This window comes from Glaciecola sp. SC05 (assembly GCF_041380235.1).
Lineage (GTDB): Bacteria > Pseudomonadota > Gammaproteobacteria > Enterobacterales > Alteromonadaceae > Glaciecola.
This window is the reverse complement of record NZ_JBGIYY010000021.1, coordinates 1-57,671: the sequence shown is the minus strand read 5'-3', so window position 1 is coordinate 57,671 and position 57,671 is coordinate 1. Positions and strand designations below refer to the sequence as shown.

Annotated in this window: 51 protein-coding genes (1 of these 51 running past the window's edge); 13 read left to right on the top strand and 38 right to left on the bottom strand. The window is 43.6% G+C overall.

From position 1 onward, the window contains the following. From AB9H30_RS16775 to grpE, 8 genes are all read right to left on the bottom strand, one after another. Positions 1-441: the start of an NAD(P)-dependent alcohol dehydrogenase gene (locus AB9H30_RS16775; RefSeq protein ID WP_371195878.1), read on the bottom strand. Its footprint begins 567 nt before the window's first position; only the first 441 of its 1,008 coding nucleotides appear in the window; it begins with the start codon at positions 439-441; its stop codon lies beyond the left edge, outside the window. A 23-nt stretch (positions 442-464) separates the two neighbouring features. Continuing rightward, on the bottom strand, positions 465-932 hold the full coding sequence (locus tag AB9H30_RS16770) for a cytochrome c (RefSeq protein WP_371195877.1): 468 nt from the start codon (positions 930-932) through the stop codon (positions 465-467). A 182-nt stretch (positions 933-1,114) separates the two neighbouring features. After that, complete coding sequence (locus AB9H30_RS16765; RefSeq protein WP_371195876.1) at positions 1,115-1,375, bottom strand: EAL domain-containing protein; 261 nt, start codon at positions 1,373-1,375, stop codon at positions 1,115-1,117. Positions 1,376-1,621: 246 nt separating this feature from the next. Then, positions 1,622-2,362, bottom strand: a complete 741-nt coding sequence (locus AB9H30_RS16760; RefSeq protein WP_371195875.1) for a MipA/OmpV family protein — start codon at positions 2,360-2,362, stop codon at positions 1,622-1,624. A gap of 199 nt (positions 2,363-2,561) precedes the next feature. After that, positions 2,562-3,947 (bottom strand): DUF4397 domain-containing protein, encoded by a 1,386-nt coding sequence (locus tag AB9H30_RS16755; RefSeq protein WP_371195874.1) that lies wholly within the window; start codon positions 3,945-3,947, stop codon positions 2,562-2,564. Between the two features lie 308 nt (positions 3,948-4,255). After that, on the bottom strand, positions 4,256-5,392 hold the full coding sequence (gene dnaJ, locus AB9H30_RS16750; protein WP_371195873.1) for a molecular chaperone DnaJ: 1,137 nt from the start codon (positions 5,390-5,392) through the stop codon (positions 4,256-4,258). A 151-nt stretch (positions 5,393-5,543) separates the two neighbouring features. Next, the gene (gene dnaK / locus AB9H30_RS16745; protein WP_371195872.1) at positions 5,544-7,472 is read right to left on the bottom strand and encodes a molecular chaperone DnaK; all 1,929 of its coding nucleotides are present in this window, start codon (positions 7,470-7,472) and stop codon (positions 5,544-5,546) included. Positions 7,473-7,593: 121 nt separating this feature from the next. Further along, the gene (gene grpE, locus AB9H30_RS16740; RefSeq protein WP_371195871.1) at positions 7,594-8,220 is read right to left on the bottom strand and encodes a nucleotide exchange factor GrpE; all 627 of its coding nucleotides are present in this window, start codon (positions 8,218-8,220) and stop codon (positions 7,594-7,596) included. Positions 8,221-8,389: 169 nt separating this feature from the next. Between grpE and AB9H30_RS16735 the strand changes: the two genes are divergently transcribed. Next, positions 8,390-11,752, top strand: coding sequence for a PAS-domain containing protein (locus AB9H30_RS16735; protein ID WP_371195870.1), 3,363 nt, complete (start codon positions 8,390-8,392; stop codon positions 11,750-11,752). Between the two features lie 65 nt (positions 11,753-11,817). Further along, on the top strand, positions 11,818-12,894 hold the full coding sequence (locus tag AB9H30_RS16730) for a GGDEF domain-containing protein (RefSeq protein WP_371195869.1): 1,077 nt from the start codon (positions 11,818-11,820) through the stop codon (positions 12,892-12,894). A 9-nt stretch (positions 12,895-12,903) separates the two neighbouring features. Here AB9H30_RS16730 and AB9H30_RS16725 read toward each other — a convergent pair whose 3' ends face one another. Both AB9H30_RS16725 and AB9H30_RS16720 read right to left on the bottom strand, forming a co-directional pair. Continuing rightward, positions 12,904-13,542: a response regulator gene (locus tag AB9H30_RS16725; RefSeq protein WP_371195868.1), complete on the bottom strand. Its 639-nt coding sequence runs from the start codon at positions 13,540-13,542 to the stop codon at positions 12,904-12,906. A gap of 138 nt (positions 13,543-13,680) precedes the next feature. Beyond that, positions 13,681-16,056 (bottom strand): TonB-dependent receptor, encoded by a 2,376-nt coding sequence (locus tag AB9H30_RS16720; protein WP_371195867.1) that lies wholly within the window; start codon positions 16,054-16,056, stop codon positions 13,681-13,683. A gap of 261 nt (positions 16,057-16,317) precedes the next feature. Here AB9H30_RS16720 and AB9H30_RS16715 point away from each other — a divergent pair, with 261 nt between their 5' ends. The 7 genes from AB9H30_RS16715 to AB9H30_RS16685 all read left to right on the top strand — a co-directional run bounded on the left by AB9H30_RS16715 (position 16,318) and on the right by AB9H30_RS16685 (position 24,073). Next, positions 16,318-17,613 carry a GntP family permease gene (locus AB9H30_RS16715; protein ID WP_371195866.1) on the top strand — a complete coding sequence of 432 codons (1,296 nt, stop codon included), beginning with the start codon at positions 16,318-16,320 and terminating at the stop codon, positions 17,611-17,613. Between the two features lie 60 nt (positions 17,614-17,673). Next, positions 17,674-18,954: a homoserine O-acetyltransferase gene (locus AB9H30_RS16710; protein ID WP_371195865.1), complete on the top strand. Its 1,281-nt coding sequence runs from the start codon at positions 17,674-17,676 to the stop codon at positions 18,952-18,954. 8 nt (positions 18,955-18,962) lie between these two features. Continuing rightward, positions 18,963-19,988 (top strand): polyhydroxybutyrate depolymerase, encoded by a 1,026-nt coding sequence (locus tag AB9H30_RS16705; RefSeq protein WP_371195864.1) that lies wholly within the window; start codon positions 18,963-18,965, stop codon positions 19,986-19,988. Then, the gene (locus AB9H30_RS16700; RefSeq protein WP_371195863.1) at positions 19,985-20,758 is read left to right on the top strand and encodes a 3-hydroxybutyrate dehydrogenase; all 774 of its coding nucleotides are present in this window, start codon (positions 19,985-19,987) and stop codon (positions 20,756-20,758) included. Before AB9H30_RS16705 ends, AB9H30_RS16700 begins: the two co-directional genes overlap by 4 nt. Positions 20,759-20,912: 154 nt before the next feature. Then, positions 20,913-21,785, top strand: coding sequence for an NAD(+) kinase (gene nadK / locus AB9H30_RS16695; protein WP_371195862.1), 873 nt, complete (start codon positions 20,913-20,915; stop codon positions 21,783-21,785). Positions 21,786-21,904: 119 nt separating this feature from the next. Continuing rightward, the gene (gene recN / locus AB9H30_RS16690) at positions 21,905-23,578 is read left to right on the top strand and encodes a DNA repair protein RecN (protein ID WP_371195861.1); all 1,674 of its coding nucleotides are present in this window, start codon (positions 21,905-21,907) and stop codon (positions 23,576-23,578) included. Between the two features lie 147 nt (positions 23,579-23,725). After that, positions 23,726-24,073 carry an outer membrane protein assembly factor BamE gene (locus AB9H30_RS16685; RefSeq protein WP_371195860.1) on the top strand — a complete coding sequence of 116 codons (348 nt, stop codon included), beginning with the start codon at positions 23,726-23,728 and terminating at the stop codon, positions 24,071-24,073. A 17-nt stretch (positions 24,074-24,090) separates the two neighbouring features. On the opposite strand, the gene ppiC is transcribed toward AB9H30_RS16685, so the two are convergent. The 7 genes from ppiC to fabB form a co-directional block, all read right to left on the bottom strand. Further along, on the bottom strand, positions 24,091-24,369 hold the full coding sequence (gene ppiC / locus AB9H30_RS16680) for a peptidylprolyl isomerase PpiC (RefSeq protein ID WP_371195859.1): 279 nt from the start codon (positions 24,367-24,369) through the stop codon (positions 24,091-24,093). 15 nt (positions 24,370-24,384) lie between these two features. Continuing rightward, positions 24,385-27,402 carry a FimV/HubP family polar landmark protein gene (locus tag AB9H30_RS16675; protein ID WP_371195858.1) on the bottom strand — a complete coding sequence of 1,006 codons (3,018 nt, stop codon included), beginning with the start codon at positions 27,400-27,402 and terminating at the stop codon, positions 24,385-24,387. A gap of 87 nt (positions 27,403-27,489) precedes the next feature. Then, positions 27,490-28,506 (bottom strand): aspartate-semialdehyde dehydrogenase, encoded by a 1,017-nt coding sequence (locus AB9H30_RS16670; protein WP_371195857.1) that lies wholly within the window; start codon positions 28,504-28,506, stop codon positions 27,490-27,492. A 36-nt stretch (positions 28,507-28,542) separates the two neighbouring features. Then, positions 28,543-29,703: a 4-phosphoerythronate dehydrogenase gene (locus AB9H30_RS16665; RefSeq protein ID WP_371195856.1), complete on the bottom strand. Its 1,161-nt coding sequence runs from the start codon at positions 29,701-29,703 to the stop codon at positions 28,543-28,545. Position 29,704: 1 nt separating this feature from the next. Continuing rightward, positions 29,705-30,628, bottom strand: coding sequence for an alpha/beta fold hydrolase (locus AB9H30_RS16660; protein ID WP_371195855.1), 924 nt, complete (start codon positions 30,626-30,628; stop codon positions 29,705-29,707). A 3-nt stretch (positions 30,629-30,631) separates the two neighbouring features. Next, a complete protein-coding gene (locus AB9H30_RS16655) occupies positions 30,632-31,381 on the bottom strand; it encodes a class II aldolase/adducin family protein (protein WP_371195854.1) in 750 nt (249 codons plus the stop codon). Positions 31,382-31,405: 24 nt separating this feature from the next. Next, positions 31,406-32,620 (bottom strand): beta-ketoacyl-ACP synthase I, encoded by a 1,215-nt coding sequence (gene fabB, locus AB9H30_RS16650; protein WP_371195853.1) that lies wholly within the window; start codon positions 32,618-32,620, stop codon positions 31,406-31,408. Positions 32,621-32,790: 170 nt separating this feature from the next. Between fabB and mnmC the strand changes: the two genes are divergently transcribed. Beyond that, positions 32,791-34,869 (top strand): bifunctional tRNA (5-methylaminomethyl-2-thiouridine)(34)-methyltransferase MnmD/FAD-dependent 5-carboxymethylaminomethyl-2-thiouridine(34) oxidoreductase MnmC, encoded by a 2,079-nt coding sequence (gene mnmC, locus AB9H30_RS16645; RefSeq protein WP_371195852.1) that lies wholly within the window; start codon positions 32,791-32,793, stop codon positions 34,867-34,869. A gap of 38 nt (positions 34,870-34,907) precedes the next feature. On the opposite strand, the gene AB9H30_RS16640 is transcribed toward mnmC, so the two are convergent. The 8 genes from AB9H30_RS16640 to AB9H30_RS16605 all read right to left on the bottom strand — a co-directional run bounded on the left by AB9H30_RS16640 (position 34,908) and on the right by AB9H30_RS16605 (position 45,051). Next, a complete protein-coding gene (locus tag AB9H30_RS16640) occupies positions 34,908-35,942 on the bottom strand; it encodes a LacI family DNA-binding transcriptional regulator (protein ID WP_371195851.1) in 1,035 nt (344 codons plus the stop codon). Positions 35,943-36,001: 59 nt separating this feature from the next. Beyond that, positions 36,002-37,474, bottom strand: a complete 1,473-nt coding sequence (gene gtfA, locus AB9H30_RS16635; protein ID WP_371195850.1) for a sucrose phosphorylase — start codon at positions 37,472-37,474, stop codon at positions 36,002-36,004. A gap of 31 nt (positions 37,475-37,505) precedes the next feature. Beyond that, positions 37,506-38,396 carry an ROK family protein gene (locus AB9H30_RS16630; protein WP_371195849.1) on the bottom strand — a complete coding sequence of 297 codons (891 nt, stop codon included), beginning with the start codon at positions 38,394-38,396 and terminating at the stop codon, positions 37,506-37,508. A 4-nt stretch (positions 38,397-38,400) separates the two neighbouring features. Next, entirely contained in the window at positions 38,401-39,627 is a 1,227-nt protein-coding gene (locus AB9H30_RS16625; RefSeq protein ID WP_371195897.1) for a sugar MFS transporter, read from the bottom strand. A gap of 115 nt (positions 39,628-39,742) precedes the next feature. Further along, positions 39,743-42,250 (bottom strand): TonB-dependent receptor, encoded by a 2,508-nt coding sequence (locus tag AB9H30_RS16620; protein ID WP_371195848.1) that lies wholly within the window; start codon positions 42,248-42,250, stop codon positions 39,743-39,745. Positions 42,251-42,872: 622 nt separating this feature from the next. After that, complete coding sequence (locus tag AB9H30_RS16615) at positions 42,873-43,628, bottom strand: FlgO family outer membrane protein (protein ID WP_371195847.1); 756 nt, start codon at positions 43,626-43,628, stop codon at positions 42,873-42,875. 1 nt (position 43,629) lies between these two features. Next, the gene (locus tag AB9H30_RS16610; RefSeq protein WP_371195846.1) at positions 43,630-44,382 is read right to left on the bottom strand and encodes a FlgO family outer membrane protein; all 753 of its coding nucleotides are present in this window, start codon (positions 44,380-44,382) and stop codon (positions 43,630-43,632) included. A gap of 3 nt (positions 44,383-44,385) precedes the next feature. Further along, entirely contained in the window at positions 44,386-45,051 is a 666-nt protein-coding gene (locus AB9H30_RS16605; protein ID WP_371195845.1) for a FlgO family outer membrane protein, read from the bottom strand. A gap of 536 nt (positions 45,052-45,587) precedes the next feature. Between AB9H30_RS16605 and AB9H30_RS16600 the strand changes: the two genes are divergently transcribed. Continuing rightward, entirely contained in the window at positions 45,588-46,355 is a 768-nt protein-coding gene (locus AB9H30_RS16600) for a hypothetical protein (RefSeq protein ID WP_371195844.1), read from the top strand. A 92-nt stretch (positions 46,356-46,447) separates the two neighbouring features. Here the strand turns inward: AB9H30_RS16600 and AB9H30_RS16595 are convergent, their stop codons facing one another. The 3 genes from AB9H30_RS16595 to AB9H30_RS16585 are packed head-to-tail and all read right to left on the bottom strand — an operon-like array spanning position 46,448 to position 48,649. Further along, positions 46,448-46,768 carry a YfcL family protein gene (locus AB9H30_RS16595; protein ID WP_371195843.1) on the bottom strand — a complete coding sequence of 107 codons (321 nt, stop codon included), beginning with the start codon at positions 46,766-46,768 and terminating at the stop codon, positions 46,448-46,450. Further along, entirely contained in the window at positions 46,761-47,927 is a 1,167-nt protein-coding gene (locus AB9H30_RS16590; protein WP_371195842.1) for an ATP-NAD kinase family protein, read from the bottom strand. The genes AB9H30_RS16595 and AB9H30_RS16590 overlap by 8 nt, the downstream gene beginning before the upstream one ends. After that, the gene (locus tag AB9H30_RS16585; protein ID WP_371195841.1) at positions 47,924-48,649 is read right to left on the bottom strand and encodes an elongation factor P hydroxylase; all 726 of its coding nucleotides are present in this window, start codon (positions 48,647-48,649) and stop codon (positions 47,924-47,926) included. The genes AB9H30_RS16590 and AB9H30_RS16585 overlap by 4 nt, the downstream gene beginning before the upstream one ends. 196 nt (positions 48,650-48,845) lie before the next feature. Between AB9H30_RS16585 and AB9H30_RS16580 the strand changes: the two genes are divergently transcribed. Together AB9H30_RS16580 and AB9H30_RS16575 are read left to right on the top strand one after the other, a co-directional pair. Further along, positions 48,846-49,328 carry an acyl-CoA thioesterase gene (locus AB9H30_RS16580; protein ID WP_371195840.1) on the top strand — a complete coding sequence of 161 codons (483 nt, stop codon included), beginning with the start codon at positions 48,846-48,848 and terminating at the stop codon, positions 49,326-49,328. Between the two features lies 1 nt (position 49,329). Further along, positions 49,330-50,484, top strand: coding sequence for a TIGR02281 family clan AA aspartic protease (locus AB9H30_RS16575; protein ID WP_371195839.1), 1,155 nt, complete (start codon positions 49,330-49,332; stop codon positions 50,482-50,484). Positions 50,485-50,621: 137 nt separating this feature from the next. Here the strand turns inward: AB9H30_RS16575 and AB9H30_RS16570 are convergent, their stop codons facing one another. The 10 genes from AB9H30_RS16570 to AB9H30_RS16525 form a co-directional block, all read right to left on the bottom strand. Continuing rightward, positions 50,622-52,655, bottom strand: a complete 2,034-nt coding sequence (locus AB9H30_RS16570) for an FAD-dependent oxidoreductase (RefSeq protein ID WP_371195838.1) — start codon at positions 52,653-52,655, stop codon at positions 50,622-50,624. Between the two features lie 135 nt (positions 52,656-52,790). Then, positions 52,791-53,501: a fatty acid metabolism transcriptional regulator FadR gene (gene fadR, locus AB9H30_RS16565; RefSeq protein ID WP_371195837.1), complete on the bottom strand. Its 711-nt coding sequence runs from the start codon at positions 53,499-53,501 to the stop codon at positions 52,791-52,793. A gap of 458 nt (positions 53,502-53,959) precedes the next feature. Next, positions 53,960-54,226, bottom strand: a complete 267-nt coding sequence (gene brnA, locus AB9H30_RS16560) for a type II toxin-antitoxin system BrnA family antitoxin (protein ID WP_371195836.1) — start codon at positions 54,224-54,226, stop codon at positions 53,960-53,962. Continuing rightward, the gene (locus tag AB9H30_RS16555) at positions 54,216-54,479 is read right to left on the bottom strand and encodes a BrnT family toxin (RefSeq protein ID WP_371195835.1); all 264 of its coding nucleotides are present in this window, start codon (positions 54,477-54,479) and stop codon (positions 54,216-54,218) included. Before AB9H30_RS16555 ends, brnA begins: the two co-directional genes overlap by 11 nt. 114 nt (positions 54,480-54,593) lie before the next feature. Then, entirely contained in the window at positions 54,594-55,046 is a 453-nt protein-coding gene (locus AB9H30_RS16550; protein WP_371195834.1) for a hypothetical protein, read from the bottom strand. A 216-nt stretch (positions 55,047-55,262) separates the two neighbouring features. Further along, a complete protein-coding gene (locus AB9H30_RS16545; protein ID WP_371195833.1) occupies positions 55,263-55,853 on the bottom strand; it encodes a transposase in 591 nt (196 codons plus the stop codon). After that, positions 55,834-56,082 carry a hypothetical protein gene (locus AB9H30_RS16540; RefSeq protein WP_371195832.1) on the bottom strand — a complete coding sequence of 83 codons (249 nt, stop codon included), beginning with the start codon at positions 56,080-56,082 and terminating at the stop codon, positions 55,834-55,836. The genes AB9H30_RS16545 and AB9H30_RS16540 overlap by 20 nt, the downstream gene beginning before the upstream one ends. Next, the gene (locus AB9H30_RS16535; protein WP_371195831.1) at positions 56,054-56,350 is read right to left on the bottom strand and encodes a hypothetical protein; all 297 of its coding nucleotides are present in this window, start codon (positions 56,348-56,350) and stop codon (positions 56,054-56,056) included. Before AB9H30_RS16535 ends, AB9H30_RS16540 begins: the two co-directional genes overlap by 29 nt. A 43-nt stretch (positions 56,351-56,393) precedes the next feature. Next, positions 56,394-56,825, bottom strand: a complete 432-nt coding sequence (locus tag AB9H30_RS16530; protein WP_371195830.1) for a transposase — start codon at positions 56,823-56,825, stop codon at positions 56,394-56,396. Between the two features lie 233 nt (positions 56,826-57,058). Beyond that, positions 57,059-57,631 (bottom strand): hypothetical protein, encoded by a 573-nt coding sequence (locus tag AB9H30_RS16525; protein WP_371195829.1) that lies wholly within the window; start codon positions 57,629-57,631, stop codon positions 57,059-57,061. Positions 57,632-57,671 lie beyond the last annotated feature (40 nt).

Sequence of the window (57,671 nt, the reverse complement as noted above, 5' to 3'; positions counted from 1 at the left end):
AAATAAAGGGCCTGCAGACTTCATGTCAACGCCTTGCGGAATGGCAACCACAGACTTTTCATCGGCTTGAACGTATTCAGCAAAACCGCCATGCCTGCCAGCAATGGTAGGTTGGGCGCTGCTACACAAATTATGGTCGCCGCTGTCACAACTGTAGCAATTTTGACAGTAACCAGCATGCCAGCCTAAACCAACAATTTGCCCAACTTTGCTGGAACTCACCGCACCACCGACCTCAACAACTTCGCCGACTATTTCATGGCCGCCCACTAAGGGATATTGAGAAAAGCCCCATTCATTGTTAATCATTGATAAGTCAGAGTGACATATTCCACAAAATGCAACTTTAATCTTGACGTCATTGGCACCTAAAGGAGGCAGCTCAACATCAATCAGTTCTAATTTAGCGCCCGGTTTTGCCGCAGCATAAGCCTTAGTCATATATTCATTCTCCTAGTGTTATCTTAGTCTTTTTTATAGTCATCATGACAAGCTTTGCATGTAGCGCCTAAAGCGCCAATAGACTTTCGATAGTCATCAGTCATACCGGCACTTGCAACTTCTTGCACCTGTATAGCTGCCATTACCATATTTTCAGCTTTTTTATTAAAGTCTTCTTGATTGGTCCAGATGTTATCTTTTGCGCCGGTTTCTAGGTCGAAAGCTCGGGTATCCGCTGCGAAATAGTCTTCCATCATTAAGCCAAGCTGTTCAATGCGTTGACTGTTCACCATCATGACTTCGCTGTCGTAGGGAATATCCCCTTTTGCCATAGCGCCCATCGGACCCATATTACTGCGCACGAGTTGTAAAATCGCTTGGCGAAACTGAATCGCTGCTTTTGCTTGCTTTTCGGATTCAACCGGATTGGCGATAGCGCTAGCGCTTGCCACAATTGATAATAATGCAATAAATGAAATGATCTTTTTCATGAAGCTTCCTTTTAGTATTAACGAGCGGAGGATGAGAGCCTTCCTCTTTAGTTTAAAAATTGCGGGAGTTTATATAGCTGATACATCAGGTTTAAAAATAATGTATCTTTTGCAAACTCATCGTCAACGCTAAGCATAGTCAACATTTACCCTGCTCACCAATAAAGAATCGTATTTATCTATCATTTTTGCAAATAGTGACTCAAAGCCTTCGGCTTACCATGCAGGTAACCTTGCTGTAGATCATAACCTAATTGTTGCAAGAGGTGTTTCTGGCTAGTGCTTTCAATACCTTCGATTAAACATTCCATATTCAGCGAAGTGACTAGCTCTTTTATGAATTTTAAGGTGTTAGTGTTGGTGTTAGTGCTGCATAAATCACGGCGACTGTTTAAGCGCTGCGCAATTTCTACAAGCACCTTGTCGCTAATTTTATGGCCCAAGAATCATTCACAATTTTAAAACAATCAAGTTCGTTGTAGAAAAGTGTAAATGGCACGCATGACTCGATTCAATTCAGAAGCGATAAATACAGATATGCAGACACCCATATTTATTTATCAAAACCAGACTTCCTCTCGCTCCCACGGGCAACACTTCTGCATAACGTTACTCTAGTGAAGCTTTAAAAGAAATGTTTGCTTGAAAATAATAGCGCAAAGAGCGCCTAGACTTGTGCTCTTTTGATGTTAAAACTGATAGGTAAGACCTACAAAGCCGTCGATGCTGCTGCTGTCATCAACAATAGGACTGTCTTTAATATCTGTTGCAAGACTCAACCATCGCGTTTGCGCCGTAAACTGCCAATTACCAGCAAAACGATAGTATCCGCCTAAGGTTAGACCGCCTTGCCAAAGCGCATCAACCTCATACTCTGCAAAGTTCGACGCAATCGATTCGGCTTCGGAAACACCAAAATAATAGTTTGCGTAGCGGTCGTTCAAATATTCAACTTGCACACCACCAATAAGTGCCCAACTTCGATCAGCAGCACTGAAAAGGACGCGGTCAAAATTAACGGCGCCACGAATGCCATCGTGTTTATTTGTAATATCAGTTTGCAACACGGCTGAAAACTCGCCAATTTCGGTAGGATGAATATATCTGATACCGGCTAAAAAAGATAAATCACGTGTTTCAATGCCTGATAACTCAATACTTTCTTCGGCCTCTAATTCGTTAGGTGCTAAATCGATACTGAGGCGTAAGCTTGGCTGGTTACGTTTCAGGCCGCTTAGCTTGTACTGTAATGATGGACCACGCCATATAACGCGCTCCCCTTCGTATGACACGATTGGGATCACAATCGACTCAGAGCTTAAACCTTTGTAAGGCGTTGCGCTTCCGATTCCGGCAACGCCAGCAGACCACTGAGCATGCACGCCTGTGCTGAACAATAGCGCAGTCAATAATAAGGTGTTTGGTTTCATGTAAATTCGCTTTCATGGCGCAGAGTTAGTAAATATGTTTACGCCTATCTGCCTTTAGCGGATGATTTATTAAAAAGGTTTAACGCTACCCTCAATCGTTTGTAATTGCTTATAAACGTAGAGCTATCAGCAAGTAAAAAGCCCAAAGCAATTTTATTGTCTTTGGGCTTTCTTTCGTTATTATGCTAATAGTGATTGTTTAAAAATCATCAGCAACGATTAGTTGAGGTCCATCACCTTCCATATCGCCATCAACTGCAATAGCGGTGTATATTTTGCCTACTTCAAGACTCAATACACCTGTTTCAATCGCTGCGGTTTTGGTCCCAGTAGGAGTAACGGTTACCACATAATCTCCCGCGGCTAACTGCACGTAGCCAGTCTCTGCAAGCATATCGGTGCTGTAAGCAACGCCTGAAAATGCAGGTTCAATGTTCGCTATTTCACCATCTGAACTTACATATATATCAACCGCACCAGTTGCTTGAGACGCGTGGAATATACGCACTTGAGCCGCCGTTGCTAAACGTCGACCATCATCGACTATTAAGTCAAGATCTGCCATCGCTAGGGTATTGTTTGCAAGCGCGGTATAGCGCACGCCGGCTACTAGACTTACCGCTGCATCGTCAATCGCCACTATGCTGTTGTCTGCATCTGCTTTGACGTCAAGCAAATAATCACCCGCAGCCACATTAATATAAGGAGTTACACCTTTAAATGGTGCGCCGTCGAACAACAAAATGTCGTTATCGCCTTCTACGTCCGCAAATACATCTACAGCTGGTGCATCAGCAATCCCGTGAATAGCACGGACTTTCGCCGTCGTATTGACATCAGCAATGACAAAAGAGCTCGTGCGATCTGCGACCAGTAGATTTATTGGCGCATCACCGGCGCCCACGTTTTGGGTCGCGGCAATGAACAAGTCTGACCCACCAGCTAAGTCCAAAGATCCAGAATCAAATACTACTGTGGTCGTGCCGGCAGCGGTAACTCTGATACGATAAGTACCGGCAGGCACTTCAACCTGTCCGGTAAACTCGTTAAACGAAAGTGTTGCTAATGGTTGCTCGTCTGCAATATTTGCATCGGCTGCGGTAACGTACACGTCAACAGTAGGAGCCGCTGGAGCAGCATGTACTACTTGCGCTCTAACAGTGTCCATGGCAACTGCAGCTTCATCGTTAACGACTAATAAAGCAGCAATGTTTGCCGTATCACCCACTGCTAACACATTATATTCTTTACCATCTTCCAAAGTCGCAGGGATCTCAAGAACCACCGCGGACGCGCCTGCAGGGAGAAGTGCTTCAACTTCAAAATCAAATTGACCAGTGCGTATGGACGCCAAACCAGTAGCGGTTTCATAAGCTAGGTCGCTAAGTCCTGATATGCTGTTACCACTAGACAGTACGTTCACATTTGGGGCATCGGGCGATGCGTGAACAATTCTCACTGACGCGCTTAAACTGGGCGGCTCAGGATCAACGAAGTCAATTGGCTCATCGCTATCGCTTCCTAAGCATGCGCTTAATGCAAACACACTGCCTAGGGTAATTAGGGCTGTTTTGATATTTTTCATTTTATACTCTCAGTTGGTAGTAGTAGAAAAGGTTTCAGGTTTAGTTACCTTCATCATCAACGATAGGTTTACTGAGAATGTTAAAAACTTGATTAAATTTTGTTAACCTTTAAGGTCTCTATGTATATGACGCCATTCACTATTCTGAATTTTATACACATGTTTATCGCACACAGGACAGCCTACTCGCCCTGAAAATTTGCGCAATAGCAATATCCCGATACTCATTTTTAAAACAAAAAAAGAGTGGCTTTCACCACTCTTTTTTCAATTTTGAAATATATTACTTTATATTTATGAGCCTAAGATTACTTATCTAGATTCCTTGTCAAGTCATCAAAAAATTGCTTCACTCCATCAAAAAAACCTTTCTCTTTTGGCCGATGCTTGGCACTTTGAGCATTAATAGATGTTTCAAATTCTTTGAGTAAATCTTTTTGCTTAGTAGACAGATTTACCGGTGTTTCAATCACAACTTTGCACATCAAGTCACCTATGGCACCGCTGCGCACTGACTTAACGCCCTTCCCTCTGAGGCGGAACATTTTACCCGTCTGAGTTTCAGGTGTAATTTTCAGCTTCACTTTTCCATCCAAGGTAGGTACTTCAATATCACCGCCTAAAGCAGCTGTCGTAAAACTCAACGGGACTTCACAATACAGGTTGTTGCCGTCACGAGTAAATATACTGTGGTCGCGCACATGAACCTGAACATACAAATCGCCGGCTGGTGCACCATGCTCACCGGCTTCACCTTCTGCACTCAATCTAATTCTATCGCCAGTATCTACGCCAGGTGGCACTTTCACAGAAAGCGTCTTGGTTTTTTCAACACGGCCTTGCCCACGACATGGATTGCATGGATCAGATATGATCTTTCCTTTACCAGAGCAGGTTGGGCATGTTTGCTGGACCGCAAAGAAGCCTTGGCGCATTTGCACCTGACCGTTTCCTTTACAGGTAGGGCAAGTGCTAGGCGAGGTACCTTTTTTAGCCCCCGAGCCATCACAGGTATCACACTCAACGAGTGTTGGGACACGAATTTCGACTTCTTTGCCGCGCACCGCTTCTTCTAAGCTCATTTCTAAGTTGTAGCGAAGATCAGAGCCCTGACGCGCTCGCGATTGACGGCCTCTTGCACCACCAAAGATATCACCAAACACATCACCAAAAATGTCACCAAAATCTGCGCCGCCGGCGCCACCGCCACCGCGGTTAGGGTCCACACCAGCATGCCCGTATTGGTCATAGGCAGCGCGTTTACGTGCATCGGACAATATTTCGTAAGCTTCTTGGACTTCTCTGAATTTTTCTTCCAAAGATTTATCCCCTTGCGCGCGGTCAGGGTGATATTTCATCGCAAGCTTTTTATAGGCTTTTTTAATTTCGCGCTCTTCGGCACCTTTCGCCACGCCTAATACTTCGTAATAGTCTCTTTTAGACATAAACCACTGTTCCTGCTAATTCATTCAATTTTACAACAATTGCTATGGACTATATAACTGTTCATTACACAACTATCCATCACACAACAGGCGCAGACCCCTATGAGAGAATGCGCCTGATACTTGTAATGTCGCTAAAAAAGCGAATTACTTATTTTTTATCATCGTCTTTGACTTCTTCAAATTCCGCATCAACAACATCATCAGCCGCTGCTTTTTGGCCTTCTTGACCATCAGCCTTAGCTTCAGCCCCTTGTGTTGCGGCCTTAGCTTGTGCAATTTCCATTAGCTTGGCGGAAGCTTCCATCAATGCCTGACTCTTCTGCTCAATGACTTCAATATCGTCGGCCTTACGAGCGATTTCTAATTCATCAATAGCCGCTTCAATTTTAGCCTTCTCGTCTGCTTCTAGGGCATCACCAGCTTCTTCTATTTGCTTGCGAGTACCGTGGATCATGCCGTCTGCTTGATTGCGTGCAGTTACAAGCTTTTCAAATTTTGCGTCGGCGTCTTTGTTCGCTTCAGCATCTTGGACCATTTGATTGATTTCGTCTTCACTTAAACCAGAAGATGCTTTGATGGTAATTTTTTGCTCTTTACCGGTGTCTTTATCTTTTGCCGACACATGCAATATACCGTCCGCATCTATGTCAAAGGTTACTTCAATCTGAGGGTTTCCGCGTGGTGCAGGGCGAATGCCTTCAAGGTTAAACTGACCTAAAGATTTATTACCCGATGCTTGCTTACGCTCACCTTGTAACACATGCACAGTTACAGCCGATTGATTGTCGTCAGCCGTAGAGAAGGTCTGTGACTTTTTAGTGGGCACCGTTGTATTCTTCTCAATCAGTGGCGTCATTACGCCGCCCATTGTTTCGATACCTAATGACAGCGGACATACATCAAGCAACAACACGTCTTTCACTTCACCTGACAACACACCGCCTTGAATTGCAGCGCCTACTGCTACTGCTTCATCAGGGTTGACGTCTTTACGCGGTGCTTTACCAAAGAAGTCAGTCACGTACTTTTGTACCAATGGCATGCGGGTTTGACCACCTACCAAAATGATGTCGTCAATGTCACCTACTGATAAATCCGCATCGGCTAGAGCCTGTTTAAGCGGCTCAAGTGATTTTTTCACTAGCTCTTCCACTAATGACTCAAGCTTGGCGCGCGTAACTTTAATCGCTAAATGCTTAGGACCTGATGCGTCAGCGGTAATATATGGCAGGTTCACTTCCGTTTGCTGAGCAGATGAAAGTTCTATTTTTGCTTTTTCGCCAGCTTCTTTTAGACGCTGCATAGCAAGTGGGTCTTTGCGTAAATCAAAGCCTTGATCTTTCTTAAACTCTTCCACAAGATAGTTAATCATGCGGTTATCAAAATCTTCCCCACCTAAGTGAGTGTCACCGTTAGTCGCAAGTACCTCGAAGGTATGCTCGCCGTCAACGTTATCAATTTCGATAATAGAGATATCAAACGTACCACCACCAAGGTCATACACAGCAACGACGTTGTCGCCTTTTTGCTTGTCCATACCGTAGGCAAGGGCTGCTGCTGTTGGTTCATTGATAATACGCTTAACTTCAAGGCCTGCTATACGCCCGGCGTCTTTCGTCGCTTGGCGCTGGGCATCGTTAAAGTAGGCAGGAACAGTGATGACCGCTGCGGTAACTTCTTCACCCAAATAATCTTCTGCAGTTTTTTTCATCTTTTTCAAGACTTCTGCAGATATTTGAGGAGGCGCCATCTTCTCGCCATTTGATTCTACCCATGCATCGCCATTATCAGCTTTAACGATGCTAAAAGGCATGATACTTATATCGCGCTGCACTTCCTCGTCTTCAAAACGACGACCAATTAAGCGCTTGATTGCGAATAAAGTGTTTTTGGGGTTGGTCACTGCTTGACGCTTAGCAGGTTGACCAACTAAGGTCTCACCGTCTTGCGTATACGCAATGATTGAGGGCGTTGTGCGATCACCCTCTGCATTTTCAATTACTTTCGCTTTGCCGCCGTCAAGAACGGCAACACATGAATTCGTTGTACCTAAGTCGATACCGATGATTCTACCCATGTATATCTCTCCAAAAAATCTTGTTTTACTAAACTGTTTCGATGCTAAATAAGTGGGGTTAATACCCTTAATTTCAATAGGCTTATTTCAGAATAATTAAAATTCTTCAAACACCTATGCCTTACGCCTGTGTATCTACACCTTCAGAAGGTGCTCTTGAGACCATTACCATGGCCGGACGCAGAAGCCGTCCGTTTAATAAATATCCCTTTTGCATAACTGCCATTACGGTATTGGCCGGCAGCTCTGTTGATTCCTGTAAAGACATTGCTTGATGATGATCAGGATTAAACTGCTCACCTTCTGGATTGACTATCTCTAGGCCAAATTTTTCTATGGTAGATAAAAATGACTTCAGGGTAAGGTCAACACCATCTAACAATGGTTTTATTGCTTCATCTTCTGAATTTGCTGACTGCATTGCTCTTTCAAGGTTGTCAATTACTGGCAGTAATTCGCCTGCAAACTTCTCAAGCGCAAATTTACGCGCTTTGTCGATTTCCAGCTCCGCACGACGACGGGCATTTTCAATATCTGCACGCGCACGTAATACGCCGTCTTTTTGTTCGCTTATCGTCGCATTGGCCACAGCAAGCTCTTCTTCTAGCGCTTGGATCTGGGCTTGCTCTAAGGATTGCACTTGTGGCTGTTCGCCTGCTTCAACTTCTGCGTCGCTCGCCTGATCTAAGGTTTCGTTTATCTCAAGGTCTTCTGGCTTTGGCTGATTAGCATCTTGTTCTTGACTCATTCTCTTCTCCGCGCTTACTTTGGCTAGTCAATTCTTTGCAATGCTGGCTATAATGGGGATTGATTGAGGTGCTTCAAGGCACTTTTTTTATTTTTTTTAATCGTCTTATTATTGATAGTTACGTTTATTCTTAATTTCTCGCCCCCTTAAACTCGGAACAAGGACTGCGATGTTTTCAATTTGGACCCTTGCCCTAATTACCGGTGCGTATGTACTGATGCTATTTGGGGTAGCGATTTGGGGAAATAAACTAGGACGCCCTCCGCGCTCAGTTTATGCTTTAGCCTTAGGTGTGCACTGTACTTCATGGGCATTTTTTGGCACTACAACCCAGTCTTTGCAATTTGGTTGGGCATTTATTCCGACCTATTTGGGCGTTATCTTAGTCATGCTATTTGGACTTTCGGTGCTTCGAAAAATTGCCCATTTGTGCCGACAATATAAAATAAGTTCATTGGCCGAATTCATCGGCATTCGCTACCACCACTCAAATTTATTGGCAGGCTTAGTTGTCATACTTTGCTTTGTAGGTGTCATTCCCTACATCGCTTTGCAGCTAGACGCGATTAGCTCAGCCATTACTATTATGACGGCAGACAGCCGCGATTGGTCTGGTTCAATTAGTCTTTACGTTACGGTGTTTATGGCTGGCTTTTCAATTTGGTTTGGCACTCGCACCCTTGATTTAACCACAAAGCGAAACGGGCTTATGCTGACCATAGCCTTTGAATCAATTCTCAAACTACTCGGGTTATTGGTGGTCGGCATTTACTGCGTATATGTGCTTTCCGATGGCTGGCTAGATCTGATCGATAAATCGCTCAATAACGAAATCACCAAAGCGACCTTAGAGCAGCCCTTTGCGATATGGATATACCTGAGCCATATCTTATTAGGTATATGTTCTATGTTTTGCCTGCCGCGTCAGTTTCATATTAATTTCATTGAAAACAATAATGATAGTGAACTTAGCCATGCGCGCTGGGTGTTTCCGGGCTACTTGGTGCTCATGACGCTCTTTATAATGCCAATTGCTCTAACCGGTCAGCTATTATTTAATGACGGCGCGGCAAACTCTGACAGCTTTGTGCTGTCTATTCCTATTTCTCAAAATAACCATGGCGTGACCATAATGGGGTATTTAGGAGGACTAGCCGCATCTACCAGTATGATCATTGTCGCTACGCTTGCACTTGGCAATATGGTCGCCAATAACCTACTGACTCCCATATGGCTATACTCTCGACATTTGCACACCGGGCAACCTAGACTATCCGCTCTGCAGTTACTTAGGATCAGGCAAAGTACCATAATAGTATTGTTGTTTATTGCGTATTGGTATCACCAAAACATCAGCCAAGCATCACCTTTAGTTAAATCAGGGACGATCGCTATCGCGCTCATGGCACAAACCTTACCTGCTATTTTACTTGGCTTATATTGGCAAAAAGCCCATAAAGCTGCAGCCATCGTAGGCCTTATCAGCGGTGCAACTATCGTCGTTTCGCAAATGCTCTACCCTGCAGTGCTCTCAAGTTACTATTTTGCCCCTGCACCGTCTGATGAAAAGTTTGCATTAGCTATATTTATGTCGCTAAGCGTGAACTTTGCGCTGTTGGTGCTGTGCTCACTACTCTTTAAGGAGAAACTGGCTAATCCCTTTGCAAACACAGGATTAACGCGCCCAAGCCTTTCTATTCCGGCTGAAAAACTCAGCGCCATGCTGCAACGCATTTTACCTGTAGCAACCGCGTCAACATTTACCTTAAAGTTAGCTAAACGTAAGGAATTTGCCAGCCAAACCACCCCGCCTGATTTACTGCTCGAAGCTGAGCAAACCCTAGCATCACATGTTGGCAATGCCAGCGCGCGTATTTTGCTAAATGCAATATCAGAAAACGATTATGACAATACCCAAGAACTCACCGAATTGGTCGAGTTAGCCACACAGTCTTTCCAGTTTAATCATGAAGTATTGCAATCATCTATTGCACATTTGCCGCAGGGTATCAGCGTTGTGGATTCAGATTTAAAGCTGGTTGCTTGGAATCGTCAATACGAGGCACTGTTTGATTACCCAAAAGGGTTTTTAGTAAACGGCCTGAGCGTTTCGCAAATTCTCGAATTCAATGCCAACAGGGGGATCATTTCGAACTCGCCAAATAATGTCGCTATCAAACAAGAGAAAACTCAAGAGGCGGTTGAAAAACGCTTACGTTTGATGCAGCAAAGTAAAGCCTATAAATACATTCGTCAGCACAGTCAGGACAAGATTATTGAAATTTCTGGCAACCCTTTGCCCGGTGGTGGCTATATAACTTCGTTTACTGATATCACCGAATACATCAAAATCCAGCAACAATTAGAGCTGGCCAAAGAAGACTTAGAGCAACGTGTTTTACTTCGCACTAAAGAGCTAGAGCTAGCAAAAATGGAAGCCGAAAATGCCAATTTGTCGAAAACTAAATTCTTGGCCGCTACCGGTCATGACCTTATGCAGCCATTTAACGCTGCGACACTATTTGCTTCAATGCTGCATGAAAAGCTGGCTAAATCTGAACTCTCTGAAATTTCTCAACACTTGGTTCAATCTTTAGATAATGCTGACGAATTACTCGGCATGTTAATTGAAATTACTAAACTAGAGACCGGCAAAATCATTCCTGCTCCCACGCTCTTTGCTCTTGACGAATTATTGCAAAATCTCGCGAATGACTTCGCAATAATTGGCAACCAAAAAAATATTTGTGTGAACTACATTCCTTCCAGCATTTGGGTAAAGACCGATAAACGCTTACTCAGCCGGGTCATTCAGAACCTGCTGGCAAACGCCATACGCTATACTGATAAAGGCCAAGTGCTGTTAGGCGTGCGTAGAAGAAAGAATAATTACTGTGAAATTGTAGTGCTAGATACGGGACGAGGCATAGCAAAAGACAACCAAAGCAAAGTGTTCAACGAATTTCAAAGACTTGAGCATCAAGACAATCAAGGATTAGGTTTAGGTTTAACTATCGTTGAGCGGACATCTGAGCTGCTCAATATTGACATATCCTTAGCGTCTGAAATTGGCAAAGGAACCTGCTTTGGTTTGCTTATCAAGCGTCAGCCGCCTGGACAGAAAAAGCCCGTTGCCAGCCTCACACCAAGTGCTATTAAGCAGTTTTTCCTCGCTCAAAAAAGCGTATTAGTTCTCGAAAATGATCCGCAAATTGCGACAGCACTTGGGGCGGTGCTTGGCGACTGGGGCGCAGATGTGCAATATGCACATCATTTAGCGTCTGCACTTGAAATAAATGAACTACCTGATCTTATCATTGCCGACTACCACCTGGACGATGCAGATACTGGCATTGCCGTTTGTCAGGCGCTTCTAAAGAAATTTGACACATTAATACCGATGATCCTGAGTAGCGCCGACCGGTCTGAGCATATTCAAGAGCAAGCAATTGCAAATAATATGCGCTACCTGCCAAAACCCATCAAAGGTGCAGCTTTAAAAAGATTAATACAAACACGATTAAGTGTGTAAAATACCAGCAGCTATCATAGTTGTAGTTAGCCTGTAAGCTAGCATTTGATCGTAAAGGGAAGTTAATGAAAACGCCTACTAGTGGTCGAGACCATCTCGACGACAGTTATAAAGCACTTGAATCTAAACACAGTGACCGTCGATTAGAAAAATCAATGCGCAGTATATGCTTTACTGGCGCCATCGGACACATTGTTTTGTTGTTTTTATTTGCACTGATGGACGCGGTGTTTCTGGTGATGCTAAATATCGGCAGCGTGGTGCTATGGATTTATGCGTTTTTTCTTTCTCAAAAAATGCAGTACGAAAAAAGTGTTTATCTGATTTCAGCAGAAATGTACATGCATGCTATTTTAGCGACGTACTTTGTTGGTCCTGATCTTGGCTTTCAATACTATTTATGGCCAGTAATGGGGCTATTACTGACCCTACCGTCGAATAAACTCAAACAATCTACGTTCTTCTGCTTTATTGTGGTAATTAGCTTTGTGGTGCTAACCCTAACATCACGAGAGATTGCATTTACCTATCAGCTTGCAAGTATGATCGACTACATCTACGCGATGAATGTTATTTTTTCGGCGATGCCATTTGTTTTTACCGTCTTGTATCTGCGATCCAATAACCAAAGTAATGAAAAGGAACTCTTTTCGCAAGCCAACATGGATCTTTTGACCGGCACCTATAATCGCCGATTCGTGAATGATTTAATGGAGTATTCGGGCTCTGAGCAACGCCGTAGAAGTTTTGACAGCTATTCATTAGTGCTATGCGACGTTGATCATTTCAAACATATTAACGATAGCTTCGGGCATCAAGTAGGCGATATGCTCATCAAGGAAGTAGCCGGCATTTTAAAAGCCAAAGTACGTGACTCCGATATTGTGAGTAGGTGGGGAGGCGAGGAATTCTTAGTTATATTAGCCAACGCCGATACTGAGACCACCGAAAGGGTCGTGCAAAAAATTCGTCACGGAATTAAAAAGGACATTCTTATTCCTGAGCTAAAAGACACCGACTTAAGTTTAAGCTTTGGAATTGCCAGCGCTCACCGTCATATGTCATTTGAAGAAACGATTCGACAGGCTGATATAAAATTGTATCAAGCAAAAACAACCGGCTCAGACCGAGTGCTTAGTTAGCGATGTTTATCACTCTAAACTCATAATTTGTTTATACATTATGCCTGCCTGCGTACGGTTGTTCACGTTCAACTTACGTAAAACCGCTGAGGCATGTTGTTTTACTGTAGATTCAGATATGTCCAACTCATAGGCTATTTGCTTATTCAAGAGACCGTTTGCAATCATGTTCAAAACTTTCAATTGATGGGGCGTTAACGTCTCTATAAGCTGATACTGCTGCAGTTTCTCTGCATTTTGATCTGGCATATTAAAATCATTCGGTAACCACTGCCCGCCATCTAATACCGTTGTAACCGCTTCAGATATGCTGTCTAAACCGACGGATTTTGGAATAAAAGCACTGGCGCCTAGAGCTATGCACTTTTCAACAATCACGGGGTTTTCTTCTGCCGATACAATAATCACGAGGGTGTTAGGAAATTCCGCCCGAATGCGTGTCATACCGCTGAGACCTTCGGTATCAGGCATATTTAAATCGAGGCAAACCAAATCTAAATCTGGGTTATTGAGCAAACAATCATAAGTCTGCTGAAAATTATTAGCTTGCATGACACTCAATTTTAATTGCTGTGATAATACTTGATTGAGCGCGCTCCTAAACAGCGGATGGTCATCTGCAATTAAGGCGGTAAATTGACTGCTCATTTGATAGCGTTGCTCTTTTTAAACGTGTTCACATTGAATATGTGTTGTACGGCGTGTTATTAACATACTCGAAAACCGCTCTGTGGGCTCAGGATTACTGAAAAATAAAAAGGCGGCACAAAAGCCGCCTCATTAATGTTAGAACCGATAGCCTAGTGTTAGGTGCACGGTTCTGGGGTCGCCGTAATAACCGATCAAGGTATTATCGCCACCGGTGCCGGGTATGAAGCCACCGTTACCGTCTGGTGTGACAAACTGATAGCCACCTACCAAATACTCTTCGTCAGTTAGATTTTTCAAATGCAATCCAGCATAGTAGTTGCCAGAGTCACTTTCCCAAGTTGCGCTGACATTGAACAAGCCATAGCCTTCTTGACTTAACAAGCTGTCAGCGGTTTCATCAATATTGTAATCGTCGCGATAATAGTAAGTTGCCGACAACATCACAAATCCAATGCTGGTTTCTAAACCATAGTTTACCGATAGATTGGCGGTATACTCTGGTGTATTGGATATAGCGAATGCATCTGAAATATCAACTTCTTGACCATTTGCGTCGAGACTAATAACTTCCTCAAATTCAGCATCGATAAAGCCAAGTGCTAAATCAAAGCTCAAGGCTTCAGTAGCAACCCAAGTAACCTCAGCCTCGATACCAGACGCTCTAGACTGCCCCACATTTCCTAAAATTTGATTAAGGTCAGTGGGCGAAGATACGGGCAATACTGATATGTATTGACGGTCTTGATGGTCTAAATTGAAATACGTTATATTTGCTCTTAACGTGTCGCTTATATCTGACTTCACGCCAATTTCAAATGAATTTACAACCTCTGGGTCTACCGCTGGCTCGTTAATCGTCGCACGAGGATTGAAAGTGCCCGATTTAAAGCCCTGAGAGTAACTGGCAAACAGTAAGGTATCATTAGAGACTTTATAATCTACGCCAACACGCGGCGTAAAGCGCGACCAACTCTCTTCAGACGGTGCATCTAGTATTCCATCTGCATTAGTATCTTGACCTAACACTTGCGGCACTAAATTATTGCCAGGAAAGATTGCATCAGGACGCACATAGCCCGGTATCCAGTTTGATTCTGGGTAAACATTGGCGAATATTAAACCATTGTTTACAAACGCTTGCTTGGTTTCTTCTGTGTAGCGAGCACCTAAGGTGAACGATAAACGCTCAGAAAAATCAATATTCGCCTGCGTATAAGCAGCCCAGCTTTCGGAGTTGTTGCAGCCAGCGACCTCACGAGTTAAACCACTCGCCCCTAAGACTCTGCCCAGAGCACCTAAAATGGCATCAAAACTGCCGCATGATTCGCCGTCATAATAATATAGGCCACTGGTGAGGGTAAATGTATCGCCGATATAGTTAGCCTGAAGTTCATGAGTAGTATTTTCATCGCTATAAATAGCTGGCACATCAAACACGTCAACCGGCGTATTATCAAAATCGATGTTAGTCGGCGAGTAACTTTCGCGGCTAGACGCAATATACTTTACCTGCAAATCCTCTGTTACATCGTAACGTGCCAAGAAACTGAAGCCCTCAAGCTCTACTAAGTTTTCAGTAGGTAAGCTTGTGTATGAGTCGTAGACACTATCTGGAACTGGCGCGTCAGTCAGAATGCTGGGCAGCAGTCTGAAACCGCCTTTGGAATTTGAGGTATCTTCAGTTTTATCCCAATCAAGTCTGAAAAATAGCTTATCGGTAGGTCTGTATTCAACTGCAACACGAGCTGCCCACAACTCTTTATTGTAGTTCTCTAAATCTTGATTTGGTAATGCGGAAATAAGGTATTCACCAAAGCCATCGCGATTTAGGTTTGCATAGCCACCGCCAATGTAGAGCTTGTCCTCAATCAATGGCATTTGCCCTGTCACCATAAGGTCTGTTTGTGCATAGCTACCGAGGGTTGCTTGCGCGTTTAGCTCAGCATCACCCGACATTTCTTTGGTCACATATTTGATCGCACCACCAATTGTATTTTTTCCGTACAGTGTGCCTTGCGGACCACGCAAGACTTCAACGCGCTGTACATTTAATAAATCGAGTACCGCTCCTTGCGGTCTGGCCATATACACGTCATCAATATAAATTCCGACGCCCGGCTCATAACCCCAAAGTGGGTCTTGTTGACCTACGCCGCGAATAAATGCAGTAAGCGTAGAGTTGGTACCGCGGCTCATTTGCAAGGTGGTGTTAGGTGAAAACTGTTGCACCTCTGTAAGCACGGTAACGCCTCGGGCCTGCAGATCCGCAGCGCTTACAGATGTTACGGCTACCGGCACTTCTTGTAAGGACTCTACGGTTCTTCTTGCGGTAACCTCGATGCGCTCCAATGTACCTTTAGCTTGCACTTGCTCAGACTGTGCTTCTTGCGCGAAGGCTGTAGGAGCCACAAAACTTGCTGCGAATGTGCTGATCACCGCGATTGCGCAAGCGGTTTTTGTAAACTCAAAACCTTGCTTTGAGCTAGCTTGATTGTGTATGTTGTGCGTCATGATAATTCCCTAAGATTTTTATTGTTAATTTATAAAGTCAATTCAAACAAAATTGCTGGCACTACGGTCTGTCTACAAAGTTAATCTAAAAACGCACAAAAATAACTAGTACCATCGTACTATGGGCAAGGCAGGCAGTTTACATCACAATTGTGTCCATCCTGGCGTTCTGCGGTCACAGATTCTTTTGGGTTTAATTAGCATATTGTTAATATTGCTTTGCTATAAGCCATTTATAAAAACAAGAACAGGATATCTTTGATGTTAAGTTTAATTGGATTAGTCGGGGGTTTAACGCTCCTTATCGTCTTAACCATTCGCGGTATGAATCTTTTCATAGCAGCGCCAACTTGCGCGCTCATTGTTGCCCTAACAAGTGGAATGACCGTATTTGTAGGCGACGGTAACTTTGTGCAAACCTACATGAGTGGCTTTACATCGTTTATTGCCAGTTGGTTTTTTATGTTTTTACTGGGCGCACTGTTCGGAAAATTCATGGAAGATACTGGCGCTGCCGACGCATTAGCTCGTTGGATAATCGGCAAATTGGGCTACAAGAAAGCTATTTTTGCGGTAGTAGCGGCTTGTGCAATCTTAACTTACGGAGGTGTGAGCGTTTTTGTTGTAGCGTTTTCGGTGTATCCGATGGCGCTGAGCCTGTTCAAAGATGCCAATTTACCGCGCAGATTTATTCCCGCAACGCTTGCCTTTGGCTCGGTAACCTTCACCATGACCTCAGCTGGCTCCCCCGAAATTCAAAACTGGATACCGATTAAGTACTTGGGCACTTCGCCATTTGCGGCTTGGGAAGTCAGCGCGGTTGTCGCCGTTTTCATGGCTGTATTCGGCTATTGGTGGTTGAAGAAAATGGTCACCAATGCGGTATCAAAGGGTGAAACCTTCCATAATAAACCAGAGGACCCAGAAATAGTCGAGCGCGATTTACCCCATCCCTTTACGGGGCTAATCCCATTATTTGTGGTACTTATTATTTCATTTTTGTTTCATGAAACTTACAAAGAAATGGCCTTAATTGTGGCCTTGGGCAGCGGCGTTTTAACCTTAATGGTGATCAATTTTAAGTTTTTTCAAAACTTGGGAGCAGCTGTCAACATGGGCACAACTGGAGCGCTTATCGCAATTGGCAACACCGCAGCAGTTGTCGGATTTGGGGCGATTGCGAAAACTACAGACGCTTTCCAAAGCACGGTCGAAATTATGACTCAAATCCCAGGTAATGAGTTAATTGGCGCTGCAATCGCAGTAAGCGTCATCGCCGGTTTAACCGGAAGCGCCTCTGGCGGCCAAGCCATAGCGCTGCCTTTGGTTGGTCCATATTATATGGATCAAGGGGTCGATCCCGAAGAGCTGCATCGTATCGTATCCATCAGTTCGGGGGCATTAGATTCTTTGCCGCACAATGGCTATGTTGTAACTACTATTCGGGCCATTTGCCACGAAACCCATCAAGCGGCTTATGGCCCTATGGCCGCGCTGACCGTCATTGTTCCGCTAATTGGTTTGAGCATGGCGATTGCCCTGTTCATTATTTTTTAAGGTCTTAGACGTATGACAGATGTGAGCAAATATTTTTTTCAATCCTGCAAAGGGCTACATATGGCACTACTAAGATTCTCAACAAAAGTGACGCTAGCATGCATAGTAGTATTATTCTCGACGGCGTCTCAAAGTAACGCTGCAACAAGCCCAATGAATGGCCAACAAAAGGACTCAGCTATGCAACAAGTTTCCGCAGACGACCTTGCGCAAGCGACACAGATGCTGGTCACCAAACAGCTTCATCAAATTGATGAATTTAAAACCTTTGGTGGTAAAACCATTAAAAATGTCAAAGTGGGTTGGGAAAGCTATGGCACCTTAAACCACGATAAAAGTAATGTCATACTAATCACCCACTATTTTACGGGCACTTCCCATGCCGCGGGAAAATATAAAAGGGATGATCCAGAGCCGGGGTATTGGGATAGCATCATTGGGCCCGGCAAAGCCATCGACACCGATCGCTTTTTTGTGATCAGCGTGGATAGTTTAGTGAACATTAATGCCTTCGACGATAATGTTATCACTACAGGTCCCGCAAGCATCAACCCCGATACCGGCAAACCTTATGGCCTGTCTTTCCCAGTGGTGACTATGCGGGATTTTGTGAATGTGCAGAAATCTGTTTTGGTCTCTTTAGGGATAGAAAAACTATATGCGGTAGCGGGCCCTTCGATGGGCTCAATGCAGGCAATTGAATGGGCATCAGCTTATCCAAATTGGGTACCCCGATTGATTTCAGTGATCGGCTCAGCCCAAGCTGATGGGTGGACTACCGCTCTTTTGGAGCAATGGGTAATGCCGATTAAACTAGATCCCCTTTGGCGTGGCGGTGACTATTACGCTCAGTCGCCAGAACAATTTCCAAATGCAGGCTTGAGCGCAGCTTTAGCCTTAATTACTCAAAGCGCCCTCGCCCCCGAATTTTTCAACCAAATTAATCAACAGCTACTGCTGGCAGATAAACAGCCAGATATGTATGACATTTCGGCGTCGCCACCCATCGTCAACTGGCTAATGGCACGCGCGGCTGAACGCAGCAGCAAAATGGATGCAAATCATTTACTGTATTTAGTTAGAGCCAATCAGTTATTTATGACCGGTATGAAAGGAACGCTTGAGGAAGGTCTTGCTCAGATTGAGGCTAAAACCTTGTTTATTACCGCAAGCCAAGACTTGTTGCTGATGCCTTATCATGCAGAACTTGCAGCCAAAACTATGCAGGCACAAGGTAAAGACGTCGATTTGCAGTATTTAGAGGGTGATTTGGGGCATCTAGAAGGTCTTAATAATATTGCACAATACAGCGACATCATCCGTCAATTTTTAGCGCACTAGGATTCACTATGAGTTTATTACAAAAACAAAGCTTATGTATGTATGTTTTCACTGCGCTTATTTCACTTAGTAGCGCCCCGAGCAATGCGCAAGTCAATGTCGACAAGCTAAATCTGGATCTCAGTAAAACCTCCGTAAGTGGTTTATCTTCTGGTGGGTATATGGCAACACAGTTTCAACTGTCTCATTCCGAAACGATAGTCGGCGCTGGCATTGTTGGGGCAGGTCCTTACTACTGTGCATTGGGTGATATCGGCATGGCCCTTGGTCAATGCGTTGGCAAAGCCTCAAGTGCAATTAGTAATACGCCATTTATTCGACAATACGAACAATACCTGAGCGACGGACGAGTAGCGGCTATATCCGCTTTACAAGACGACCGCGTTAAACTCATACATGGCACAAAAGATACAACGGTAAATCGCACTGCCGCTGATTTATTGGCGGCGCAATACAAACTTTGGTTACCCGAAGCCCAAATAGATTATGTTGACAGCCAAGCGTTTGCTCATCATATGCCGACCTTGGACGCCGGAAACCCGTGTGACATTTCTGAACCACCGTTTATCGGCAACTGCGGGTATGATGGCGCAGGCGAAATTCTGTCTTTTATTTATAAGGATTTAAATCTGCCAGAAACCAAAGAAGCGTTGCCTGTGCAAACAATTGACATTGGAGATATGGTAAATTTACGAGGCACATCCATTAATGAAAACGCGCTCATTTACGTGCCACAATCGTGCGAGAGCGGCGATACTTGTTCACTTCATATTAGTTTTCATGGCTGTAATCAAAATATTGACGATGTTGGCAAAGCCTACGCAGAGCAAGCGGGCTACAATCGCTGGGCAGACGTAAACAACATAGTGGTGCTCTATCCGCAGGTAAAAAAATCCATGTTTATGCCTTTAAACCCGCAGGGTTGCTGGGACTGGTGGGGGTATACAGATGAAAATTATGCCAACAAACAAGGCCCGCAAATCAAGGCGATTTATCAGGTCATGCAAGCGTTAGGAAAAGGAAACAAACAATGAGCACAGCAAAAAACGTACTGATCACCGGCGGCGCCAGCGGCATCGGCTTTGGCATAGCAGAGCACCTAGCCGCTGCAGGCAATCACATTATTATTGCAGATATCAATATTGACGCGGCGCAAAAGGCAGCTGCCAAGCTAAATGTTAAGCGCAGCAGCGCAGCGCAAGCAATTAAACTGGATGTCTCTGACGCAAACGACATCGCTAGCATACCAGAGAGACTGAAAGATACCCCAGTAGATGTACTGGTAAATAATGCTGGTATACAGCATGTAGCTAAGCTTGAAGACTTTCCAGCGGATAAGTGGCAACTGTTAATCAATGTTATGTTAGTCGGGCCTGCCATGCTTACGCGTGCTCTGCTCCCGCACATGCGAGCTCAAAATTTTGGACGCATTATTAACGTTGGCAGCATACATTCGGTAATTGCATCGCCATATAAATCCGCCTATGTTGCTGCAAAACATGGTCTATTAGGCTTTGCTAAAACCTTAGCGCTAGAGACCGGTGACGTAAACGTGACCATTAATACCCTTTGTCCTGCCTATGTAAAAACTCCTTTGGTAGAACAACAAATTGCTGCTCAGGCAATTGAAAACAACATGAGCGAAGAAGATGTGGTAAATAAAATTATGCTCGAGCCTATGCCTAAAAAAGCCTTTATTGGCATTGATGAACTGGCAGAAACAGCCGCATTTTTGATGGGTAGTGCAGCTAAAAACATTACCGGGCAAACCATTATTTTAGATGGCGGTTGGACGGCGCGATAAGCCTCCAGCGGATATTTGCTCTCATCAGACATAGCAAAGCATTCTAAAACAGCTGACTTATGCGAGTATTTAAGCGCAAAAGTCAGTTTTTTTCTTGCAACCTGCGCGTCCTCGTATAATCTGTTGATAAGCCGAAGTTTTACGGAAAATATCTATGCGCTACGCTACGGTAGGGTTAATTGGCAAACCGAGCCATGAAGCCACTCATACCAGCCTCAACATTCTGATTGCTGAATTAACAAAGCGTGATTGCAAAGTATTGCTTGAGACCCGTATTGCAGGCAGTATTACTGAGCACACACATGCTGCCAGCTTAACGGAAATAGGCGAGCAAGCAGACTTGGCCATCGTAGTTGGTGGCGACGGCAACATGCTGGGCGCCGCTAGGGTACTCGCTGAATACGATGTCGACGTCGTTGGCGTAAACCGGGGTAACTTAGGCTTTCTAACCGACATTAACCCAGAAGATATTGTCGCGCAGCTTGAAAATATTTTTGCCAATAAGGTCTATCGTGAAAAACGTTTTATTTTAGAAGCACAAGTTTTTAGAGGCGACAAACTTTACGAAGCTCACAGCGCTATAAATGAAGTCGTCCTTCATCACAGTAAAGTCGCACACATGATGGAGTTTGAACTGTATGTTGGCAGTGACTTTGTATTTAGCCAACGCTCAGATGGTTTAATAATTGCTACACCTACAGGCTCTACCGCATATTCACTGTCGGGCGGCGGGCCAATTTTAGTGCCGCATTTAGATGCTTTAACACTTGTGCCGATGTTTCCACATACGCTTAGCAGTAGGCCCATCGTGGTTGATGCAAACAGCGAAATTACGCTAAAAATATCCAGTAATAATGTCGACAGCGTACAAATTAGCTGCGACAGTCATGTGGTCATTGCGGTTGAGCCTGGTGACTATGTAAAAATACGCAAGAACAAAAAACACCTCACGTTAGTCCATCCACCAGACTACAATTATTTTAATGTGTTAAGAACCAAGCTCAACTGGGGCAGCAAGCTATATTAAGCCTTTAGGTTTACGCGCCAAACGATACTCGCTTATTATTTAAAACTAGTCCAAAAGACAGTCTTTACACTGTATAAAATACTGTATATATTATCAGTATTACACATTGGAGTATTTTTATGCTTGTCCATATCGATATCAAAAATTTTACCGTGGTAAAACATGTAGAACTTAGTTTGCAAAATGGTCTGACGGCCATCACCGGTGAAACCGGCGCAGGTAAGTCGATTGCGCTCGATGCGCTCGGCTTGTGCTTAGGTCAACGGGCAGACACCAACATTGTTAGGCAAGGTTCTCAGCGAGCTGAAATTGTCGCTCATTTTGATGTGAATAAACTAGAGAAAGTAAAAGCATGGCTAAACGAAGAGATGCTCAGCCAAGAAGATAATCCAGATGAGTGCTTCATTCGTCGAGTAGTCAGTAAAGAGGGGCGCTCAAAGGCATTCATCAATGGCGTTGCGGTCACGCTCTCGCAAGTCAAAGCACTAGGATCCAAACTGATCCACATCCATGGACAAAATGACCACCATCAATTTTTAAAGGCCGATAATCAACTTGCTCTGCTGGATGGCTATGCGCAACACCAAAGTTTATTAGCACAAACTAAATCTGCATATGCACATTACTCTGAGCAATCAAAAACACTTAAAGCCCTGCAAACTGCTCAACAGCAGCGTCTCGACAGAGTCAACCTGCTGCAATATCAAGTGGACGAGCTTAACGCATTTGCAATGGTTGAGGGTGAATTTGAGCAGTTAGAAATTGATTTCAAAAAACTCAACTCAATACAAGAGCTTATTCAAGTAGCTGAAAAATCGTGTTACGTGTTGAAAGATGACGACGACAGCAATGCCTTGTCTTTATTGAATACTGCGCTAAAGGGTATTCAAGATAATCTCGATACAGATCCAGAGCTAAACGCTAGCTATGAGTTATTGCAAAGTGCAGTCATACAGGTGCAAGAAGCCTATACTGAACTATCACATTATCAAAGTGGTCTTGAAACAGACCCAGAGCAACTTCAGGCTATTGAAGAACGCTATGCAACTGCCTTAGAACTCTCTCGTAAACACGGCACCTCGCCTGAAAAGCTGCATCAGGTCCATAGCGAGCTAGCCAATGAATTTACCCAATTGCAAAACGATGAAGCATCCTTATCCCTGCTCGAGCAAAGTTGCGCCGACTCTTTAGCTGGCTACCGTAAAAAAGCCTATGCGCTGTTTGAATCTCGACAAACTGCAGCTGAAAAACTCTCAAAAGAAATTGCACAAAGCATTCAGCAAATGAATCTGCCACACGCCGTGGTTAATACCCAGATCTTACATAACGACAAAGACAAGCCTCATGGATTAGGCAATGATGAAATACAAATCCTCGTTTCAGTGAATCCGGGGCAAGCTCCCGATGTGATGGAAAGAGTGGTATCAGGCGGAGAGCTTGCGCGCATCGGCTTGGCTATTCAAGTTATTCGCTCTCGCGACTACAGCATTCCAACCATGGTATTTGATGAGGTTGATACGGGTATTAGTGGCCAAACCGCCTCAATTGTCGGCAAACTACTGAATAAACTTGGCGCTCAGTCACAAGTAATATGCGTGACACATTTGCCTCAGGTTGCAGCTCAGGGTCATCACCAACTATTTGTGACTAAACTCACAGATGGAATAACTACCGAAACCAAAGTTTTGCGTCTGACTAAAGAAGAGCGAGTCAATGAAATTGCAAGGTTACTGGCGGGTGATGAATTGACCGATACAGCGATTGCCAACGCAAAAGACCTATTGAAGCTTTAATGATCGTGAAACAAATCCTTTTAAAGGCAAATTTCCGGCTAATGACAGTCGAGATAGGCAAATACAGCGGGGATGAACCAAATAGGGATTGATCGGTCTCAAGCAAGTGAGGTAGTATCCCTAGCGAATTTTTTATATGGAAGTCTTATGAAGTTTATCATCGTCATTTTGTTATCGTTTACGTTTTTATCTGGCTGCAGTGACTGGATTTATCGTATTGATGTGCCTCAAGGTAATTTTCTTGACCAAAAAGACGTAAACAAGCTGCGCGTTGAAATGACAAAAGAACAAGTCATATTTGTACTAGGTAATCCAGTGGTTGGAGATAGCTTCAATGACAATGTTTGGTATTATTATTACGAAATGAAGCGCGGTATGGCTAAGCGTGGCGAAGATGTTAAAAAGCGCCTCATCTTGACATTTGAAGACAATAAATTACTTGATTTTAAAGGTGACTTCACCAAGCCCGAAGAGTTTGACCAACCCCTAGCGTAAAGCAAGGTATCTGTTCATTAGTTACGATATAAAGTCTTGATAAGGTGAAAGCCAAAACTCGTTTTAATTGGCCCGTGCACTACTAACACTTCTTTTTTGAACACGACATCATCAAAAGCTTTGACCATTTGCCCAGGCCGAAACTCGCCTAAGTCTCCACCCTTTTTCCCTGACGGGCACTGCGAATAGCGCTTTGCCAAATCCCCAAAATGCTTTCCCTTTTTTAATTGCACCAATAGGTCTTGGGCTTCTTTTTCGGTCTTTACCAGTATGTGTAAGGCACATGCTTTGGCCATAAGAATACCTTAAGTTTATTGGTCTTTTTTGATTTGCTGCAGCAGCTCGGTTGCTTCCGCCACCTGTTCGTCAGAGCCTCTCTGCTTTACTTCTTCGAGCACTTCTGTCGCGGCTTCATGATCGCCCATATCCATATAAACTTGAGCAAGATCTAAGTTACTGGCTTGTTCTGAAATGAGCTCATCGTTGCTTATTTGCGCTGAGCCTGGGTCATCAATACTTTCTTCTTTTGGTATTCTGCCTAAAGACTTATCTAAATCTAGAGCGATATCTTCGTCTGCCAGTGGTGTTAAGGCTTCGCTTTCAGAAAGTAAATCATCAACATTCACAAAATCTTCTACCGATTCATCCGCACTTTCGTCATCTTGCATCAAACTATCTAAATCGAGGCCAGCATTTTTTAACTCATCATCAACAAGATTATTCTCTGAGGCGTTCTCAAAAGCCTTTAAGTCATCAGATAAGTCGAGGTTTTCGGCGTCGATTTCTGATAGGAGCTCTTCAAAATCAGAGCCCTCAATGTCGGCCAATACGTTCAGCTCATTATCTAATCCGTCTTCTGTCGTAATGCTTTGGATATCATCTTTTAAATCGTCGTCACCAAGCCAGTCGTCTAAGCCTGGGAGATCAGCAAGCACATCTTCATCCTCGTCAATCTCATCATTACTTATTTTTTGCTTATCTTCTGCGGCAATATTTTGCGCATCGTCTTGCACCGGCTTTTCCAGGTCATCTGACAAGCTCTCTTGAGGATTCAAGCTCTCTTTAGTCGGCGATTCGTCGCCCATACTGCTGAGCGAAGGTATATCATCAAGCAATGCGTCACTATCCGCAATCTGCTTGCTTGTTTCTTCGTTGTTCTGCTCATCTAAGCCTAGATCGGGACCCTTCGTATATTCTTCAAGCAGAGCATCTAAATCGTCATCACTTACGTCTTCTTCCAATTCAGCAAGTAGTTCATTTGCTAAATCATTGCTAAGGTCATCGGGTTCATCATCTACATTGAGATCAATCGCATCATCATTTACGGGTTCTGGAGGGCTTGGGTCTTGGGTAAATTGCTCGAGTAAATCATCAAGTTCATTGCTAGCTACAATTTCGTCTTCTGTTTCGTCTGTAGATTCATCCAAAATCGCGTCATCTTTCTCACGACTGTCTTCGCTCGTAAGCTCTGTATCTGAGGAATTGGGTAACTCTGCTGTTATTTCATCATCCTGCTCAGCATCATTATCTGTAATCGGCTCAGGCGTCAATTCAGGGCTTAGATCAGGCTCAGATTCAACTGGCTTTGCAGGCTCAACTTCAATCTCTGGCTCTTCATCTGCATCTGCGTCAAGACTGATTATCTGAGACTCATCAATTACCTTGTCTAAATCCTCGTCTTCATCAACCACACCCTCTAGGTCGTTTAATATTTCAGAAGACAAGGCCTCAAACTCTTGCGTCGTCTCATTAATGGTGTTTTCGATTTTCTCTAAAGCTTCATCATCAATATCAGCACTTTCGTCTACTGGCATGCCAATGGCGGTATCGCTTTGCATCGATGCAAGCTTGTTCGACTGTGTATTTTTTTCCTCACTTGCTTGTGATGCTTGTTGAACGCTGGCCAACAGCTCATCTGGATCAACCTTGTTTTCGACCTGTGCTTGCTCATCAGTGCTTTGCTCAACAGGACTCTGATCATCGGGGCCTTGTTCATCAAAACCTTGCTCACCTAACTCAGAATCATTAATCGTTGAAGCGTCACCTTCGAGGTCATCAACCATCTTTTCAGCATTTTCATCATTTGCTGAAGGCTGTTCTGTAGAGGGTTTTAAATCAATTTCTTGGTTTTCATACTCATCGTCGTCTAGACTAATCGCATCAGTATCAAAACTAACATCTTCTTCGACAATCTGCGCTTTAGAAACAGGCTTTTTCTCTGCATTTTGGGCATCAGGTACCAACATGTCGTCTATATCGCCAAAGTCAGTATCGCCCACCCCAAGTTCATCAAGACCATCTTCTAGATCAGACGATAATATATCGTCTTCACCCATCTCTTGATCCAGCGCAGCCATGAGATCTTCAGCATCATCATCGTCCATTTCACCAATGATTAATTCATCGTCAATGATATCAGCGACCGATTCATCTTCAGTTGCCCTGTCTTCAGTCGACTTAGGTTTACGCAGCAACCATACACCCAGCAGAAGCAAGATTCCGGCTGTAAATATAATTGAAATAGTAATCACGACAATCGGGCTAGACAAGGTTTTCCAAATCGATTCAGCTTCTCTGTCGAGCTGCCGTTGTTCTGCTTGTTTAACTAGGTCGATGACTTCTTTTTGTAAAGCTAGCTGTTGGTCAATCTGATCTTGTACGTCACCTTCCACCTTACTTCTCAAATCAGAAATATCTTGGTTGACTTGATCAAGGCGGTCGTAAAGACGCCTGTTTTCATCAATCAGCGCCTGCACGCTGGCAATAGAGGCGCCGACTTGCTCTTTGACTTGATCAAATTGGATGTTTTGCTGACGATTTAAACTGTTTAATTGACGCTGCAACTCTTGCTTGGTTTGCGACAAATCTTCTTGATTAACTAGGGGTACGTCCGGCACGGCGGCAGCGGTTGCAACTTCGTTTAGAACCTCTTCTGGCTGCACCGAGTTGGGACGACCAAACGCACGATCATCGGCTTCAGCTTTAGCACGGGCTTTTTGAATATCCATACGTGCAATGTAGCGATCACTGGGCAACTGCAGTGTAGCGCCATTGACCATGGTATTAAAATTTCTATTCTCGAAGGCTTGGGGATTTAGTTCGTATATTGCCAACATTGTTTGATATACGCTAAATTGGCTATCTTGCTTATAGCGGCTAGCAATTCGCCACAGCGTATCATTTTGATCAATCGGACCATAAACTACGCCCGAGTATGCCTCGGGAGAGTTTGTCGGACCTTGCAACTGTACTTGCGCTGAAACCAGCGCAGGACTCAGCATTGACAGTGTCAATACAACAGCAATCCAATTTTTGATGGTCGATTTCAAAACCTTAAGTTGCTCCTAAAATTTCAATAAATGTCACCCAAGCGTTCATTCATCTTCATTGAGTTATCGACATCTTGCGTCAATTGTTTACATATAATCGCGTATCAAGACTTCGGCAATTTGTATGCTGTTAGTTGCCGCACCTTTGCGAATGTTATCGGACACCACCCACATGTTTATTCCATGAGAATGCGAAACATCATTGCGAACGCGCCCAACATGCACAAAATCATTACCGCTCGCACTTGAGACTTGTGTTGGGAAGTCTTCTCGCTGATCATAAAGCGTCACGCCCGGCGCATTGGCAAGCAACTGTTTAACGTGCTCTGCATCTGTTTGCTGTGTTGTCTCTATATGGATAGCTTCACCATGACCAAAAAACACCGGTACTCTTACCGCTGTTGGATTTACTTGAATAGATTCATCGCCCAATATTTTGCGCGTTTCCCACACCATTTTCATTTCTTCTTTGGTGTAGTCATTATCCATAAAAACGTCTATCTGCGGGATAACATTAAATGCAATTTGCCGGCTAAACTCTTCACCGGTAACTGCTTTACCATTTAGTAGCTCTGCCGTTTGTTTAGCGAGCGATTCCATTGCGGATTTGCCGGCACCAGAGACTGACTGATAAGTGGCGACGTTAATACGGTCGATACCTACCGCGTCATAAATAGGTTTAAGCGCCACTACCATCTGAATAGTGGAACAGTTGGGATTGGCAATAATATTGCGATTGCGATAATCAGCTAGTGCATGGCTGTTGACCTCTGGCACAACTAGCGGGATGTCTGGCTCGTAGCGATACTGTGAGGTGTTATCTATAACCACGCATCCGGCTTCTGCAGCCATTGGTGCAAACTTTTCTGAAACACTTCCACCCGCTGAAAAGAAACCAAACTGAACCTTACTCCAATCAAATGTGTTGGCATCGAGCACGGTTAACTGTTCACCCTTAAACTCGACTTCACCACCGGCTGATCTTTCACTAGCAAGCGGATACAGTTTACCAATTGGAAATTTACGCTCTGCTAAAATTTCCATAATGGTTTGACCAACCAAGCCCGTTGCACCTAATACAGCAACGTCATATACATTCGACATATCTTATTTTTCCTTTCTTAAGGTTTCGGTTATTAATTACTTGCTGTCGTTAGCCAGTCTAAACCCTAGTTTTTTTAATGTTTGGGCAGCACATTTATTACTTATTGTTATTTTTGCTGCGGGCCATTCTCTGCGCACAGGATAACTGCGACGAATTTCTGAAAACGACCTTGAGTTTGCCATGTAGCGGCGAAAAAAACTATCATCATTTTCAATATCATACATAGATTTTATACTTTGTGAGACGATTGTCTGATGGCTCAGATTAATCTTCGCATTATTCGAATTTTCTGCATCAATCGCCACGGCCTCATATCTTGGTAAGAAATCACTCAGCTGATGCTCTGCTTCAATAGATAAAAATCGGCATAAATCGCGGTAAACCATATCCGTGCCTCTTGCTTTTCCTTCTAGGGAGTGTCCTGCGATATGAGCGGTTGCAAAAGCAAGATAAGGTATCAGTTCACGTTCGATAGTGGGCTCGTTTTCCCAGCAGTCTAAACCGACTGTGGGCATCTTTTCCCGATTGGCACGCATTCCTATCAACAGTGCTTGATTGTCTAGCACCTCACCTCGACAAGCATTAATTAATATTTGCTGAGCAGTGAGTTTTTCAAGCACTTCAGCATTAAACATGTGCTCTGTAGGATAATTGCCCGACCTTGTCAGCGGCACATGCAGGCTAATAATGTCAGCACTTATCACCTCTTCGAAACTAGCAGACACAAACGAGGCATCAAGCTCAGCGCGCGGTGGATCGTATTTTACCATGTGAATATCTAGCGCCTGTAATAGCGCTTCAAGGGCTTGACCAACATTGCCTAAACCCACAATTCCTACGGTTTTATCTTGTAGCATAAAGCCCTGACGCTCAGCCAACATAAACATACTCGCCAATATGTATTCTGCTACCGCTCGCGCATTGCATCCTCCCGCGGCATACCATTTAATATTGGCAGCCTCGATGTCACTTAACGATAGATGATTAAATCCTGAAGTTGCAGTGGCAACATAGCGCAAATTTGGTGCTCTTTGCAGCAGTTGCGCATCCACAGTGGTGGTAGAACGGACCAACAATGCCTCACACTTAGCCAGATCTTGTTCTGAAAGCCTGCCTGCTGTGAATGCTTTCGTTTCACCTAAACTCGTGAAGTACTCAGCGGCATAGGGCATATTATCATCATATAATATCTTCATATTAGCTAAGCCGCCTTGTACTCACAAACTGTCTAATTAAATCCGTTACCGCTTGCTTTGCTTCTAGCTGAGGATAATGACCAACCTCTAGCGCTTGAACCGCACTATCTGGGAGCAACTCTTTAAATCGGTTTAACATATGATTACCTGAAATAGGATCCTGCACCCCGTTGACAAAGGCCAATGGCACTTTAGTACTCTGCATAGATTTGACCCAACGGTCGCGATACAGCACACGTTCGTCCAGATAGTCCAATAAAGATGGCAGTACTAAATTGCCCTCCTTGAATTTAAGCAAACGCCATAAAGTATCAATTTCGTGGGGCGCGGGCGGCGATTGTTTACCAAATATTTTTATAAAACTTTGTTTCAGCGTGACTTTTGTCATGAGCCGAACCATGATTGGCCCAAATATGGAGTGCAGGAGTTTTTGGGTAAACAATGGCCTGTGCGTTTCCGCAAAAAGCCCGCCATTTAAAAAGCAGATTGAAGAAATATCCACGCTAGGGATTCGTTGATGCTGTCTTGCCAGCAGTTCTTGAGCAACTGAAACGCCATAGTCATGCGCCACAATGTGGGCTTTGCGCACGCCTAGTTTTTGGCATAAATAAAGCGCAATATCAGCTTGTTCAAGCACACTATATTGATGAGGTCTTGGTTTATCAGACAAACCAAATCCCAACATATCAAAGGCTATGCACCGGTAGTTTTCTTTAAGAATTTGCCACTGAAAATGCCAGTCCCAACTAGCAGATGGGAAGCCATGTAAAAACACAATGACTTCTTTGGTATTAGCACTGCCTTCAACTTGTCGCTGTTCGCTGGCCTGAGCATTACTTTCAGTATCCCAAAAGGCTACCTTGTGATAGCCATATATGCACCATTTTGCTCGGTTGCGATATTGATTGAAAGATTCACTAAGCAAGCATTACTCACTAAAGTCAGGGCACATTCTATTTAATTTACGCAAAATACCGGGCCACGCAAGCCCACCTCCTGCTGAACGCGTCACTTCGGCTGCTTGTGCACGTATGCCCGCTAGAATTCTATCATCAATAGCAATCATGGGCTGATTGGCAGCCTGTGCCTGAAGTTGAATTTCACAGGCACGCTGCATGATAAACATAAACAAGAACGCATCCGCAATGGAGTCGGCTGCGGTCAACAGTCCGTGATTACGCAATATCATAAAGTTAGTATTGCCCAAGTCGGCTACCAGCCTTGCTTTCTCATCTGGATTAAGCGCAATACCTTCATAGTCGTGGTATGACAAAGACGCCAAGGGAAATAGCGACTGCTGAGAGTAGGCCTGTAAGCCCTCTTTTAAAACTGATACCGCCACGCCTGCGGTGGTATGTAAATGCATGACACACTTTGCATCGTCTCGTGCTTCATGCACAGCACTATGAATGGTAAAACCAGCGGGATTGATGTCGTAATCAGAGGCCATCACTTTTTCACCTGCCAAATTCACCTTTACCAAACTCGATGCGGTGACCTCTTCAAAAAACATTCCGTATGGATTAATTAAAAAGTGATGCTCTGGCCCAGGGACGCGAGCCGAAATATGTGTAAACACTAAATCGTCCCAGCCATAGTGAGCAATCATTCGATAACACGCTGCTAAATCAATCCGTGTTTGCCACTCTTGCTCAGACACTTGATCTTTGACACTCATAATTACTCCAATGGGCTGCTAAAACTAGCCCTTATATTTTTGAAAGACCAAACATGCGTTAGTGCCGCCAAATCCAAAGCTATTAGACATGACCAAGTTGAGCTCTTGTTCACGAGTGCTGGTGACTATATCGAGTCCATGAGCCGCACTATCTAACTCATCTATATTGATGGACGGCGCGATAAAGCTATGTTGCATCATCAATAAACTATAAATTGCTTCATGCACGCCGGCGGCACCGAGTGAGTGACCTGACATCGACTTACTTGCACTTATTGCGGGACTGTTGTTACCAAACAGACTTTGAATCGCCTCTAGTTCTTTTACGTCGCCTACCGGCGTTGATGTGCCGTGGGTATTTAAGTAATCAAGCGGAGCATCAATACCGTGCAGCGCTTGTTTCATGCAGCGAATGGCGCCTTCGCCCGACGGCGCGACCATATCATAACCGTCAGATGTAGCGCCATAGCCAACTAACTCGCCATAGATTTTTGCACCGCGAGCAAGCGCGTGTTCAAGCTCCTCGACCACAACCATACCGCCACCGCCAGCACTAACAAAACCATCTCGATTAGCGTCATAGGTGCGTGAAGCTACAGCAGGATTGTCGTTATATTTGCTAGACAATGCGCCCATTGCATCAAACTGGCTTGATAAAGCCCAGTGCAGCTCTTCGCCGCCGCCTGCAAACACCATGTCTTGCTTACCAAGCTGAATCATCTCCCAAGCATTTCCGATACAGTGCGCACTGGTGGCGCAAGCGGATGAAATTGAGTAATTCACCCCTTTGATCTTAAAGGGCGTCGCCAAACAGGCGCTCACGGTGCTGCCCATGCAGCGAGTAACCATGTAAGGTCCGACTCTGCGAACACCTTTTTCACGAAGGGTATCCGCCGAAACCACTTGGTTATCAGAAGACGCTCCGCCAGAGCCTGCAATAATCCCAACTCTTTCATTTGAGTATTGAGATTCTTCTAAACCTGCATCGGCAATAGCTTGTTCCATTGAAAGATAAGCATAGCTTGCGGCATCTCCCATAAAACGAAGTGTTTTACGATCGATATGCTCTTTTAAGTCAATCTGAGGGTTACCCCAAACTTGGCTGCGCATGCCCATTTCGGCAAATTGCTCTGAAAAGCGAATGCCAGATTTGCCGTGTCTTAAAGAATCCGTTACTTCCTCAGCATTATTGCCAATACTCGATACGATACCAAGACCAGTGATTACTGCTCGTTTCATAGTTCACCTTTAATAAAAACTGTTGCTCGTGTATACGAAGCCTTATACTTAACGCAGAATTTTTAAACGCCGCATAGCCAAAGTCGTTATACTGGCATATATATAAAAACAAATTAAGCGTTGATTGTTAATCATTCATGAAATCTTTACAAATAATCTGTTGATCTTGTATGAAATTAAGCCACGCAGACCTATCCTTTAATTCTATCGGCACGCCAGAATCCTTATCTTTTGGAGATGTATACTTTTCAAATGAAGACGGCATCGCAGAGAGTGAATATGTCTTTATTCAAGGCAATCGACTCTGGGAGCAGTGGCTCAACTGGCAAAAATCAACATTTTGCATCGGTGAAACAGGCTTTGGCACCGGCTTAAACTATTTACTTACCGCAAAACGCTTCGAGGAATTTTTGCAGAACTACCCGCAGTCGCCTTTAAAAAAGCTGCATTACATTAGCCTTGAAAAATTCCCTATTGAAACATCAGCACTAAATAAGATCTATCAACAGTGGCCGTCATTAGCCAAGTATTCTGCATCGGTCATTCGCACCTACCCGCCGGCACTAGAGGGGATTCACCGCAGCTTCCACAATGCTGGCGAACGCGCCAGCGCGATAACCTTAGATTTGATATTATGTGAGGCTTACACTGGCTTATCTGCTATTCATAACGTGAAGGATGGACTTGTAAACGCTTGGTATCTGGATGGCTTTGCTCCTAGTAAAAACCAAGACATGTGGCACATAGAAGTATTGCATCAAATGGCGCGGCTCAGTTCGCCAAAGGCTACGCTGTCAACCTTTACCGCAGCAGGCGCAGTAAAAAGGGCGCTTCAAGAAGCAGGCTTTGCGGTTTCTAAAATTAAGGGCTTTGGTCGCAAACGAGAAATGATTGTCGCGATATTGGCGCAAGCTACTTTTCATCCGAGCATTGATAAACAGCCCCCCTATTTTGAGCGTATCAGCAGAGCAGAAAACAAGGCGCTTGCTTCACCTAAGGCGCTAACGATTATTGGCGGTGGCATCGCTGCTGCGCTGCTTGCTTTGCGTTTAGTCGAACAGGGCATCAAGGTGCAATTAATTTGCAAAGATAAAGCGCCAGCCTCTGGCGCGTCAGGCAATCCTATAGCGGGGTTTTACCCTCAACTAAACGCAGAGGCCGGCGTTAATAGCCAGTTTTTTGTACATGCTTTTTTATATGCTCGACGCTTTTATGATGAATTTGTTGAACAAGGTCTAGAATTTGAGCATGACTGGTGTTCAGTATTGCAACTTGGGTTTAATCAAAATACGCAAGAGCGACTCAAAAAAATGCGCGATAAATCGCTTTGGCCTGATGAACTAGCCACAGTTGTAAGCGCACAGCAAGCAAGCAAAATTGCAGGCCTAGACATTCCACATTCAGCATTACATTTACCGAAAGGCGGATGGATTGGGCCAGTTAGTCTAATTAAGGCATGTTTACAAAAAGCGTCGAACACCGGTCTGTTTAGCGCATTGTATCAACATGAATTTCTGCATTACTCAGCAGCGGCTGATTCTAAGCTGACAATTACACTGCGCAAACAAGATGGCGTTCAAGTGGATATGCAAACGGAATCACTGGTGATTGCCGCAGGGGCCGATTCATTGCAGATATGCCAGCAATTGCTGCCAATGCGACTGACACGCGGACAAGTAGAAGCGATTCCTACGAGTAAAAAAACGAGCAAACTAAAAGCCGTTTTGTGTCATAAGGGATATTTCACGCCGGCCGTAAATGGTTACCACGCGCTTGGCTCTACTTACATAAAACAAGATATGGGTACTGAACATCGCCCCGCGGAAACCCTTAAAAACATTAATATGCATAAACAGGCGATGCAGGAAAGTGAGTGGATGGCGAATATTACTGAACTCTTCACGGATGATATTCAAGGAAGAGCGGCAATTAGATGCAGTACGCCCGATCATTTGCCATTGGTTGGCGCTATGCCAGATATAGTCGCTCAAACTCAAGAGTTAGCTGATTTGTACAAAGCATTGCCGGCTCATCGCTATGCCGCAGGCAAAAATGTTAACAAGGTATTTATTCTGACCGGCCTAGGTTCCAGAGGCATCACCACCGCGCCTATATTAGTTGATACCTTGGTAGCAGAAATAACAAACGGGCCATTTCCACTGAGCACTACGTTACTGAATGCACTGATGCCGAATCGTTTTTTAGTAAGGTCGTTAATTCGTCAAGAAAATTACAGCGCTAATATCTGAATATCCCAGTATTCTGTAATAGTGTAGATGTGGCTCTATTAATTTGGTGCACTTTCACCGGGTATAATTTTAAATCCTAAGACTTCACTGGCTTTACTTTTATTTAAAAAAATCTCGGCGGCTTTCTTGCCTTTGTCGACACTAAACTGCTGCACAGTAGCCAACGTTGGATGATAGCGCTGACCCTGCTCTATACCGTCAAAACCCACCACATGAATATCTTCAGGAATTCTTAATCCTATTCGCAATGCCTCCTGCATAGCAGAAAGAGCAATAATATCACTCATGCAAAGCAGTATCGTTGGCCTTGGTGTTGAAGCAAGCGCCTCGCGCGCAGCAACGATTGCAAATTCGTGCGTACTTTCAGGAATATGCCAAATTTTATCATCTGAAATTTTGATTCCATTCTCAGCAAGGGCTCTTTTATAACCATCTAACCTGCGATGAGATATAGAATGCTCTGTATTTATGAGTGACTTATTTGCAACAGCACAAGCATAGGGCTCATCTAACAAACGTAATCCCAAAATGACTGGATTGTTGACATCTTTTTTCAGAGCCATTAGGGCTGATTGGTAAGCGGCTTCCTCGTTATCAATGTTTACGGATGGCGTCTTTTCAATATCAAAATCTATCGTAACAATAGGCTTTTTAATATTTGGTAATTGGCTCAGCAAGCGAGGGTTTCTGGGAGAACCATAACAAATAAAGCCATCAACAAAGTCAATTACGTCGCTGACGCTTTCATTGTTACCTGAAAATAGAAGAAGGTGTTTACCAGACGCTTTGAAGGTCTTGGCGACCCCCTCCATAAACTGCGTCGCTACAGGGTCGCTTACCATATAATCTAATTCGTCAGGTAATATTAATGCAATAATATTAGACTTACCTTGTCTAAGTGAACGAGCCGCTTTGTTCGGTCCAAAATATCCCATATCTTCGCATGCAGCCAAAATCGCTTTGCGTTTTTTTTCTGAAAGCTGATCAGGTCTATTAAACGCATTCGAAATTGTCGCTGTAGACACATCGAGACGTTGCGCCACTTCTTTAATCGCTAACTTATTACCGCTCATTAATAATAAAACTCTCAGAAATCTAGCCAGTAGTGCTTCTTTGAGACATTATCATAATTTTATTTAATCAGTGATACCAAATCGTATTCTTTGCGATGATTATTTTCTATGAGCTCTATGCTTGCGTCCAAACTATTCAAATGTACTGTCAAAATTGCTTGCTCTTCTGGGCTGGTCCAACATAACTGAAATGTGCCCTTGTTTTGTTTAAAAGTAAAATCACCATTAAACGCTGTCGAATTGTTTCGGATCTTGATAAGTTCTATGAGCGCTTTGACAACTGGTTTATTCAAGTTCGATTTCAATTCAGATTCAGTTATATACGGCCTATTGATGTCTCTACCAACATTTGTTTTTGCAAGCAACGACATGTCGTTTTCACAGGCTAAAAACCCCGCGTAGTAAACCTGCGGAATGCCTGGACAAAAAAACTGTATAGCTCTTGCTAAAAGATAGGCGCCATCATCTTTTTTCAATGCATCGTAAAAGGTACAGTTCACCTGATACAAATCAACATTACTTGCAGATGCACCCGTAGCTTGAAGTGACTCGCCGGATGAGTTTTGGTGTATTGTGCTAACCAAGTTATTTATCTCACCTTCGGTAAGTAAACCCGCCTTGTCATTAGATGGGCCTACATCGACTATACCTATACCGTCATGGGTATCTAAAACGGTAAAGCAATTGCGGGGCGAAATCTTAAGCCAATTTGAAAGGGCTGTTGCGTCCTTTGTAAAAAGCGTATGAAGAATCAAAGGCGGCAGGGCAAAGTCATAAACAGCATTACACCGTTTAGCAATTTCAATTTGAGTTTCATAGTGGCTATGAATTTCGACCAAACACTCCATACCTAATTCACTCGCACGTTCACTCAATGCCTCAATAAAAGTAAAAGTCTCCTCTAACATAAAACAATTGCTTCCGGCGCGTTTAATAGCATAACCTGCAGCATCTAGCCTAATCACGTTAATATTGTTTTTTGCAAACACTGTTAAAATGGAGTCTAGGTATTCCTTACCTTTTTTTGACTCCACGTTGATATCAATTTGATTGGAAGTAAATGTGGTCCAAAACGGAATCGTTTCTCCATTTTTTAGATTATATTCTGTAAAGAACGGCGTTGGGCGAGGGCGAAATACTTTCTTCATATCTAAGTCGCCAGAATCGCCGAAAACTGACTCACGATGCAGAAAAAGTGACCAATACTCTGACTGATGACCTTTTTCCAAAACATCTTGGAAGGCTTGGCTCTTCGCTGACATGTGATTGACAATCATATCAGCCATGAGGTTAAAGTCTCGACCAAGTGACGCTACTGATTCCCATTTTCCTAAACGATTGTCCACCGCAGTATGATCGATAGGATCAAATCCGGCGTCTTTACCGTCTATCGGATAATAAAATGGTAATAGGTGTATGCCCTTAAACAGCCCTTTTAAGTCTGTTGAGAGCAGGTTTTCTAAATCCTGAAGAGTCTGACCGCCAAAACGATCTACATAAGTAATAAGTTGTACGCCATTGTGAGCTGGCATCACGTTTCTCCAATAAATTTTTATGTTGATTTTATATATTAATAGCTTGAGTCTGGGCGAGTGCAAAAGCACCAAGTAAACCGCTATTTTGTCCTAAACCTGTCGGTGAAATAACATCTTTCAAAGACAAGTTATTGGGAAAGGTCAGATATTGATTAATACTCTGTTCGGCTTTGACTATCACATTTTCTAACAAACTATGATTTGCCATAACCCCACCGCCAAAGATAATTTTCTTGGGAGAGAAACTAAGCAGTAGATTGTGGCAAAGTTGTGAAAGGATTGTGGCCTCAACTTCCCAAGCCTGATGATTTTCATCCAGTGTTTCAGCCGATTTTTGCCAGATTTTACTCATTGCAGCTCCCGACGCTAAGCCCTCAGCACAATTTTCATGAAATGGGCAGGTTCCCTTGATTGACGGATAGCCGGGCAAAATCATATGACCAATTTCTGGATGAATCAGCCCATGTAAGGGTCTCTCATTGATAATCACCCCACCACCAATACCGGTGCCTACTGTCACATAAATAACTACATCATGACCTTTACCCGCTCCCCACAATGATTCAGCTAACGCCGCGCCATTCACATCAGTGTCAAAAGCAACTGGGCAATCTAATTGTTTAGCAAGTGGCACAGCAATTGATGTATTGGACCAAAATGGTTTGGGTGTTTTAGTAATATATCCAAATGTAGGCGATGTCCGGTCCATATCAATTGGCCCAAAACTCGCAATACCCAAGCCTGCGTATTTTTGCTTCGCAGGTATTTCTTCTTTAAAAAAGTTAAGCACTTGCGCCATCGTTTCATCCGGATAACTTGTTGGAATTCTGCGTTGCGCTACTACATTTTTATCTTGATCCATCACAGCACAATTGAATTTTGTCCCGCCGGCCTCAAGCACTGCAAAGTACTTTTTCACAACTCTACCCGTTTACATTTAAATTTGTATACTCTGTCCGCTCAATTTCTTTGAGCCGCTGCTCTGTGGGCTTTTTCATGGCGTTATAAACCAATCCCATAAATAAAAGCACAGAAAAGACGGTCGCAACAAAGAATCCATATTTAGCATCCCCACCGTTAGCATCGGTCACAATTCCCATGATCAACGGACCGGCTGCTGCGCCTGCAGCTGTAAAAAACAATATTACCCCCGCAACAGAGCCATGCTGACTTTTCGGAAAACAACTAATCCCCTTAGAATTAAATGTAGGGTAAATTACCGACATGAAGATACCGCTTAATGGAAACAGATAAACGGCTATAGACTTACCGCCAACAAGCCCACCAATAAAACACACCATAATGGCGAAACTGAACCAAACTAATACCTTGGTCCATTCGAAACGCTGCATCATCCAAATGCCGATAAAACGGCCTATTGCACGCAACGAGAAGAAGACAGAAACGGCATACATCGCTAGTAATTGATTTGTTTCATTTGAGTAACAAGAAAAAACCTCTTCTACAGAGTTCGCATCGCAGACTAAGTAAGTTGGCATCCAGACATAAATGGCGCTTTCTGCTGCAACGTATAAAAAAGCGCCTATGGAGAAGCCCATTGCATAAGGGTCTTTTAGCAACTTTAAACTCTGACTTAGGTTCACTGGCTTTGCATCTGCCTTTTTGATTGTCTTCGGATAGTTAACCATTAATGCCATAACGATTAGCACAGTGCACAAACCACCGGCAATAACATACAACCAAATCCAATCAACGCCTTGTCGAATCAAATAAGCCACCAGCAAAGGACCAATAATTGCGCCAACTCCAAAGAATGCCTCAGCTCCATTCATAGTGCCAGTGTGTTCTTTTGTCGAGCAAGAAATGTCACCAATCAACGCGAGTGCTGCCGTTTTAAATATGCCAACCGCCAGACCCGATAGGGTGATAAGTCCTAAAATAAAATTGAAGCCACCACCCAGTAAAAATAAGTAACAAGAGGCTGCAAATAAACCTAGGCCTAAAATCAAGGTTGGTTTACGTCCAAATCTGTCAGCTAGAAAACCAAGAAACAAACCTGAAAAAGCAATACCAACCATAAATAGAGAGTGCAAAAGACTTGCTTGTGTATTGTTGACACCATACTCAATTTTCACTTCTTTAATGATTTCACCAACAGAATCAGATGTCATCGCGAACATCATGAACATTAAGTAAGTTAGCCATCTGATCAACATTAAATTTTTTTGCGACTTTTCAAGGGATGACATAGATGTTCCTTATTCTTGATTTTATGGCAGAGGCTTTCACCTCTGCCAGACGCTTCTAGTCAAAAAGATACTTTAACTGTATTGAGCTAGTCCGACCGTTCAATGGTCTCGCTCTTATAATATCTCCAACACTTGCATTAGCTTCTTCTGATTCGGTAATAACGAATTCATCCGTCGCGTTATTCACGTTCAAAGAAATTGAAAACTGCTCTGATACGTAATATGTAGCAAATAAGTTAACTAGCATATACGCGTCTTGCTTCAGCTCATTTGAGTCTTGCACATAATAGTCAGTGGAACCTTGCAACGCGGCACCTATCGTAAACTTGTCAGCTTCATATTGAGGCATTAAAGTGTAGATGAAATCAGCTTGACGGCGAGGGGTTTTACCTATTAGAGCGGGGTTGAATTGGTCATCACTTATCTCAGCATCAGTCCATGTAAGATTACCAGACATTGAGAAACCATTACCTAAATTGTAACGACCTTCAACTTCTAAACCCATCGCTTCATATTCGCGGACAAAAGTTAAACCACTGGTAAGCTCGGCTTGAGTATCTTGGGTAACGGTACTAAAGAACGTTCCGTTTAGTCTAAAGTCACTAGTACCATATTTGACACCTACTTCTAGCTGTTCGGTTTCGTCAAACCCCGAGGTAGTGCTAGTCAAACTGCCGTCGCCGTTTAGGGTACCCGCAATTTGTAAAAGGCGATCGGCAATTGCTCGGCCACCTTCACTGTAGCGGCCAAAGAAAGTCATATCATCAGAATATAAATATGAGCCACCCAGTGAAAACGAAGTGTTACTCGCTTCATAGTCGATAATTTGGCTTGCCGCTCCGGCGCGATTTAGATTGATAACGCCGCCACCAAAGCCAAAACCATTTGAAGCCGAAGCATCTTCACTGTTACCCGAAATTACGCCATCGCCGTTCAGATCAAAGTCGGTGTTCCCGCCACAACAAGAGTTGATAAGCTCACCATTTCCCGTAACGGTGTCGTGACGTGCACTCACATCGAATAGCCAATCATCTCCTACCTCAAAGCCAATATTGATATAGGGTGCTTGAGTCGTGTAGTTTAAATCCCATTCCCAAGATAAAAAGCTTGGCGCCCACAAACCATTATTTACAAGCGATTGTCCATCAGCATCCACAATATTCAAGTATTGTGAATTTGTGCCATCTACAGTTTGGATAAATGTATTCCAACTGTTCCAACTTGCCGCAACATCTTGTTTTGAATAATAGTAACCTGCCGTTACAGACACGCCGTTGTCGAATTCTTTGGTAACATTTAGATCGTTTATCATATTGCCTAAATCATTCAAAGATGTATCAAACAACAGATTTAAAAACGCTAAACCGTTATATTCACTTCCTGCCCCAGGACCGTTTGCTAAGGTAACTGAAGTTGATGCACAATTGAACGGATTGCCTTCACCATCTCTGGCTGAGTTACAAATAGTGTTTGCCATACTGCCTGCAGACTGCGGCCCATAATCGCCAAAAGTATCAGTAAAGGGAGAAATAAAGCTACCCGACACATCAGATATTCTAAATTTATTGAGGACGGTAACCCCTGGAGCCACTTCTAAGTCTGCTTCAAATCCAAAAGAAGTTACTTGCGATTCGATGCCATCTGTCAGATCACGATTTCGTGGATTACCGAATGAATCAAACGTAGACACGTTGGTTGTGTACGCAGAATGAAGCGTTTGGCTGCTTGCATCAAAATTATCTACTGCGCCATATTCACCATTTGACTTAACAAGCACGGGTGCTGGTAGATAGGTTGTGACCCTGTCGTCCAAGTTTTTAAAGTAAAAGCGAATATGGCCATTATCTAAAACTTGAGTTACATTAAATTTTACTTGGCCGCCTTGATCTCCATTAAACCCAGTATCACGAGCACCTTCTCCACCGCGGGCAAATCCACCAATATGAAAATACAAATCGTCATTAAACTCTCCACCGTATGCAAAGTCTAATCGAAATTCTTCAAAGTCTAAACCGAACGAAGTACCAATTGCCCCACCCCCAGATTCGCCAGTGTTACTAATCATGTTAATAACACCACCCGGTGAATTACTAGCAAAAGTTGATGCAGAGCCGCCTCGCACAGACTCTACTGCTTCAACGGACCAATCAAACCGTATAAAGTTGTCAGTGTTTCCAAAGTTAATATCACCATATTCCAGCACGGGTAAACCATCTTCATGGATTTGCATGAATTTTGAACCACCCGTCGCAAGCGGAATGCCCCGCACAGTAATATTCGCATTACCGCCTCCGCCTGACGACTCAGCGCGAATGCCAGGAAGCGCCCGGAAAATCTCTGCCGTTGATCGAGGTGTAAGGTTCTCAATCGCGTCTTGGCCCAATGCGCTTACCGAAACTGAAGCTTCTTGTGCCGCTACACCAGCAGGGGATGCAGTCACGACAATTCGTTCGTAATCCTGAACATTCTCAGATTCATCTGCTGTTTCTTGTGCTAAGACGTTGTTGCTAAGTGCGGCCAAAATGGCAAGCGAAAGACTCTTTCTTATAAATGTGTTTTTCATATTGAATGTTTCATCCTGTGTGTGAACCCGCACATACCAAAAGTTTAACTCTTATCGGGCAGTTTATGAATATCGACTTACTTAATCGATTAAGTAAACGTTAACAAATGTGAAACCTTTTGTAAATAAATTTGTTAATCGATTAAGTAACTTTTTTAAACTGAGGATTCTGAGGGTCGATATGTTTTATTAAATCACAAACAATTATTTCGGCAACGCTTCAATATTTAATGTTAGTTTGCCTCAATTGACACTCATCAATAGCCTTGAAGGCATACATAGAATTAGTATTTGAAAACGTCTAACAAAACAAACGATTCGGCTGCTAGCTTTACACATGATAATGTATCAATAGACAATTAATAAAATAACTCAGTTGTCTTAACTAGGGGAGCATATGAATGACATTGAAGGTATTTGATGCCCATAAACATCGTAAAAATTTATCGTGACCGACAATTAAGCTTTGATTTGATGTGCGCGTCAAAAGTTTCCAAAAGTAGCTTATTTGAGCGCGCAGTTTCCGTTAGTAATGCTAACTAACCTGAACTCTGGATAACTATGAAATATAAAGCGAGCACATCATAGAACGACGCAAATAATAAAACACTATGGCAAACATCTACCTTAACACATAGCCCATCGTCGTTGACTGCACAACAAAGTCGGGAATAAGGACCGTTGCACTAGCTACTACTCTATTAGTATTTACCGATATAATTCGTGCATTCACGAATATTCCATTGGCCTTTTCAATCATGGTGCCAGATAGCACATGGTCCATAATATTTTGATTAGATAGCTCCAGTACATCTCTAGAAAACGCTATATCGCCATTAGACGTGACCTGTAAAGCGGGCATTAACTTATGATCGACCACCGGCATGCCCTGCTGCTGCATTTCAGATATTAAAAATTCAGCAAGTTGATTGCCCAATATCGTCGTGTTTTGCAAGGATGCATCTAACTTTACAAAGGAGCTAATACCCACTCGCGCATTTGGACTCAAGCCATGCCGGGTGCGGATTAGATCCATAGATAGCTGCGCGGCATAGTCCTGAATAGACTTGTAGGTAAATCTTGGCCGAAAAGATTCAACTTGATGATATCCAGACTGTGCATAACTTTCTGCGCTACCGGTAGTGACGTCAAGGTATTCCGGTGTTTCGTCTTTATAATCATCAATACCAATTTTATTGTCTTGCTGTCCGTTCATAGCCAACTCTGGTGGCAAAACACCTGCGGCCCTATTTTGTTCGTTTAGCAAATCAGCAATTGTCTGCGGTGGCGTATATCCGGCCATCAACATTTTACCTGCCGCACAGCCTGTCAGCGCAATCGCTGCGAAGGCAACAAGCAACACTCTAAACATCGGCATATTATTCTCCTTGAATGATGCGAACACCGTCGATGACTTCATTTTGACGACTCGACTCACTGGGAATAAGTGCATCCACCACGTAAAAAGGCACGAAGCTTTGTGCACTGGCAACCACAACCTTAGATTCCATACCCAACATGCGCGCATTTACAATAAAACCGCCCTGATGTTTGGTCATAGTACCTGTCAATACATACTGGATAGGCGTGCTGTTATTTAAGTCTAGAAAGTCTCTAGACAGCACATAGTCGCCGGTTTCGGTGACTCTTATAAACTGTGTCGCTTTAAATTCAACTACCGGCATTCTGAATTTATGAAATTCATGTACAAAGGATTCAGCCATTTGCTGGCCGAGCAAATTCGTTTCACGAAGATCGCTATCAATCAATGAAAAATGGGTCACCGCTACTGGGGTACGCTCGGTTACATACTCCATATTTGCGACTAAATCTTGTGCCATGTTGCGAACGTAGTGACCAATATGACGAGTCAATGGCAAACTTTTAAATGCGCCTGGCGTGCTGCCAATCATATTTGGTTTTTCCATTGCACCAAAGGCATCAAGTCCACCTTTTTCTGACTCATACTCTTTTGGTGTAGTGAGGCTTTGAGTCTGCACATCCACAATTTGTGAAGCCCCCTGCTCGTCTTGCTCATCGGGTGCTTCGCCGCCGGTAATGTAGTGCATGCCGGGAATGCTTGCACACCCAGCTAATAAATAGCATCCAAAAATCAAACTTAGTAATTTCATGGACTAGTCTCCAGAGTTAGAATTGTGTTGAGCGGGTTTACTGCTGCGATAAAGCATGCCGTTTCGTAAGGTCACTTGTTCTTGTTGCCAAAATAATTCAGCAGGAAAGAACTTTGTTGCCGCGGCTATTACATCTTTGTTGCGTACATTAATAATACGAGCGTTAACCATCGCGCCGGTTTCTTGCTCGGTGATGGTGCCCGTAATGTAATAGTCGATGGCTTGAACTGAGCGCAAATGTTCTACACTTCTTGACAGCGCGCGCTCAGAGTCTTGCGCCATGATAATGGTGTTAGTTGCCTTATAGTCTTGGGCAATAAAGCCACGGCGAACAATTTCCGTGATCAAGCCTTGCTCAAGCTGATGCCCTAGTAACATCAACGGCCCTTGCTGACTTAAATCTTGACGCATACTGGCTACTGGCACAAAACCCACTACTGCATATCGATACTGACGGTCAGCACCTAGGTTGGCAAAGAGTTCATTGGCTAATTGCGAGGTATACAGCTCTGCATTTCCCAATGCCATTGGCATGAGTTTCTGCGAAGGTGTCTTCTCGTGCTTATCAGTAAGTGCCGAAATATTGCTACATCCACTCAGACTAATAAGCACGAGCATACCAAACAAGCACTGTGAAAATGACGCTGCACTATGTGTTTTATGTTGCATCGGCATTGCCGCCTTTGGTTACATTTGTGATCTATGGAGCTAGCTCTGCAAAATTGATTCCATGTTTTAGCAAATTGACAAATAATTAGACAAACAATACGCAAAGCCAAGCTAGCAAGGGATTTCCTCCTGCCGAAATACATCGCTGAGGGATGAAAAGTAGCAGCACTTCAGGCTAATTGGCTCCTCAATGAGGAGAGCGACATCTTCGTTTGCGGTCAACAGTTGCCGCTTGTTTTTAAACACTTTAAACGCTTGTATTACCGCCACTAAAAACAAATCTATCGCCTGCATTCGATTTATGAACATGAAATTTGAAAGTGGAATACGTCCACTGGACCTGAGCCAAATTAAGCATTCCTAAATAAAGAGTGGCATATTTGCACCGATAGAGTGTCAGCAAACTTTACACATACAAATAAATAAATATGTAAGCAATTGATTAAATTAATAATTTTAAATGGCGCACTTATTGCAATCATTTATTTAGGAAGATACTCGTCATCTAACGACACACACAAAACTTGGGAAACAACATGAAAGCAAGATATATAATCAAAAACGCTCTAGCGAGCCTCCTAGTCATAGCAAGTGCATCGGCAACGTCTGGTGTAATTTCAAATGATTTTTCAGATGCAACTGGCGTAACAACCGTCGGTAGCGCAGCGATAGTTGGTGGCGTTGGCAGACTTACCACAGCCTCTGGTTTTCAAAACGGTTCAATCATTTTTGATGCAACCGACGGCGGCATCCCGATCACAGGTTTCTCAGGTAGCTTTGATTTCAGCCTCACAAATGCCAATGGCGGCGGCGCTGACGGGATATCATTTGGTTTGTTCGATTCTGCTGTTGGCCTGAGTTATGTAGGCAATATTGAAGAAGAAGGTTCTACAACCGGTTTTGCTCTAGGATTTGATACTTGGAACAATGGCGCCTTTGACACCTCAGCGAATGAAATAAGTCTAAGAAACAATGGTGTATTAATACAACGGTTAAGCATAACCGACAGCATGTTCCAATTCGATCAAGGTTCAAGCTATACAGTAGACCTATCATTTGTTGGCGGTCTACTTGATTTATCAGTAACAACTGGCTCAACAACCTTAAATGTCTTTAATCAACTTGCAGTTACCGGTTGGCAGGCATTAGACGGCCAGTTTTATTTTGGTGGTCGTACAGGAGGCGCAAACAACTTACAGGTGATTGATAACGTCTTTTTAGAAACACAAACCGTTTCTACGCCATCTATTGCAATATTGATGATGTTCGGGGCAATGGCTGTTTTTGCTCGTAGATTCAAATAAATTTCTGTCTGTTTATAGATGCTGGCAAAATTGCCAGCATCTAACGTGCAGTAATCCTTTACAACATAGCCCACGCAGTAATATTCAAACAGCTACTCACTACTAAACATTGCTATTAGCATGCTAGTTACCGATGCCGCATCAACAGCGCTCAACTCTTGATTCGCTATCGCCTTTTCAATATCTTTATTCAACAGGCCTTCAAAATATTGTTTGAACGATTCAGTGTCAGTAAGTGGGGTGATTTCACCCGCTGAAATAGCCGTAGATAGCTTGGCCGCGACCACTGAAAAATGTCCGTGAATATAGCTCGAAATAAACAATTGGTATTCATCATCAAGGTCAATGAACTTATCTAAAAATGCTTCTTTTTGTTCTAAATACTGCTCTTGTTCTTCGCTGAAATTAACCATCCTCTCCTCTTACAAAATAGAGTACCTTATCTTTATAACCGGTAATAACAGAAATGGGCCCTGATAAACTTTGGTCAAGCTCTGCATCGCCAGTGTCTGCAATCAGGCCTTTTTGTGCAAGAGCATTCAGTTTATTTTTGGTAGCGACAATGTGGATATTCTGTTTACCAATGCGTCTAATCAGTTCTGGGCTCAACTGCTGATTGCCACGGCCAAAAATATGCCCTTGCCCACCAATCAATGTGATAACAAGCTGCGTGGGCTTATCTTTGCTTAAGCTTAGCAGCTGCTGAGCCGTGACATCTGCTGCTAACACTTGATTGTTTTGCACAACATCGACGCCTAACAAGGTATTGTCTAAGCCGCATGCCTGCATAATGGAGTCGACCGTGCTGCCTGAGCCCATTATGAATAAATGTTCAGGCTCGTCTTCCATTAGTTCGATAATGTGTGCAGCAATATCGTTTAACACCAACTCGTCTGACTCTTTTCCACCCATTTTGACTGCTTGAATATAATTTAGCTCTGCAGGCACCTGCATTTCACCAAAATAACGCGCAATAACCTGACCATTTCTAAATTTTTCTTCGTCGATGTCTTTGACTTCTGCTTCTAGTAAACTCACAAGTTCACCAGCAATAACCTGACGCAAAACCTTGCCTGCGCCACCGGGCGTAATAGCATATACACCAGAGTGAATTTTGCATCCAGCGGGAATACCCAATACAGGGATTGCTGAGCCAATAGCCGAAAATATATTCCGAGCGGTGCCGTCTCCGCCTGCAAACAAAATCAAATCCACTTGCTCATTCGTCAATGCTTTAGCGAGGGCTTCGGTATCGCTGTGCTCCGTTTGCGATTGCGAGGCCTGATATATCACTTGAGTATCGAAACCTAATGCCTTGGCAGTATTCTCACCCATATCGCCGCCTGCTGTGAAGACTGTTACTGACGCTTTTACACTTAAAATTTCACTTAAGGCTTTATGTGTTTTTGCCATCGCCAGTTGCTCAGCGCCGGCGTTTAATGCGGTTTCTCGAATGGCGGCTCCATCGCTGCCTTTTAAAGCTAAAGCCCCGCCAATGCCTGCAAAAGGGTTAACAATTAAACCAAGGCGAAATTTTCGCTGAGGAGAATACTGATGAGCTGGCTCGGTCATTCGCTCACCTGTGTAACTAGTATGCTGCGGCTTGAAAATTCAGCCACACCATAGTGCTCCCTCAGAACCGCGATAAACTGCTGAGCGCGAGGCGGAAAACCTTGCTCGATATACAATAGTAGCTGCTGTTTTACTGCATTTTCAAAGCGAGTGCTATCGACGTTAGTCAGACTTAAATTATCGTTGCTTATCCTAAAGGGCTTATTGCAGGCCAGTGAAAATGCCCATTCAATGGCTTGGGGTTTAACCTCAACACTTTCAAAGGCTAGCTGTTGCTGCTGATCTCTGCCATCAGGTGCATACCAATACCCATAATCGACTTGCAGTCTGCGTGTTGCTCCAGCTATGCACCAGTGTGCTACTTCGTGAAGCGCGCTGGCAAAATAATCTCGGTTAAAAAAGATTTTATTACCCCTCGGTAAAGATGATAATGCTTGCGGAGCAAGCCACTGTAACTTGTTCGAAGCGTTATAGGTGTCTTGTGTGCTAACGCCGTTAGCGTCAACGAAGTATGCTGAGGCTTGAGCACTGTAAGGCAAGTAAATGGGTTCACTGGCATGCGCAATTAGATAGGTTTTTGCATTTTTCGCAATATCGCTTGGCTCTGCAAAGCAAGCATTAAACAAGCTAATTAAGTCGCTTGCACAAAACTCCGACACTTTAGCATCAAGGTGTTGATAAAAAACACTTGGGGTATCTACAGAGTTTTGGTTATATTGCATATACAGACTTATTCACGTTAAGCGATTCGCTTGGCCGTAGGCATTGATAGTTCGCAAAACCCCGTATAAATAAAGTATCACTTTTGTTTGGGCATCAACTTTTAATATACGACTTTCAACGCGCTATTTTACAGGCCAGTAGTATAACTGAAAAGAATGCTAAAAAAGAGGTCAATACTATGAGAACTTGGCAACTATGTTAGAAAACACACTATGCGGTAACGAGCAAAACCATTGGAACGAGTTAGATTGGAAGTATGCCAACCCATTTATTGTGCTATGGCATATTCATCAAGACGATATCGACCATTATAAACATGCCAACAACACTGCTTATGTAAAACAGTTAGAAACCCTTGCTTGGGCTCATTCCAACCACTTAGGCCTGTGCTTTGAGGACTATGAAGCCCTCGATAGGGCCATGGTAATTCAACATCATGATCTGCGCTATCATGTGCCATCTTTAGAAGATGAAACGATTGCATGCGCAACGTGGATCACCAAATGCGATAAACGCCTGCGACTGCAGCGACAATTTCAATTTATTTCTACTAGCTCTGGTAAAACGGTATTCTCTGCCACCACTGACTTTGTATGCATAAAGCTATCAACCGGCGCGGTTAAAGCAATGCCGCAAGCTTTTATCGACGTATACGCCACCCATTGCCTAGAGTCATAGTATGAAATCTGCATTAAGCTGGCTGTTAATATTATCACTCAGTATTAATGCCTATTTGTGGTGGCAACTCACGCACACGCACGAACAACAAGATACGCCTCAAAACGATGCCACATCGCAACCATCGCAAAACCTTAGCACGTCAACACCACTTAGCTTTGCTGATAAGCAATCTGAAAACGTCGTTTCCGAGCGTGCAAGCAATGTAGACAACGGGCGTGTCACCGACGCCCCGCCAGAGGGTGTTACTTTGGCTTTTTTGCGCAGCTTAAAAAAAGCTAAGGCTTTTGAGGCTTTAAGTTTTCATGTACGCACTTATCTCAGAGATAATCCGCAAGATATAGATGCACTGCTGCTTGAAGCTGAGGCCTATTATTATACGCAACCTTTAAACACCGCCTTGGTTAATTATTATGGCTTACGCGATGCCTTTATTTTGCCAGCTCAGCTAGAAGAAATAAACCAATTAATCGACGTTAATACCACACGCATTATTCAGCAGTTTAGTGGCGATGGCAGCTGGGATTTATTGGCCTCGTTTTTAGAGCCACTAGTACAGGTTGACCCTCTCAATCGTCGCTATATCATGGCACTTGCCAAAGCCTATGGCATGCAGGCGCAAACCGTACTGATGGAAAATGTATTAGCCGCGTTGCCCGCTAACGATGCCAGAGCACAACGTCTGCGTGAGAGTATCTACGCTCAAGATGCTGAGCCAGAGCCTCCTACCCTTGCCAGCAACCAATCTAATAATGATGGATTCAATCGATTCAGAAACGGTGAGGTGCGATTAACCGAGCGCAACGGCCAGTATTATACGCAAGTAATGTTAACCAACATTGATGCCGAACTGTTAGTCGATACAGGCGCATCCACTACGGCAGTAAGCAGGCAAGTGTTTGACCTTATTGCAAATGATGACACCGCATACTTAGGCACATTTAACGTTCAAACAGCAGGCGGTATGGTTTCGAGCCCAATTTACAAAGTGTCTGAAATTACCGTTGGCCAAGAGAAGTTAAATAATGTGAGTATCATGGTTCTGCCCACCGAAAACATGCGCAATTTTGATGGCTTGCTGGGCATGAATGTGATCAAGCAGTTTAACGTAGCCTACGACCAATCGATTGGTCGAATGCGAATGTACAAGCGATAAATGACATACAATGTTAAAAAAATGCCCAGCTAAACAACTGGGCATTTTTGTTTGGTAATATAATCACCGCTTCTTATGTGCTACACGTAAGTACCTTTAAGCAACATAAATTTCATGACAGTAAGCGACCTTTGCCTCTATAAACTTGCAGCGAGCTTAGTGCCCTGCTCTATCGCGCGTTTTGCATCTAACTCGGCAGCCACATCTGCACCACCAATTAAATAATGAGCAGGCTTAAGACCCTCAGCTATCTCCTTTAACGGCACTTGACCAGCACAAATAATCACATTGTCGACGGCAAGCAACTGCGGCTCACCGTTGACTCTAATATGCAGCCCGGCATCGTCAATTTTTTCGTACTCCACGCCAGCAATCATGTTAACGCCTTTCATCATCAAGCCTGCACGATGTGCCCAACCGGTAGTTTTACCCAAACCGGAGCCGACTTTAGTAGTTTTGCGCTGCAGCAAGAATATCTCTCTGGGGGATGGTTCAGGATCAGCTCGCATGCCCTCAACGCCGCCGCGTGCTTTGAACTCCATATCAATACCCCATTCTTTCATAAAAGCAGGGATATTGGTTGAGGTAGATACTTTGCCATGCGACAAGAATTCAGAAACATCAAAACCAATACCGCCAGCACCTATGATTGCAACACGTTTGCCCACTGGCTTTTTATGTTTGATCACATCGATATAATTAAGCACCATCGGATGCTCAATACCTTCAATTGCCGGCAGACGCGGTGAAATACCGGTGGCAATAATGACTTCGTCAAAACCCATTTCGTTCAAGCTTGTTGCATCGACGCGCGTATTTAAACGAACATCTACCCCATGCAATTCGAGCTGCACTTTGAAGTAGCGGATTGTTTCGTAGAACTCTTCTTTACCCGGAATTTGCTTGGCTATATTAAACTGTCCACCCAGCTCGCTGTCGGCGTCAAATAAAGTCACTTTATGACCACGAGAAGCTGCAGTGTATGCTGCCGCTAAACCAGCAGGCCCGCCGCCAACCACCGCAATATTCTTAATCGTAGTGGCCGGCGAAATGGTTAATAGCGTTTCATGGCACGCACGGGGATTGACCAAACAGCTTGTCATTTTGCCTTCAAAAGCATGATCCAAACAGGCTTGGTTGCAGCCTATGCAGGTATTGATGTGACTGGCTTGGTTGTTTTGTGCCTTTTTTACAAAATCAGCATCTGCTAAAAATGGGCGCGCCATTGATACCATGTCAGCATCGCCTCTCGCAAGAACTTCTTCCGCCACTTCTGGGGTATTAATCCGGTTAGAGGTGATCACTGGAATATTCAGCGCTTTTCTAAACTTTGCGGTTACCCATGTAAATGCGGCTCTAGGTACTTTGGTAGCAATCGTTGGTATACGCGCTTCGTGCCAGCCAATACCGGTATTGATGATCGTTGCCCCGGCTTTTTCGACGTTTAAGCCAAGTTCTACAACTTCTTCGTATGTGCTGCCGCCTTCCACGAGGTCGAGCATCGACAGTCTGTATATGATAATGAACTTCTCACCTACAGCTTCACGAACCCGGCGCACTACCTCTACCGGAAGTTTAATACGATTCGCGTATTCACCGCCCCATTCATCTTTACGCTGATTAGTACGTTGAGCAATAAACTGGTTTAAAAAATACCCCTCTGAGCCCATAATTTCAACACCGTCGTAACCGGCTCTTTGCGCTTGCAAAGAGGTATATACGAAGTCATCTATCTGCTTTTCAATTTCTTCGGTGGTGAGTTCTTTGGGCACAAACGGATTGATAGGCGCCTGAATAGGTGAAGGCGCGACTAAGTTTTTGTTATAAGCATAACGGCCAGTGTGCAAGATTTGCATGCATATTTTGCTGCCTTCGGCATGCACCGCATCGGTAACTTGCTTATGATTTTTAACCGCTTCGTCTGAATTTAGTCTGCAGGTAACCGCATGGGTTGCGCCTTCATCGTTGGGGCCTATGCCGCCGGTCACGATTAATGCCACACCACCCCTTGCACGCTCGGCAAAAAAGGCCGCCATACGTTCATGCCCATTTGGCTCTTCTTCTAAACCGGTATGCATAGAACCCATGATAATGCGATTATTTAGTGTGGTAAAACCTAAGTCTAGCGGACGGAAAATATGAGGATATGGCGAACTTACTGCTACATTCATGAATGGACCTTTTCTGCTTTGAGGATAACGTACCGTTGGATGTTAATACTACATTGCGTGTGTTTTAGCTTAATTTGCTTTGCTATTGGCGGCTAAAACAAGAGATGACAGCCATTTAGGCCGCCATCCTATATACTAATCGACAAGATTATTGGGCATATCTTTGCGGTATTCACTCCACAACTTACCACTTTCAACACCGTAGCGACGTACCACGGTGACCACCTTATCCGACTCGTTTTCATCTAACACGTGCAATAACTGCTGATAATACTTAATGGCTACATCACGCGCTGCCTGCTCTGAAAAGAACAAACCACCTAAGCGTGCGTAAATGTTTTTAAATCCGTTCATCATCAGTACATAAACGGGATTATTTGAGGCAAAGGCTAAATCGTGATGCATTTGATAGTCGTTCTGCGCAAAGGCAACGCCTTCTTGAGACACCGTTTTATAACGCTCAATGATTTCTCTACTTTGCTCAGGACTTTGTTTAAAAGCAGCTCTAATGAATACTGCACTTAGGTTAGTACGTGCTGATAGCAAGTTGTCGAGAAGTGCTGGTTGCCCTTCTTGGTCTAAGCGAGCGAGGGTTTCGAGGATATTGAGACCGCAGGTTTCCCAGTAGTTGTTTACTTTGGTCGGTTTGCCATGCTGAATGGTTAACCAACCATCGCGAGCCAAACGCTGCAGCACTTCACGCAAGGTGGTGCGCGTAACGCCTATTAATTCAGAAAGTTCACGTTCGGCTGGCAATATAGTACCAGGGGGAAAACGACCACTCCAAATAGACTCAACGATATACTCTTCGGCGAATCCGGCAGGACTTTGAGACTTATAAATCATGCTCACTCTGCAATCTGTTAACGAAAATTTAACTGATTGTACCAGATGCTTCACACAAGAAAAGTTTTAAATTTATTAGTTTTATTGGTCATACACGCCGAAGGTAAGATTGTTGCATACCGTGAGATTTATGGTCGATATAAAGTAGCAAAAATAGCTTCTAATCAAACAAACTATATTCGCATATATCAAATTAGAATCAGCCGTATCCCTAGACAACTATTTGTAAATACCTAGCGTCGGCTGAGTGCCTAAGCGGACATAGGAACGGCAATCCTTAAACTGGCGCTTTGGGCATGATGCTGCCGTTGCGGTTTTCTTGTATTTGGAATTGTTTGAGTGAAAATATGATGTTCGTTTTAAAAATACTTGGGGTTAATTCACGGTTATTTTAAATTGATAATATAAATACTTTTCTCGATAGCTGACGTTCATTATCACTTTGCATAAGCGGCCATTTACCGCTCTTGTAAATAGTCCGTCTTTATGTTTTTGTTAGCTTCCCCAGCCTCTAGTCTCTCGGCTAACCAGACCTTTATGATTGATTGGCGAGTAACACCAATTCTTGAAGCCTCCCTGTCCAGAGATTTAACCATCCAACTGGGAAAATCTACATTTACACGTTTAAGCTGTTGATTGGGTCGACGCAAAGTAGATAAATCTAAGTCATCTATAATATCGTCTTTATTGTCGTCAAACTTCTTATCGAATTCACTAGCTTTCATAAAGTGCCACCTCTGCCTTTCTTGAGCGTCGTACGGAAATAATGCGTATCAAATCATTACGATACGTTATCACTGCGGTCCAAAATTTATCATCAATAAGACCAACAACGATATATCTCGGTTCCTCAACAAATTGCACCTTCACTTCAATGTGATAATCGTCCATCCATAGCTTTTGAGCATTCTCAAAATCGATACCATGCTTTGATAAGTTGGATATACTTTTTTGTTCGTCATATTCAAAACCTTTCATAAGTATAGAAATTATACCTATTTAGACAAAACAGCAAGATAAATTTGATGGGAAACTAACACTTTGGATAAGCGTGTTTGGCAGTGCTCTTCTACAATATCCGTCTTCAATTTGTTATGTTTCACGCTGATACAACCTCTTAAGTCTGTGCAAAGTTATAATGTAGAACGCGATTAAGACAGGCTCAAAAGGGAAGTAGTTTGTCGGGTAATAGGTTAGTTTACCTAAAAGCGTAATGCCCATTGTAAAATAAGCAATATATAGGCACTGAAGTACTGCATTTGGTTTGCCGCTGAGCAATCGATATCCCGCTATTGTGTTTGCGAGTAAAACTGCGATTAACCCGATTGGTAGGGGGTGGAGCGCTGAGCCTTTGTAAAAAAAGCCAAATAGTCCAATGCTAATAGCCTCGTTTGTATTGTTACTAATCAATGCTAGCGCCAGAGCAAGGGTAGCGAATGCAGAAAATACAATTAATGGCCATCCTATACACTTTACCCAAACGGGGATTTGTGATTTCTTAAAATCTTGGGTTTGCCGAGTCTGAATATTATTAGATATTTCCATTTCTTCTCCTTGAAACATAACGAGACTGTAGATTAACCCCATTTCCGATTATTTTTATCATTGATTAAACAATATACGAGTTCATTTACCTGTTCAATCGATTGCTTGAGTTTATCGTGGATATAAAAATGGAAGTGTTTGTGCTGTTAATAATGGGCTCTATGAGAGATTAATGAGTTTAGGTGCTTGTTAGTGACCGTTGGCAACTGCTACTAGCTAATGCATCGCCTCTCGCAGTTTTTCTATGTTGTGCACCAGACAATACATTTGCCATTGCGCATTCACTTTAGTCTGGCCGCGTAAAGTGAGTCTATTCATGCCCTTGTTTGTCGTGATGTTGCCAAATACTGGCTCTATGCAGCCTAGTCGTTTCCCATATTGTCGTCGACCTACTGGGCTGTCTATTTTTATCTTCATTTTGTCACCGTAATTGAGCTTCTTTCGGGACTCATCGTTAATGAACTGCACTTGGCGGCCTCTATCGGTAGGCGGTTTACGCATACACTGCGCTTGCAGCGGACAGGCTTGGCAATCTCTTAAGTACCCAGTGAAACGCGTGTAATGTTTGTGGTTGCTCTTTAAATGAGTGCCACTGCGCCACATTTCGTTTCCCGCCGGGCAGTAGCACGTTTGGGTGTCCTTATCGTAATGGAAATCCAGTGAGGTAAACCTCCTCGGTTTACCCTCGCTACGCTTCAGGCGTCGTTTCTCTTTTTCGGTATGATAGGTTTCGCTGTCTTTGGATAGGGGGTTTCGTTTTCTAAACTGATTGTCAGCAATGTAAGAATCAAAGCCGCTGGTGGACATTAAACGCCAAGTTTTCGTCACTGTTAAAGCCACTGTCAGCGGTAAATGCAGTGGGCTTTGTTCGCGTCGTGTTATTGGGTTTTACGGTATCTAGTTTTGCGAGTTGCTGCTGTAGTTGTTCAACCGCCGGTTGCAGGGTTTGTTGCTCGCCAACTGCACCCCATGTCTGTGCTTGCAATATTATCTGGTGCTTGTCGTCATTAATGGCTACACTTCGTGCGCGCCACATTGTAGCCTTGAATAGTGCCTTTTGATGTAGTCATCTTGGCACTATCCGGATCGGTAATATTGCTTTTTACTTCCCTACCTTTACTGCCAGTCTTCTTTTCGTGGGTGGCTAGGAACGCTGTTATTTTGTGGGCGCTTGTATCTAACTTTTCTTTTTGCTTTTCGTCATGCGCCATCACATCTTCACTTAACCCATCTTGAGATTGGTGGCGCGCTATAATGCGTTTACTCGCACGCTCCAATGTAAGCTTTTTTACGCTCAAGCTCATCAAACTTGCCGCTCCATTCTTTACTGGCATTAGATTTGAGTTTTCAGCCATCAATCGCAAACATGTGCCGGCCAATCAGCTCTTCTTCATCACAAATCATCAGCACTTGGGTAAACAGCGGTTCAATCTGCTCGTGCATTTTAGCCACAAACCCCGCTATGGATGTGTAGTGCGGCCGCACATCGCCCGACACACTCATAAACATAATATTCGTTTCGCATGCCCGCGCTATGCGCCGACTGCTAATCAAGCCATGGGCATAACCCAGTAAGATGATTTTTAACATGACTGCTGGCGAATATGCGGCTGTGCCTGTTTTGTCATTGTTATACCACGCGTCAAACCCTGACAAATCGAGTTTATTTTCGATGATATAGCAAAGTGCGTATTCAAATGTTCCAGGCAGAATTTGTTCAGAAAAGTTCACGGGAATGAATGCGTTTTGGCAGGATAAATCGGGTTTGTAGTTTGCCATAAGGCTTTACCCTGGGTCGATGATATCTATTAGATCATACCCGATCCGCGGGTTCAAGCGTTAAAACGTAGGAACCTTAATAATTCACAATCATTCTGAAATTGAGAAATTCTACAGCCTCAACGCTCAGTTAAGCCGCCGGAACGGAGTTGATTGTTTTGTGTGAGAGTAGCGGAACAGCACAAAACGAGCAACGTAGTGGAGGTCGGCTTGAGCTCTTTGTTACATGGATTTTACGGGTTATTGGCACGATCAACTCCTGACTCGAATTCCAGCAGTGCACTACTGAATGTCCATATTTCTTTGCCGCTTCCATCCAACGCTCCAGACCTTGGAACTTTAAACGACTGCTTTCTTACCCACCTACCAAGTCGTCCCCACCACTTCTTTGCAATTTCTGGAGCCGGATTCCCAATTACCGCGTAATGATTTCCAATCCATTCAAAGGAAGACATACCTACCTTACCCTCTTCTTTAAGACGGACATTAAGCCAAAAAATTGCGGGATGCCCGGCGCCAAAGTATGGCTGATTTGGATTTGCTCCTGAACGCTTCTCTTGCCAGCCTTCAAATGGGTTTGATATTTTTCCATCCGGCTTACTTTGGCTTTCAGCCAAAAAAGGAAGAGGCCCCGCTTCAGAATGGAAAAGGCAGTAACGGCCTGATTCAGATATTTCAAATTCATTAATTGCCTGCCAACGCCCTTTACCAACAGACTTAATAAGTGAAATATGTTCCTCTGAGCAAAGAAAGTCAGACAAGCTTTTTAAGTCTTTTTCTACCAAATACATTGGCAACCAAGCCATGACTTACTCCATGTAACGAGGCTGTAGAAAAAACAAAACG

Coding starts and splice junctions, on each gene's coding strand:
- AB9H30_RS16530 (WP_371195830.1), bottom strand. CDS start 56,825: ATGGCAAACTACAAACCCGATTTATCCTGCCAAAACGCATTCATTCCC.
- AB9H30_RS16670 (WP_371195857.1), bottom strand. CDS start 28,506: ATGTCGAATGTATATGACGTTGCTGTATTAGGTGCAACGGGCTTGGTT.
- AB9H30_RS16600 (WP_371195844.1), top strand. CDS start 45,588: ATGAAAGCAAGATATATAATCAAAAACGCTCTAGCGAGCCTCCTAGTC.
- AB9H30_RS16735 (WP_371195870.1), top strand. CDS start 8,390: ATGTTTTCAATTTGGACCCTTGCCCTAATTACCGGTGCGTATGTACTG.
- AB9H30_RS16535 (WP_371195831.1), bottom strand. CDS start 56,350: ATGAGCTTGAGCGTAAAAAAGCTTACATTGGAGCGTGCGAGTAAACGC.
- AB9H30_RS16770 (WP_371195877.1), bottom strand. CDS start 932: ATGAAAAAGATCATTTCATTTATTGCATTATTATCAATTGTGGCAAGC.
- gtfA (WP_371195850.1), bottom strand. CDS start 37,474: ATGCCAGCTCACAATGGCGTACAACTTATTACTTATGTAGATCGTTTT.
- AB9H30_RS16570 (WP_371195838.1), bottom strand. CDS start 52,655: ATGAATGTAGCAGTAAGTTCGCCATATCCTCATATTTTCCGTCCGCTA.
- AB9H30_RS16620 (WP_371195848.1), bottom strand. CDS start 42,250: ATGAAAAACACATTTATAAGAAAGAGTCTTTCGCTTGCCATTTTGGCC.
- brnA (WP_371195836.1), bottom strand. CDS start 54,226: ATGAAAGCTAGTGAATTCGATAAGAAGTTTGACGACAATAAAGACGAT.
- AB9H30_RS16760 (WP_371195875.1), bottom strand. CDS start 2,362: ATGAAACCAAACACCTTATTATTGACTGCGCTATTGTTCAGCACAGGC.
- AB9H30_RS16540 (WP_371195832.1), bottom strand. CDS start 56,082: ATGTGGCGCGCACGAAGTGTAGCCATTAATGACGACAAGCACCAGATA.
- AB9H30_RS16605 (WP_371195845.1), bottom strand. CDS start 45,051: ATGCAACATAAAACACATAGTGCAGCGTCATTTTCACAGTGCTTGTTT.
- dnaK (WP_371195872.1), bottom strand. CDS start 7,472: ATGGGTAGAATCATCGGTATCGACTTAGGTACAACGAATTCATGTGTT.
- ppiC (WP_371195859.1), bottom strand. CDS start 24,369: ATGGCCAAAGCATGTGCCTTACACATACTGGTAAAGACCGAAAAAGAA.
- AB9H30_RS16755 (WP_371195874.1), bottom strand. CDS start 3,947: ATGAAAAATATCAAAACAGCCCTAATTACCCTAGGCAGTGTGTTTGCA.
- mnmC (WP_371195852.1), top strand. CDS start 32,791: ATGAAATTAAGCCACGCAGACCTATCCTTTAATTCTATCGGCACGCCA.
- recN (WP_371195861.1), top strand. CDS start 21,905: ATGCTTGTCCATATCGATATCAAAAATTTTACCGTGGTAAAACATGTA.
- AB9H30_RS16595 (WP_371195843.1), bottom strand. CDS start 46,768: ATGGTTAATTTCAGCGAAGAACAAGAGCAGTATTTAGAACAAAAAGAA.
- AB9H30_RS16615 (WP_371195847.1), bottom strand. CDS start 43,628: ATGCCGATGTTTAGAGTGTTGCTTGTTGCCTTCGCAGCGATTGCGCTG.
- AB9H30_RS16575 (WP_371195839.1), top strand. CDS start 49,330: ATGAAATCTGCATTAAGCTGGCTGTTAATATTATCACTCAGTATTAAT.
- AB9H30_RS16580 (WP_371195840.1), top strand. CDS start 48,846: ATGTTAGAAAACACACTATGCGGTAACGAGCAAAACCATTGGAACGAG.
- AB9H30_RS16685 (WP_371195860.1), top strand. CDS start 23,726: ATGAAGTTTATCATCGTCATTTTGTTATCGTTTACGTTTTTATCTGGC.
- AB9H30_RS16710 (WP_371195865.1), top strand. CDS start 17,674: ATGGCACTACTAAGATTCTCAACAAAAGTGACGCTAGCATGCATAGTA.
- AB9H30_RS16545 (WP_371195833.1), bottom strand. CDS start 55,853: ATGTCCACCAGCGGCTTTGATTCTTACATTGCTGACAATCAGTTTAGA.
- AB9H30_RS16550 (WP_371195834.1), bottom strand. CDS start 55,046: ATGGAAATATCTAATAATATTCAGACTCGGCAAACCCAAGATTTTAAG.
- AB9H30_RS16590 (WP_371195842.1), bottom strand. CDS start 47,927: ATGACCGAGCCAGCTCATCAGTATTCTCCTCAGCGAAAATTTCGCCTT.
- AB9H30_RS16715 (WP_371195866.1), top strand. CDS start 16,318: ATGTTAAGTTTAATTGGATTAGTCGGGGGTTTAACGCTCCTTATCGTC.
- AB9H30_RS16725 (WP_371195868.1), bottom strand. CDS start 13,542: ATGAGCAGTCAATTTACCGCCTTAATTGCAGATGACCATCCGCTGTTT.
- AB9H30_RS16555 (WP_371195835.1), bottom strand. CDS start 54,479: ATGAAAGGTTTTGAATATGACGAACAAAAAAGTATATCCAACTTATCA.
- AB9H30_RS16525 (WP_371195829.1), bottom strand. CDS start 57,631: ATGGCTTGGTTGCCAATGTATTTGGTAGAAAAAGACTTAAAAAGCTTG.
- fabB (WP_371195853.1), bottom strand. CDS start 32,620: ATGAAACGAGCAGTAATCACTGGTCTTGGTATCGTATCGAGTATTGGC.
- AB9H30_RS16705 (WP_371195864.1), top strand. CDS start 18,963: ATGAGTTTATTACAAAAACAAAGCTTATGTATGTATGTTTTCACTGCG.
- AB9H30_RS16625 (WP_371195897.1), bottom strand. CDS start 39,627: ATGTTCATGATGTTCGCGATGACATCTGATTCTGTTGGTGAAATCATT.
- dnaJ (WP_371195873.1), bottom strand. CDS start 5,392: ATGTCTAAAAGAGACTATTACGAAGTATTAGGCGTGGCGAAAGGTGCC.
- AB9H30_RS16665 (WP_371195856.1), bottom strand. CDS start 29,703: ATGAAGATATTATATGATGATAATATGCCCTATGCCGCTGAGTACTTC.
- AB9H30_RS16730 (WP_371195869.1), top strand. CDS start 11,818: ATGAAAACGCCTACTAGTGGTCGAGACCATCTCGACGACAGTTATAAA.
- AB9H30_RS16700 (WP_371195863.1), top strand. CDS start 19,985: ATGAGCACAGCAAAAAACGTACTGATCACCGGCGGCGCCAGCGGCATC.
- AB9H30_RS16720 (WP_371195867.1), bottom strand. CDS start 16,056: ATGACGCACAACATACACAATCAAGCTAGCTCAAAGCAAGGTTTTGAG.
- AB9H30_RS16585 (WP_371195841.1), bottom strand. CDS start 48,649: ATGCAATATAACCAAAACTCTGTAGATACCCCAAGTGTTTTTTATCAA.
- fadR (WP_371195837.1), bottom strand. CDS start 53,501: ATGATTTATAAGTCTCAAAGTCCTGCCGGATTCGCCGAAGAGTATATC.
- AB9H30_RS16655 (WP_371195854.1), bottom strand. CDS start 31,381: ATGAGTGTCAAAGATCAAGTGTCTGAGCAAGAGTGGCAAACACGGATT.
- nadK (WP_371195862.1), top strand. CDS start 20,913: ATGCGCTACGCTACGGTAGGGTTAATTGGCAAACCGAGCCATGAAGCC.
- grpE (WP_371195871.1), bottom strand. CDS start 8,220: ATGAGTCAAGAACAAGATGCTAATCAGCCAAAGCCAGAAGACCTTGAG.
- AB9H30_RS16640 (WP_371195851.1), bottom strand. CDS start 35,942: ATGAGCGGTAATAAGTTAGCGATTAAAGAAGTGGCGCAACGTCTCGAT.
- AB9H30_RS16610 (WP_371195846.1), bottom strand. CDS start 44,382: ATGAAATTACTAAGTTTGATTTTTGGATGCTATTTATTAGCTGGGTGT.